This window comes from Achromobacter sp. 1011811831 (assembly GCF_059760905.1).
Window position 1 is genome coordinate 56,301 of record NZ_JCBANG010000005.1, and the last position, 55,583, is coordinate 111,883.

52 protein-coding genes, 1 CRISPR repeat array and 1 riboswitch (2 of these 54 cut by a window edge) are annotated in these 55,583 nt (G+C 66.4%); of the genes, 25 read left to right on the forward strand and 27 right to left on the reverse strand.

What is annotated here, in order from left to right:
• From rfbC to AC6LJ9_RS03535, 5 genes are all read right to left on the reverse strand, one after another.
• A protein-coding gene (rfbC, locus tag AC6LJ9_RS03515; protein WP_498146437.1) for a dTDP-4-dehydrorhamnose 3,5-epimerase crosses the window boundary here: on the reverse strand, positions 1 to 178 show its 5' portion. 371 nt of this gene lie to the left of the window's left edge; the window shows 178 of its 549 coding nt (coding positions 1-178); its start codon is at positions 176 to 178; its stop codon lies off the left edge, out of view.
• Positions 178 to 1,059, reverse strand: coding sequence for a glucose-1-phosphate thymidylyltransferase RfbA (gene rfbA / locus AC6LJ9_RS03520; protein WP_498146438.1), 882 nt, complete (start codon positions 1,057 to 1,059; stop codon positions 178 to 180). The genes rfbC and rfbA overlap by 1 nt, the downstream gene beginning before the upstream one ends.
• Positions 1,056 to 1,952 (reverse strand): dTDP-4-dehydrorhamnose reductase, encoded by an 897-nt coding sequence (gene rfbD / locus AC6LJ9_RS03525; protein WP_498146439.1) that lies wholly within the window; start codon positions 1,950 to 1,952, stop codon positions 1,056 to 1,058. The genes rfbA and rfbD overlap by 4 nt, the downstream gene beginning before the upstream one ends.
• Positions 1,953 to 2,007: 55 nt before the next feature.
• The gene (gene rfbB / locus AC6LJ9_RS03530; RefSeq protein ID WP_498146440.1) at positions 2,008 to 3,069 is read right to left on the reverse strand and encodes a dTDP-glucose 4,6-dehydratase; all 1,062 of its coding nucleotides are present in this window, start codon (positions 3,067 to 3,069) and stop codon (positions 2,008 to 2,010) included.
• An 84-nt stretch (positions 3,070 to 3,153) separates the two neighbouring features.
• A complete protein-coding gene (locus AC6LJ9_RS03535; protein ID WP_498146441.1) occupies positions 3,154 to 3,711 on the reverse strand; it encodes a cob(I)yrinic acid a,c-diamide adenosyltransferase in 558 nt (185 codons plus the stop codon).
• 210 nt (positions 3,712 to 3,921) lie between these two features.
• Here AC6LJ9_RS03535 and AC6LJ9_RS03540 point away from each other — a divergent pair, with 210 nt between their 5' ends.
• The 3 genes from AC6LJ9_RS03540 (at position 3,922) to AC6LJ9_RS03550 (ending at position 5,201) form a co-directional block, all read left to right on the forward strand.
• Entirely contained in the window at positions 3,922 to 4,227 is a 306-nt protein-coding gene (locus AC6LJ9_RS03540; RefSeq protein ID WP_103271605.1) for a copper-binding protein, read from the forward strand.
• 108 nt (positions 4,228 to 4,335) lie between these two features.
• Positions 4,336 to 4,743, forward strand: a complete 408-nt coding sequence (locus AC6LJ9_RS03545) for a hypothetical protein (RefSeq protein WP_498146442.1) — start codon at positions 4,336 to 4,338, stop codon at positions 4,741 to 4,743.
• A complete protein-coding gene (locus AC6LJ9_RS03550; protein ID WP_498146443.1) occupies positions 4,740 to 5,201 on the forward strand; it encodes a DUF2846 domain-containing protein in 462 nt (153 codons plus the stop codon). The genes AC6LJ9_RS03545 and AC6LJ9_RS03550 overlap by 4 nt, the downstream gene beginning before the upstream one ends.
• Positions 5,202 to 5,258: 57 nt before the next feature.
• Here AC6LJ9_RS03550 and hslU read toward each other — a convergent pair whose 3' ends face one another.
• On the reverse strand, positions 5,259 to 6,593 hold the full coding sequence (gene hslU / locus AC6LJ9_RS03555; RefSeq protein WP_498146444.1) for an ATP-dependent protease ATPase subunit HslU: 1,335 nt from the start codon (positions 6,591 to 6,593) through the stop codon (positions 5,259 to 5,261).
• A gap of 70 nt (positions 6,594 to 6,663) precedes the next feature.
• Complete coding sequence (gene hslV, locus AC6LJ9_RS03560; RefSeq protein ID WP_103271603.1) at positions 6,664 to 7,203, reverse strand: ATP-dependent protease subunit HslV; 540 nt, start codon at positions 7,201 to 7,203, stop codon at positions 6,664 to 6,666.
• On the opposite strand from hslV, the gene AC6LJ9_RS03565 reads away from it, so the two are divergent.
• Complete coding sequence (locus tag AC6LJ9_RS03565) at positions 7,189 to 7,458, forward strand: hypothetical protein (protein WP_498146445.1); 270 nt, start codon at positions 7,189 to 7,191, stop codon at positions 7,456 to 7,458. The genes hslV and AC6LJ9_RS03565 overlap by 15 nt on opposite strands.
• A 158-nt stretch (positions 7,459 to 7,616) precedes the next feature.
• On the opposite strand, the gene dksA is transcribed toward AC6LJ9_RS03565, so the two are convergent.
• The 3 genes from dksA to AC6LJ9_RS03580 all read right to left on the reverse strand — a co-directional run bounded on the left by dksA (position 7,617) and on the right by AC6LJ9_RS03580 (position 10,458).
• On the reverse strand, positions 7,617 to 8,081 hold the full coding sequence (gene dksA, locus AC6LJ9_RS03570) for an RNA polymerase-binding protein DksA (protein WP_006389752.1): 465 nt from the start codon (positions 8,079 to 8,081) through the stop codon (positions 7,617 to 7,619).
• Between the two features lie 128 nt (positions 8,082 to 8,209).
• The gene (locus tag AC6LJ9_RS03575; RefSeq protein WP_212321886.1) at positions 8,210 to 9,337 is read right to left on the reverse strand and encodes a CobW family GTP-binding protein; all 1,128 of its coding nucleotides are present in this window, start codon (positions 9,335 to 9,337) and stop codon (positions 8,210 to 8,212) included.
• A 617-nt stretch (positions 9,338 to 9,954) separates the two neighbouring features.
• Positions 9,955 to 10,458, reverse strand: coding sequence for a Fur family transcriptional regulator (locus AC6LJ9_RS03580; RefSeq protein WP_103271601.1), 504 nt, complete (start codon positions 10,456 to 10,458; stop codon positions 9,955 to 9,957).
• A 196-nt stretch (positions 10,459 to 10,654) separates the two neighbouring features.
• Between AC6LJ9_RS03580 and AC6LJ9_RS03585 the strand changes: the two genes are divergently transcribed.
• The 6 genes from AC6LJ9_RS03585 to AC6LJ9_RS03610 are packed head-to-tail and all read left to right on the forward strand — an operon-like array spanning position 10,655 to position 15,207.
• Complete coding sequence (locus tag AC6LJ9_RS03585; RefSeq protein ID WP_498146446.1) at positions 10,655 to 10,822, forward strand: hypothetical protein; 168 nt, start codon at positions 10,655 to 10,657, stop codon at positions 10,820 to 10,822.
• The gene (locus tag AC6LJ9_RS03590; protein WP_498146447.1) at positions 10,819 to 11,577 is read left to right on the forward strand and encodes a metal ABC transporter ATP-binding protein; all 759 of its coding nucleotides are present in this window, start codon (positions 10,819 to 10,821) and stop codon (positions 11,575 to 11,577) included. Before AC6LJ9_RS03585 ends, AC6LJ9_RS03590 begins: the two co-directional genes overlap by 4 nt.
• Entirely contained in the window at positions 11,574 to 12,440 is an 867-nt protein-coding gene (locus tag AC6LJ9_RS03595; protein ID WP_498146448.1) for a metal ABC transporter permease, read from the forward strand. Before AC6LJ9_RS03590 ends, AC6LJ9_RS03595 begins: the two co-directional genes overlap by 4 nt.
• Positions 12,441 to 12,458: 18 nt before the next feature.
• A complete protein-coding gene (locus AC6LJ9_RS03600; RefSeq protein WP_498146449.1) occupies positions 12,459 to 13,448 on the forward strand; it encodes a metal ABC transporter substrate-binding protein in 990 nt (329 codons plus the stop codon).
• Positions 13,409 to 14,092, forward strand: coding sequence for a DUF1007 family protein (locus AC6LJ9_RS03605; protein ID WP_498146450.1), 684 nt, complete (start codon positions 13,409 to 13,411; stop codon positions 14,090 to 14,092). The genes AC6LJ9_RS03600 and AC6LJ9_RS03605 overlap by 40 nt, the downstream gene beginning before the upstream one ends.
• Positions 14,092 to 15,207 carry a nickel/cobalt transporter gene (locus tag AC6LJ9_RS03610; protein ID WP_498146487.1) on the forward strand — a complete coding sequence of 372 codons (1,116 nt, stop codon included), beginning with the start codon at positions 14,092 to 14,094 and terminating at the stop codon, positions 15,205 to 15,207. Before AC6LJ9_RS03605 ends, AC6LJ9_RS03610 begins: the two co-directional genes overlap by 1 nt.
• Positions 15,208 to 15,228: 21 nt before the next feature.
• On the opposite strand, the gene xerC is transcribed toward AC6LJ9_RS03610, so the two are convergent.
• From xerC to AC6LJ9_RS03635, 5 genes are read right to left on the reverse strand one after another with little or no spacing between them, the layout of a single operon-like run.
• Positions 15,229 to 16,215: a tyrosine recombinase XerC gene (xerC, locus tag AC6LJ9_RS03615; RefSeq protein WP_212322691.1), complete on the reverse strand. Its 987-nt coding sequence runs from the start codon at positions 16,213 to 16,215 to the stop codon at positions 15,229 to 15,231.
• Between the two features lie 31 nt (positions 16,216 to 16,246).
• Positions 16,247 to 16,924, reverse strand: coding sequence for a DUF484 family protein (locus AC6LJ9_RS03620; protein WP_498146451.1), 678 nt, complete (start codon positions 16,922 to 16,924; stop codon positions 16,247 to 16,249).
• A 4-nt stretch (positions 16,925 to 16,928) separates the two neighbouring features.
• Positions 16,929 to 17,840 carry a diaminopimelate epimerase gene (gene dapF, locus AC6LJ9_RS03625; RefSeq protein ID WP_498146452.1) on the reverse strand — a complete coding sequence of 304 codons (912 nt, stop codon included), beginning with the start codon at positions 17,838 to 17,840 and terminating at the stop codon, positions 16,929 to 16,931.
• 28 nt (positions 17,841 to 17,868) lie between these two features.
• Positions 17,869 to 18,762, reverse strand: a complete 894-nt coding sequence (locus AC6LJ9_RS03630; protein WP_212320194.1) for a lysophospholipid acyltransferase family protein — start codon at positions 18,760 to 18,762, stop codon at positions 17,869 to 17,871.
• 43 nt (positions 18,763 to 18,805) lie between these two features.
• Positions 18,806 to 19,672, reverse strand: a complete 867-nt coding sequence (locus AC6LJ9_RS03635) for a lysophospholipid acyltransferase family protein (RefSeq protein ID WP_498146453.1) — start codon at positions 19,670 to 19,672, stop codon at positions 18,806 to 18,808.
• A 274-nt stretch (positions 19,673 to 19,946) separates the two neighbouring features.
• Here AC6LJ9_RS03635 and metK point away from each other — a divergent pair, with 274 nt between their 5' ends.
• From metK to cas3f, 3 genes are all read left to right on the forward strand, one after another.
• Positions 19,947 to 21,110 carry a methionine adenosyltransferase gene (gene metK, locus AC6LJ9_RS03640; RefSeq protein ID WP_498140513.1) on the forward strand — a complete coding sequence of 388 codons (1,164 nt, stop codon included), beginning with the start codon at positions 19,947 to 19,949 and terminating at the stop codon, positions 21,108 to 21,110.
• Positions 21,111 to 21,395: 285 nt separating this feature from the next.
• Positions 21,396 to 22,397: a type I-F CRISPR-associated endonuclease Cas1f gene (gene cas1f / locus AC6LJ9_RS03645; RefSeq protein ID WP_498146454.1), complete on the forward strand. Its 1,002-nt coding sequence runs from the start codon at positions 21,396 to 21,398 to the stop codon at positions 22,395 to 22,397.
• A complete protein-coding gene (gene cas3f, locus AC6LJ9_RS03650; RefSeq protein ID WP_498146455.1) occupies positions 22,394 to 25,888 on the forward strand; it encodes a type I-F CRISPR-associated helicase Cas3f in 3,495 nt (1,164 codons plus the stop codon). Before cas1f ends, cas3f begins: the two co-directional genes overlap by 4 nt.
• A 55-nt stretch (positions 25,889 to 25,943) precedes the next feature.
• On the opposite strand, the gene AC6LJ9_RS03655 is transcribed toward cas3f, so the two are convergent.
• Positions 25,944 to 26,228 carry a hypothetical protein gene (locus tag AC6LJ9_RS03655; RefSeq protein WP_498146456.1) on the reverse strand — a complete coding sequence of 95 codons (285 nt, stop codon included), beginning with the start codon at positions 26,226 to 26,228 and terminating at the stop codon, positions 25,944 to 25,946.
• A gap of 690 nt (positions 26,229 to 26,918) precedes the next feature.
• Here AC6LJ9_RS03655 and csy1 point away from each other — a divergent pair.
• Genes csy1 through cas6f form a run of 4 tightly spaced genes read left to right on the forward strand, consistent with a single transcriptional unit; the run spans position 26,919 to position 31,048 of the window.
• A complete protein-coding gene (gene csy1, locus AC6LJ9_RS03660) occupies positions 26,919 to 28,322 on the forward strand; it encodes a type I-F CRISPR-associated protein Csy1 (RefSeq protein ID WP_498146457.1) in 1,404 nt (467 codons plus the stop codon).
• Positions 28,319 to 29,395, forward strand: a complete 1,077-nt coding sequence (csy2, locus tag AC6LJ9_RS03665) for a type I-F CRISPR-associated protein Csy2 (protein WP_498146458.1) — start codon at positions 28,319 to 28,321, stop codon at positions 29,393 to 29,395. Before csy1 ends, csy2 begins: the two co-directional genes overlap by 4 nt.
• Positions 29,396 to 29,450: 55 nt before the next feature.
• Entirely contained in the window at positions 29,451 to 30,476 is a 1,026-nt protein-coding gene (gene csy3 / locus AC6LJ9_RS03670) for a type I-F CRISPR-associated protein Csy3 (protein WP_498146459.1), read from the forward strand.
• 5 nt (positions 30,477 to 30,481) lie between these two features.
• The gene (cas6f, locus tag AC6LJ9_RS03675) at positions 30,482 to 31,048 is read left to right on the forward strand and encodes a type I-F CRISPR-associated endoribonuclease Cas6/Csy4 (protein ID WP_498146460.1); all 567 of its coding nucleotides are present in this window, start codon (positions 30,482 to 30,484) and stop codon (positions 31,046 to 31,048) included.
• 130 nt (positions 31,049 to 31,178) lie between these two features.
• A CRISPR array of direct repeats spans positions 31,179 to 32,411; the repeat unit is 28 nt; unit sequence GTTCGCTGCCGCACAGGCAGCTTAGAAA.
• Positions 32,412 to 32,552: 141 nt separating this feature from the next.
• Here cas6f and AC6LJ9_RS03680 read toward each other — a convergent pair.
• Both AC6LJ9_RS03680 and AC6LJ9_RS03685 read right to left on the reverse strand, forming a co-directional pair.
• Positions 32,553 to 33,980 (reverse strand): amidase, encoded by a 1,428-nt coding sequence (locus tag AC6LJ9_RS03680; protein WP_498146461.1) that lies wholly within the window; start codon positions 33,978 to 33,980, stop codon positions 32,553 to 32,555.
• 90 nt (positions 33,981 to 34,070) lie between these two features.
• Positions 34,071 to 35,375: an MFS transporter gene (locus AC6LJ9_RS03685; protein WP_498146462.1), complete on the reverse strand. Its 1,305-nt coding sequence runs from the start codon at positions 35,373 to 35,375 to the stop codon at positions 34,071 to 34,073.
• Positions 35,376 to 35,457: 82 nt separating this feature from the next.
• Between AC6LJ9_RS03685 and AC6LJ9_RS03690 the strand changes: the two genes are divergently transcribed.
• Together AC6LJ9_RS03690 and AC6LJ9_RS03695 are read left to right on the forward strand one after the other, a co-directional pair.
• On the forward strand, positions 35,458 to 36,459 hold the full coding sequence (locus tag AC6LJ9_RS03690; protein ID WP_212320595.1) for an Lrp/AsnC family transcriptional regulator: 1,002 nt from the start codon (positions 35,458 to 35,460) through the stop codon (positions 36,457 to 36,459).
• Between the two features lie 85 nt (positions 36,460 to 36,544).
• On the forward strand, positions 36,545 to 37,438 hold the full coding sequence (locus tag AC6LJ9_RS03695; RefSeq protein WP_498146463.1) for an alpha/beta fold hydrolase: 894 nt from the start codon (positions 36,545 to 36,547) through the stop codon (positions 37,436 to 37,438).
• 43 nt (positions 37,439 to 37,481) lie between these two features.
• Here the strand turns inward: AC6LJ9_RS03695 and aspA are convergent, their stop codons facing one another.
• From aspA to AC6LJ9_RS03730, 7 genes are all read right to left on the reverse strand, one after another.
• The gene (gene aspA, locus AC6LJ9_RS03700; protein ID WP_498146488.1) at positions 37,482 to 38,930 is read right to left on the reverse strand and encodes an aspartate ammonia-lyase; all 1,449 of its coding nucleotides are present in this window, start codon (positions 38,928 to 38,930) and stop codon (positions 37,482 to 37,484) included.
• Between the two features lie 47 nt (positions 38,931 to 38,977).
• Entirely contained in the window at positions 38,978 to 39,931 is a 954-nt protein-coding gene (locus tag AC6LJ9_RS03705) for an amino acid ABC transporter substrate-binding protein (protein WP_498146464.1), read from the reverse strand.
• Between the two features lie 22 nt (positions 39,932 to 39,953).
• Positions 39,954 to 41,264 (reverse strand): dicarboxylate/amino acid:cation symporter, encoded by a 1,311-nt coding sequence (locus AC6LJ9_RS03710; protein WP_498146465.1) that lies wholly within the window; start codon positions 41,262 to 41,264, stop codon positions 39,954 to 39,956.
• A 79-nt stretch (positions 41,265 to 41,343) separates the two neighbouring features.
• A complete protein-coding gene (locus AC6LJ9_RS03715) occupies positions 41,344 to 42,342 on the reverse strand; it encodes a C45 family autoproteolytic acyltransferase/hydrolase (protein WP_498146466.1) in 999 nt (332 codons plus the stop codon).
• Between the two features lie 13 nt (positions 42,343 to 42,355).
• Positions 42,356 to 43,813 (reverse strand): biotin carboxylase, encoded by a 1,458-nt coding sequence (locus AC6LJ9_RS03720; protein ID WP_498146467.1) that lies wholly within the window; start codon positions 43,811 to 43,813, stop codon positions 42,356 to 42,358.
• Positions 43,810 to 46,695: an aminotransferase class I/II-fold pyridoxal phosphate-dependent enzyme gene (locus AC6LJ9_RS03725; RefSeq protein WP_498146468.1), complete on the reverse strand. Its 2,886-nt coding sequence runs from the start codon at positions 46,693 to 46,695 to the stop codon at positions 43,810 to 43,812. The genes AC6LJ9_RS03720 and AC6LJ9_RS03725 overlap by 4 nt, the downstream gene beginning before the upstream one ends.
• 37 nt (positions 46,696 to 46,732) lie before the next feature.
• Positions 46,733 to 47,608, reverse strand: coding sequence for a carbon-nitrogen hydrolase family protein (locus tag AC6LJ9_RS03730; RefSeq protein WP_498146469.1), 876 nt, complete (start codon positions 47,606 to 47,608; stop codon positions 46,733 to 46,735).
• A gap of 446 nt (positions 47,609 to 48,054) precedes the next feature.
• Here AC6LJ9_RS03730 and pdxR point away from each other — a divergent pair, with 446 nt between their 5' ends.
• The 6 genes from pdxR to metF all read left to right on the forward strand — a co-directional run bounded on the left by pdxR (position 48,055) and on the right by metF (position 54,186).
• Positions 48,055 to 49,512 (forward strand): MocR-like pyridoxine biosynthesis transcription factor PdxR, encoded by a 1,458-nt coding sequence (pdxR, locus tag AC6LJ9_RS03735; protein ID WP_498146489.1) that lies wholly within the window; start codon positions 48,055 to 48,057, stop codon positions 49,510 to 49,512.
• Positions 49,513 to 49,606: 94 nt separating this feature from the next.
• Complete coding sequence (locus AC6LJ9_RS03740; RefSeq protein WP_498146470.1) at positions 49,607 to 49,843, forward strand: DUF1289 domain-containing protein; 237 nt, start codon at positions 49,607 to 49,609, stop codon at positions 49,841 to 49,843.
• A 78-nt stretch (positions 49,844 to 49,921) separates the two neighbouring features.
• A complete protein-coding gene (locus AC6LJ9_RS03745) occupies positions 49,922 to 50,962 on the forward strand; it encodes a glycosyltransferase family 4 protein (protein ID WP_498146490.1) in 1,041 nt (346 codons plus the stop codon).
• An 88-nt stretch (positions 50,963 to 51,050) separates the two neighbouring features.
• A riboswitch (S-adenosyl-L-homocysteine riboswitch) is annotated at positions 51,051 to 51,177 on the forward strand.
• 97 nt (positions 51,178 to 51,274) lie between these two features.
• Entirely contained in the window at positions 51,275 to 52,693 is a 1,419-nt protein-coding gene (gene ahcY / locus AC6LJ9_RS03750; RefSeq protein WP_498146471.1) for an adenosylhomocysteinase, read from the forward strand.
• A 117-nt stretch (positions 52,694 to 52,810) separates the two neighbouring features.
• Positions 52,811 to 53,146, forward strand: a complete 336-nt coding sequence (locus AC6LJ9_RS03755; protein ID WP_103271570.1) for a phage holin family protein — start codon at positions 52,811 to 52,813, stop codon at positions 53,144 to 53,146.
• Between the two features lie 197 nt (positions 53,147 to 53,343).
• Positions 53,344 to 54,186: a methylenetetrahydrofolate reductase [NAD(P)H] gene (gene metF, locus AC6LJ9_RS03760; protein WP_212320592.1), complete on the forward strand. Its 843-nt coding sequence runs from the start codon at positions 53,344 to 53,346 to the stop codon at positions 54,184 to 54,186.
• Positions 54,187 to 54,262: 76 nt separating this feature from the next.
• Here the strand turns inward: metF and AC6LJ9_RS03765 are convergent, their stop codons facing one another.
• Complete coding sequence (locus AC6LJ9_RS03765; RefSeq protein ID WP_498146472.1) at positions 54,263 to 55,258, reverse strand: tripartite tricarboxylate transporter substrate-binding protein; 996 nt, start codon at positions 55,256 to 55,258, stop codon at positions 54,263 to 54,265.
• Positions 55,259 to 55,405: 147 nt separating this feature from the next.
• Positions 55,406 to 55,583 carry the 3' end of a proteasome-type protease gene (locus AC6LJ9_RS03770; protein ID WP_212320590.1) on the reverse strand. Its footprint extends 686 nt past the window's final position, so the window shows 178 of its 864 coding nt (coding positions 687-864); its start codon lies off the right edge, out of view; it ends in the stop codon at positions 55,406 to 55,408.

A 55,583-nucleotide genomic window follows, 5' to 3' on the forward strand; every position in this document is an offset into this window, starting at 1 on the left:
CCCGCAGCACGCCTCGCGCGCTCTTGCTGTGGTTGTCCTGGACAAAGGTCGTGTCCAGCCGGGTCAGCTGCTGGAAGACATGCTGATTGAAGCTCTCCATGAAGAAGCCCCGGTCATCGCCGAAGACCCTGGGTTCGAACAGCACGATATCGGGAATGGCCAATCGGGTGGCTTGCATCAGTAGACCTTTTCCACCAGCAGGCGTTGCAGGTATTTGCCGTAACCGTTCTTGGCCATGGGCGCGGCCAGGGCTTCGAGCTGCGCGGCGGAAATCCATTGGCGCCGATAGGCGATTTCCTCGGGACAGGCGACCTTCAGGCCCTGGCGGTTTTCCAGAGTGGAAATGAACTGGCTTGCCTCCAGCAGCGACTCGTGCGTGCCGGTATCCAGCCAGGCATAGCCGCGTCCCATGATTTCCACGGCAAGCTGGCCTTGTTCCAGGTAGGTCCGGTTGACGTCGGTGATTTCCAGTTCGCCGCGGGCGGACGGCCGGATCTGCCTGGCGATATCCACGACCTGCTGGTCGTAGAAATAGAGGCCGGTCACCACGTAGTTGGATTTGGGCTGCTTGGGCTTTTCTTCCAGCGACAGCACCTTGCCGCTCGCATCGAACTCTGCCACGCCATATCGTTCGGGATCGTTGACGTGGTAGGCGAATATGCTCGCGCCATGCTGGCGTTCGTTGGCGTCCTGGAGCAGATACGTCAGATCGTGGCCGTAGAAGATGTTGTCGCCCAGCACCAGCGCGCAGGGGGCGTTGCCGATGAACGTATCGCCGATGAGAAAGGCCTGGGCCAGGCCGTCGGGCGAGGGCTGCACCGCGTATTGCAGGTTCAGTCCCCATTGCTCGCCGGATCCGAGCAGCTGCTGGAAACGCGGCGAGTCCTGGGGCGTGGAAATGACCAGGATGTCCTGGATGCCCGCGAGCATGAGCGTGCTGAGCGGGTAATAGATCATCGGCTTGTCGAACACGGGCAGCAGCTGCTTGCTGATCGCCAGGGTGGCCGGGTGCAGCCGCGTGCCGGAACCGCCGGCCAGTATGATGCCTTTGCGCTTCATGCGGCTTGCTCCAATGACGTGAGTTGATCCACGGTCCGGTCGACGTGCACCGTCCAGTCGGGCAGCTGCAGTTTGAGCGAGTCGCTCAGGCTGCGGGTATCAAGGCGGGAATTCCGGGGCCGCGCGGCCGGCAGCGGGTAGTCCTGAGTCGCGATGGGGTGGATGGCGCCGGCGCTGGCGCGCAGCGCGACGCCTTGTCGCAGCGCCCGCGACACCACGTATCGCGCGAGCCCGTGCCAGGTCGTCTCGCCCCGCGCCGTCAGATGATGGATGCCGTGGGGCAGGGCGCCGCGCTGGCTGGCGGCGATGGCGTGCGCGGTGACATCGGCGATCAGTTCGGCCGATGTGGGCGCGCCATGCTGGTCGGCCACGATATTCAGCGCGTCGCGTTCCCGGGCCAGTCGCAGGATGGTCTTGACGAAGTTGCCGCCGTGCGCCGAATGGACCCAGCTGGTACGCAGGATCAGGGCGCGGCAGCCGCTGTCGAGGATGGCGCTTTCGCCATCGCGCTTGGTGACGCCGTAGACGCTGAGTGGATTCGTCGCGTCGCCGGGCTGGTATGGCGTGCCTTGGGCGCCGTCAAAGACGTAGTCCGTCGAATACTGCACCAGCAGGACGCCATGATCCCGTGCGTAGCGGGCCAGCACGCGGACGGCATCGGTATTGATGGCGCGCGCCATGACGGGATCCGACTCGGCCTTGTCCACGGCCGTGTAGGCCGCGGCGTTCACGATCATATCGGGCGCTTGCGCTTCGAGCGCGGCGCTCAATTGCCCGGCATCCGCAAGGTCGGCCTCCTGCCTGCCAAGCGCCACGACCGTGCCCAATGGCAGCAGGGAGCGCCTCAGTTCATGGCCGATCTGTCCGTTCTTGCCTAGGAGTAGGATTTTCATGGGGCACCGGGTTCACGGGCATCTGTCGGGCGAGGGCGGCCGGGCCGCCTGGGCGCTAGGCCTGGTAGTGGGTCTGGACCCAGTCGCGGTACGCCCCGGAAACGATATTGGAAACCCAGGCCGGGTTCTGCAGGTACCAGATGACGGTCTTGCGCAATCCGGTCTCAAAGGTCTCGGCGGGCTGCCATCCCAGTTCGCGAGCCAGGCGCGAGGCATCGATCGCATAGCGCCGGTCGTGTCCCGGCCGATCCTTGACGAAGCTGATCTGCGTCCTGTAGCTCTGGCCGTCGCGGCGCGGGCGGAGTTCGTCGAGCAATTCGCACAGGGCGTGCACAACGTCCAGATTGGCCTTTTCGTTGTTCCCGCCCACGTTGTAGGTCGCCCCGGACTCGCCGTCCGCCAGCACCCGGCGTATCGCGCTGCAATGGTCCTTGACGTAAAGCCAGTCGCGAATCTGCTGGCCGTCTCCGTATATGGGCAAGGGCTTGCCGGCCAGCGCATTATGGATAACCAGCGGAATCAGTTTCTCGGGAAAATGATAGGGCCCGTAGTTATTCGAACAGTTCGTCGTCAGGACCGGCAGCCCATAGGTATGGTGATAGGCGCGCACCAGATGGTCGCTCGCCGCCTTGCTCGCCGAGTATGGGCTGTTGGGTTCGTACCGGCTTGATTCCGTGAAGGCGGGCGCCGTGGCATCCAGCGATCCATAGACTTCGTCCGTGGACACGTGCAGGAACCGGAAATGACGCCTGGCGGGCTCGGGCAGCGGATTCCAGTATTCGCGGACGGCTTCGAGCAGGTTGAAGGTGCCGACGATATTGGTCTGAATGAATGCGCCCGGCCCGTATATGGACCGGTCGACATGCGATTCGGCCGCGAAATTCAGGATGGCCCTGGGTTGATGTCGGGTCAGCAAGCTGGCCACCAGCGCGCTGTCGCCAATATCGCCGTGCACGAATATGTGCCCAGGGTGGGTTTTCAACGAGGCCAGGTTCGCGATATTGCCCGCGTAGGTCAGTTTGTCCAGAGTGATTACTGGCTCATCGTCTTGAGCCAGCCAATCCAGCACAAAATTCGAGCCAATAAAGCCGGCGCCACCAGTAACAAGAATACTCATTGTCTTCAAGGGCCTCGGAAAGGACGCATTCCGCGTGGGCGTGCAGATAATCCATTATGCCGCAAAGCCCCGCGCTGTCCGCAATCAGCCTTGCCGGGAGTGGCTGCTGCTCCAGAAGACATCGGTTTTACCGGCCGCGACGTTCAGATGCCGCGCCAGCACGAACATCAGGTCCGACAGACGGTTCAAATACTGTCTTACCGGCGCATTGACGTTGTCGGTGCGCGCCAGCGCCACCACCGCCCGTTCCGCGCGCCGGCAGGTCGCGCGCGCCACGTGCGCAAGCGCGGCGGTACGCGAGCCGCCGGGCAGGATGAACTCGCGCAAGGGCGGCAGCGCCGCGTTGTAGTGGGCCAGCCGGGCGTCCAGGCGGGCGATCTGTTCCTCTTTCAGCGCCGCATGGCCCGGTATGCACAGCTCCGCGCCCATGTCGAACAGGTCATGCTGGATGGCCAGCAGGTCCGCGGCCACGTCCTCGGGCAGTGTTTCGGTCAGCAGCAGGCCAATGGCGCTGTTCAGTTCGTCCACGTCTCCCAGCGCCGCCACGCGGGGGGCGTCCTTGGCGCAGCGGGAGCCGTCCCCCAGTCCGGTGGTGCCGTCGTCCCCGGTGCGGGTGGCGATGACGGATAGGCGGTTGGCCATGGCGGCTCCTGTAGTCGGTGACGAAGCGTTAGGGAATCGACGGCTTGGTAAGCCCGGGCCGGGTTCACCGGGGCGCGCCGCAAACAAACGTCGGAATTGTTGCGTAATCGGTGGGGAACTGTTGCGTTCGGGCGCTATCCTAGCATTGTGGAAAGCGCGTTCGCGGCCTCGGTCCGGCGCAGGCTTTCGTTGCTACAGGAGGATGAGTCCATGGCTTTCAACCGCAGATACGCCACCCCCATGGCGATCGCCACCGCGATGGCGGTCGTGTCCCTGGCCACGCCGCTGGCCTTTGCCCAGCAGGCCGACGCCAGCGGCGAGGTGCGCCGCGTCGATCCGGCCGCCGGCAAGGTGACGATCAAGCACGACGCCATCAAGGCGCTGGACCTGCCAGCCATGACGCTGGTGTACGAAGCCGATCCGGCGCTACTGGCCAAGATCAAGGCCGGCGACAAGGTGAAGTTCACCGCCGAGCGCAAGGACGGCAAGTATGTGGTGACGGCGATCAGTAATTGAATCTGTCCAGGGGTTGAAGAAAACGGCGCATAGCGCCGTTTTTTTATGGCCGTTGACTGTGATGGGTAGTTACAATGAGAAAATTATTGGTTCATTTATTCATGTCCAATGTTCAACACGAATCGCTGGTTGTATTGGGTGGGGGCGTCGACGCTCGTGTGCTTGATTGCGGCTTGCGCGGCGCCCGTGCAGTACGCGCCATCCCGTCTGGCGGCTCCGGCAGCCGCAGTCGGGCAGGAGCCGAATCGGAGCGTCGAGGAAACGCTGGTGGTGAAGCTGCCCACTGGGTTCAAGCGCGAAATCGGCAAGGGCAGTCTCTGGCGAGCGGCGGGCGCCATTGCAGAAGGCGAGGTATTCCGTCCAGTCGGCACGGTCTTCACGATTGAAGGCAGGCAAGTGCACGAGGCCTGGCTGGTGGTTTCTGGCGGAACCCTCGTAGGGTTCTATCTACCGGGAGACCAGGCCTACTCGGCGCTGGCGTCTCCTCTTCCCTTGAAGCTTGGAGGTTTGCAGTGAAGCGAGCAGTGAAGATTACCCTGGCGGCGCTGGTTTCGGTCATGATGGCCGGATGTGCTTCGGGCGTGAAGCATGCGCAGATGGCATCCAGCATTCCGGCGGTGCAAACGGGAGAAGGGCGTATTTATTTCCTGCGTTCGGCATCGATGTTCGGCGCGGCCTTGCAGACCGATATCCGTTTGAACGATGAAGTGGTGGGTCGTTCGCAGCCCGGCGGGTTCTTCTATGTGGACAGGCCCCAGGGTGCGTACAAGGCAGCGGCGTCCACCGAGACGGAAAAGACGCTGAGTTTCGTGCTGGATGCGGGCGAAACCAAGTACGTGCGCAGCTCCCCGTCGGTGGGTCTGCTGGTGGGCCGCATCGTGCTGGAGCTGGAAACGCCAGAGAAGGCCCAGAAAGAGCTGAGCGGCCTGAGCTATACGGGCAAGCCGCTGGGGGCACCGACGGCGGCCAAGTAGTCTGCGGGTGCTTGCCGATCGGGCGGACGGATGGCTGCATCCGTCCGCCCGATCGTTTTACAGCACGTAGCGCGCCAGATCCTGGCTGCTGGCCGCTTCGGCCAGTTGCGCGTTGACGTAGGCGGCGTCGATCCGCACCGTCTTGTCGCTGGTGGAGGTGGCATCGAACGACAGCTCGTCCAGCAGCTTCTCCATCACCGTGTACAGGCGGCGCGCGCCGATGTTCTCGGTGGTTTCGTTGACGTCGTAGGCCAGCTCGGCCAGGCGGCGCACGCCTTCCTCGGTGAACTCCAGCTCCAGGCCCTCGGTGGCCATCAGCGCGGTGTACTGCTTGGTCAGCGAGGCGTCGGTGGACGACAGGATGCGCACGAAATCCTCGGCCGACAGCGAATCCAGTTCGACGCGGATCGGGAAGCGGCCCTGCAGCTCGGGGATCAGGTCGGACGGGCGCGACAGGTGGAAGGCGCCCGAGGCGATGAACAGGATGTGGTCGGTGCGGACCATGCCGTAGCGGGTGTTCACCGTGGTGCCTTCGACCAGCGGCAGCAGGTCGCGCTGCACGCCCTGGCGCGACACGTCGGCGCCGCCGGTTTCCTGGCGGGCGGCGATTTTGTCGATCTCGTCCAGGAAGACGATGCCGTTCTGTTCGACATTGTTGATGGCGGCGGTGCGCAGGTCTTCCTCGTTGATGCGCTTGGCCGCTTCCTCGTCGACGATCAGCTTGAAGGCGTCGCGCACCTTCATCTTCTTGGGCTTGGTCTTGTCGCGCGCCAGGCCGGCGAACATGCCACGCAGCTGCTCGGCCATTTCTTCCATGCCGGGCGGCGTCATCACGTCCATCTGCGGCGCGGCCTGGGCTACTTCGATCTCGATTTCCAGATCGTCGATCTTGCCTTCGCGCAGGCGCTTGCGGAAGGTCTGGCGGGCGCTGTTGTCCTCGCCGCGCTCGGGCTCGCCCGATACGCCGCGGGCCGGCGGCACCAGCGCGTCCAGGATGCGGTCTTCGGCGGCGTCCTCGGCCTGGGTGCGCACGCGGCGCATTTCCAGCTCGCGGGTCTGCTTGATCGAGTATTCGGTCAGGTCGCGGATGATGGTGTCGACGTCGCGGCCGACGTAGCCCACTTCCGTGAACTTGGTGGCCTCGATCTTGATGAAGGGCGCGTTGGCCAGCTTGGCCAGGCGGCGCGCGATCTCGGTCTTGCCCACGCCGGTGGGGCCGATCATCAGGATGTTCTTGGGGTGGATCTCGTGGCGCAGCGGCTCGGCCACCTGCTGGCGGCGCCAGCGGTTGCGCAGCGCGACGGCGACGGCGCGCTTGGCGCGGTTCTGGCCGACGATGTATTTGTCGAGTTCGGAGACGATTTCTCCGGGCGTCATGTTGGATGCGGACATGAGAGCGGGTCCTTCGGGCTAGGCGGGGTTGGGGGCAGCGCGGCGCTGTGGGCGCGCCGTGCGGCGTGCGTCATTCGCCCAGCGTTTCGATGACGTGGTTCTGGTTGGTGTAGATGCACAGGTCGCCGGCGATTTCCAGCGACTGCTTGACGACGGCCTCGGGTGACAGCTCGGTGTTGCGCAGCAGCGCCAGCGCGGCCGACTGGGCATAGGCGCCGCCCGAGCCGATGGCCGCCAGGCCGTGCTCGGGCTCGAGCACGTCGCCGTTGCCGGTCAGCACCAGCGTGTGCTCGGCGTCGGCCACGATCAGCATGGCTTCCAGGCGGCGCAGCACGCGGTCGGTGCGCCAGTCGCGGGTGAGTTCGACCGCCGCGCGCATCAGGTTGCCCTGGTGCTTCTCGAGCTTGGCCTCGAAGCGCTCCTGCAGCGTGAACGCGTCGGCGGTGGCGCCGGCGAAGCCGGCCAGGATCTTGTCGTGGTACAGGCGGCGGATCTTGCGCGCCGTGCCCTTGATGACGATGTTGCCCAGGGTGACCTGGCCATCGCCGCCCAGTGCGACGCGGTTGCCGCGACGCACGCACACGATGGTGGTGGCGTGAAATTGTTCCATGCGTTCCTTCCTTTGAAAGGACTAGCTGGGGGCGGGCCGGAAAAATTCAAGGCGCGGCGCAGCGGCCTGGAAGCGGACAAAGACCGGGCGGCACAAGGCGCGCCATCGACCCGGAGCCGCCGCATGGCCATCTTCGTTCCGGAAAAAGAAAAAGGCCATGCTGGAAACCAGCATAGCCTTTCAGCACGACGGACGGATTACGGAACGTATCTGCAAAACCATCCTGTCACCCCCCCAGCCACTCCCGACGCATGAAGCCGATGCCACTTCATCGGGGCCGCACGGAGCCGGCTTTGCCGGTCCGTAGCGGCGCCCCTGGGGGGGAAGCGCGTAGCGCTCGGGGGCGGGTCTCAACCTTCCGGTCCGTAGCGGTGCCCCTGGGGGAAGCGCGTAAGCGCTTCGAGGGGGCAAGCTCAATCGCCGTAGAGTTTTTGACGCATTTCGCGGCGTTCCTGCGCTTCCAGCGACAGGGTGGCCGTGGGGCGGGCCAGCAGGCGGGGGATGCCGATGGGTTCGCCGGTTTCCTCACACCAGCCATATTCGCCGCTGTCGATGCGGGCGATGGACTGCTGCACCTTCTTGAGCAGCTTGCGCTCGCGATCGCGCGTGCGCAGTTCCAGCGCGTGCTCTTCCTCGATCGTGGCGCGGTCGGCGGGGTCCGGCACGAACTGGGTTTCCCGCAGGTGCTCGGTGGTCTCGCCGGCGTTGGCCAGGATGTCCTGTTCGAGTTGTTTGAGCCGTTCCTTGAAGAACGCCAGCTGGCGCTCGTTCATATAGTCGGACTCGGGCATGGCCAGCAATTCTTTTTCGCTGGGCAGATCAATCGCCGTATCGCTCGTCGACTTGCTTGATTTCTTGGTTGCTGCCTTGGTAGCCATGTAAACACTCCACTATGAATCGATCCTGGCGCGGGATCCCTTCCCGGTTCGTGCTGCCTTCTGCCTACGCTATTCGTACCTCACAGTACTGCCTTCGTCGCATCGCGTCACGTATCCAGGACGGGGGTTTACCCCGCCAGGCACTGCTCCAAGCCCCGGGTGAAAATTTCCTGGGGCAGCTTGCGTCCGATGAAGACCATCTTGGTCGACGGTTTTTCGGCCGCGGTCCACGGCTTGCCGGGTTCGGCGCCCATCATCATGTGCACGCCCTGGAACAACATGCGGCGGTTGATGCCCTTCATGTACAGGATGCCCTTGTAGCGCAGCAGGTCGGGACCATAGACCTGCACCACGCCGCCCAGGAATTCTTCCAGGCGGGCCGGATCGAACGGCTTGTTCGAGCGGAACACGAAGGCGCCGATCTCGTCGTCGTGCTGGTGGTGATGATGGTGATGGGCATGATTGCAATGCGCCCCGCACTCGCCGGCGTGCTCATGATCGTCGTGATCGTGGCCATGGCCGTGATCGTGGCCGTGGTCATGCCCGTGGGCATGGTTGTGGGCCGCGTCGGGGTGCTCATCGGCCAGGAAGTCCGGGTCGATGTCGAGAATGGAATTCAGGTTGAAGCCGCTGATGTCGATGATGGACTTCAGGTCCACTTCGCCGAAGTTGACCGGCGTGATCGGCGCGCGCGGGTTCATGTGCACCAGGCGGTTGCGCAGCGCTTCGTAGTCGGCTTCGTTGACCAGGTCGCGCTTGGAGATCAGGATGCGATCGGCGAAGCCGACCTGCTTCTGCGCTTCGGACTGTTCGTCCAGCGTGACCATGCCGTGCTTGGCGTCGACCACCGTCACCACCGCGTCCAGGCGGTAGTACTCGGCGATGTCGTCGTCCATGAAGAAGGTCTGGCACACCGGGCCGGGGTTGGCCATGCCGGTGGTTTCCAGGATGACGCGCTCGAAGTTCAGCTCGCCGGCCTGGCGCTTGGCGCGCAGGTCGGACAGCGTGCGCATCAGGTCGCCGCGGACCGTGCAGCAGACGCAGCCGTTGGACAGCTCGATGATTTCCTCGTCGCGGTCCTGCACCAGCAGGTCGTTGTCGATGCTTTCCGGTCCGAATTCATTTTCGATGACCGCGACGCGGCGGCCATGGAATTCGGTCAGGATGCGCTTGAGCAGGGTGGTCTTGCCCGCACCGAGAAAGCCGGTGAGGATGGTGACGGGAACCATTTTGTCCAAACTGCGCGGGGTGTTCATGGCGAAGCTGCTTGCGTGAAGTTAAACAGACAGGGACTAGGCGGGCGGTCCAGCGGCGCCGCTTGCGGCGACCGCCAAGTGGGCGTGCCGGTGGATGTGAGCCGATCTTTCGCGGATTGCCGGCACTGTGACTGCCAGGACGCGTTGCGTCTCCTGGCCCGCCAGGGCCGCCAAGCCGGCGCTGCGATCGGTGCAGCCACCTGCCGGATGTCGTTCTGCCACGGGCTGCGAAGGCCGCCAATGGCGACCGGACGCAGGATTACAGCACAGTCGGGGGCGGGGGGCAAACCCCCGGAATAACCCGGGGCCGGAGCCCGGCCAGATCGCGGCTGTACGCCATCAAGTATCGGGCGATACCACTATTTGGGGGCGGTTTGCCCGGTTTCAAGAGTAGGGGAGGCCATGGGAAGGTTCACCCACGAAGCGCCTGCGGCGCTTCCGAGGGGGAGACCCACCCCCGAGCGCCTGCGGCGCGTCCTCCTCAAGGGGGCGCCGCTGCGGACCGGCGGAGCCGGCTCCGCGCGACCGCGTTTGTGGGGCACCTGGGGAATGCGGGCGGCGTGCAAAATAAAAGGGGCGGATTGTCCGCCCCTGTCGCTGCCCTTGCCGGACGGTGCTCAGTGCCGGTGGTTGTGGTGGCCGGCGTCGGCGGGCTGCTTCTGCTGGCACTGCGGGCAGAGCGCGCGGATCTCGGTTTCGTGGGTGGCCAGCGTGAAGCCGGTCTGGGCTACGCGTTCGGCCAGCTGGCGGCTCATGGCGGGATCGGACAGCTCGGCCACCGCGCCGCAGCCGGTACAGACCACCAGCAGATCATGCGGCGCGCCGCCTGCGTCGTGGCAGGCGCTCCAGGCGTTGACGGCGTCCAGGCGGTGGACCAGGCCTTCGTCCATCAGGAAATCCAGTGCCCGGTAGACGGTCGGGGGTGCCGCGCCAGGGTGCACTTCGCGCATGGCGTCCAGCAATTCGTAGGCCTTCAGGCTGCGGCCGTGGCGCAGCAGCAGTTCCAGCACCTTGCGGCGGATGGGCGTGAGGCGGCGTCCGCGCTGTTCGCACAGCGCTTCGGCGACGCTGAGCTGGGCGCCTACGGTGTCACTGCGGGGAGAGCGGGGCGTAGCGGGCATGGCGGGCGATATCTATCAAGGGGGTGAAGCACGCGCGCCGCGCGCGCGATGGCTGGAAGGTAGCAGAAAACCTCCAGATGCGGGCGGGTCCAGGAAAATCCAAGTGGATTAGTTATGATATAACATAATAGAAACTAGCCTGAGCTCAGCTCCTCCCGGCTTCGCCGCCCGCCGCCTTTTTCTTGCTTTTCGCCGTATGTCCCACTTCACGCTTCTGCCGCCGAGGCCGGGCGCCACGCCCGCGCGGCGTCTTGCCCGTTCCGCTTTCCTGGTTTCCGCATGGCGCCGCATGGCCGGCGCGGCGCTGGCCGCCGGCGGCCTGTGGGCGCTGACCAGCTGGGCGCTGGGTTGGTGGGGCGCATGAGCGCCGCGCTGCCGCCCGGGTCCGCCGCGGGTTGCGCCGTCGCCGACGCCGCCATCGAACTCGACCAGATCTCCTTCGGCTGGCACGGGCATCCGGCGCTGCGCTCCGTCTCCGGCAGCTTCGTCGCCGGCGGCATGACCGCGGTGGTCGGTCCGAACGGCGCCGGCAAGTCCACGCTGATCAAGGGCATCATGGGCGTGCTGCCCCCGATGGCCGGCGCCTTGCGGATCGCCGGCGCGGGCCGCGCCGGCCTGGCGTGGCTGCCGCAGGCCGCCGAGCTGGATCGCAGTTTTCCCATGACGGTGCTGGAGCTGGTGGCGATGGGCGCCTGGCGGCGGGTCGGCGCCTGGCGCCGCTACCGTGGCGAGGAACTCGACGGCTGCATGCAGGCGCTGGAGACCGTGGGCCTGGCCGCCGAGGCGGGCCGCGGCCTGGATGCCCTGTCCGGCGGCCAGATGCAGCGCGCGCTGTTCGCGCGCATGCTGGTGCAGGATGCGCCGGTGCTGCTGCTGGACGAGCCCTTCGCCGCCGTGGACAGCCATACCGCCGAACAGCTCATGGCGCTGCTCTGCGGCCTGCACCAGCAGGGCCGCACCGTGATCGCCGTGCTGCACGACCTGGATGTCGTGCGCGGCCATTTTCCGCAATGCCTGCTGCTGTCCGGATCCGTCGTGGCCTGGGGCCGCACGGAAGAGGCCTTGAGCGAGGCGCATCTGCGTGCCGCGCGCGAGCGGCAAGGCGGGAGCCTGGCATGACGCTGGCCGGCTGGATCGTTTCGCCGTTCCTGGACTACGGCTTCATGCGGCGCGCCCTGGCCGGCGCCTGCGCGCTGTCGCTGGGCGCCGCGCCGTTGGGCGTGTTCCTGGTGCTGCGGCGCATGAGCCTGATGGGCGACGCCATGTCGCACGCCATTCTGCCGGGCGTGGCGGCGGGCTTCCTGCTGTCCGGGCTGTCGTTGTGGGCCATGATGCTGGGCGGCATCCTGACCGGCCTGGCGGTGGCGCTGCTGTCGGGCCTGGTGGCGCGGCTCACGCCGCTGCGCGAGGACGCCAGCTTCGCCGCCTTCTATCTGATCTCGCTCGGCCTGGGCGTGCTGCTGGTGTCGCTGCGCGGCTCCAACATGGACCTGCTGCACGTGCTGTTCGGCACCGTGCTGGGGCTGGATGACGATGCCCTGCTGCTGGTCACGGGCACGGCCAGCGTCACGCTGTTGGTGGTGGCCGCCATCTATCGCCTGCTGGTGGCTGAATGCCTGGACCCGGGATTCCTGCGCGCCAGCGGCGGCGCGGGCGGCTGGGTGCACATGGGCTTCCTGGTGCTGGTGGTGGTGAACCTGGTGGCGGGCTTCCAGGTGCTGGGCACGCTGATGGTGGTGGGGATGATGATGCTGCCCGCCGCATCGGCCCGCTTCTGGGCGCTGTCCGCCGCGCGCCAGATTCCGCTGGCGGCCGGGCTGGGGCTGTTCTCGTCCGTGGCCGGCCTGCTGGTTTCCTATCACTTCAATGTGCCCGCCTCGCCCGCCATCATCCTGGCCGCGGGCGGCTGTTACCTCTTTTCCATCGTCGGCGGCCCGCGAGGCGGGCTGCTGCGGGCGCGCCGTCTTGCCGGCCGCGCCTGATTCTTCCGGAGATCCGCCATGAACGATTTCATCTCCGCGCCGCGCCGGCGCGCCCTGCTGGCCGCCGCCGGCCTGTGCCTGTCCACCGCCCTGACGCCGGCCTACGCGGCCGAACCGCTGAAGGTGGTGGCCAGCTTTTCCATCCTGGGCGACATCGTGCGCGAGGTTGGCGGAAAGGATGTGAGCGTGAGCACGCTGGTCGGTCCCGATGGCGACGCCCACGAATACGAGCCCACGCCCGCGGATGCCAAGAAGCTGGCTGGCGCGCAGCTGCTGGTCGTCAATGGCCTGGACTTCGAGGCCTGGCTGCCGCGGCTGGAAAAGGCCTCGGGCTTCGCCGGCAGGAAGGTGGTGGCGTCCGAAGGTGTGACGCCGCGCAAGTTCGCCGGCGGCGGGCATGATCATGGCCACGACCACGACCACGACCATGGCAAAGGCGATGCCGATGGCGACAAGGGCGGGCACCATCATCACCACGGCGACGCCGATCCGCACGCGTGGCAGAACCTGGCCAACGGCGCGCGCTACGCGCGCAACGTGGCCGAGGGCCTGGCGGCGGCGGATCCCGCCCATGCCGACGCCTATCGCCAGCGCGCGCTCGCCTACGGCGTGCGCATCGAGAAGCTGGACGCCGCGATCCGCCAGACCTTCGCAGCGATTCCCGCCGAGCGCCGCAAGGTCGTCACCTCGCACGACGCGTTCGGCTATTTCGGCGATGCCTACGGCGTGACGTTCATCGCCGTGGCCGGCGTGTCCACCGCCGCCGAACCATCGGCCGCCGACGTGGCCCGCATCATCGAACAGGTCAAGCGCGAGCGCGTGCCGGCCGTGTTCGTCGAGAACATCACCAGCCCACGGCTGGTGCAGCAGATCGCGCGCGAAACCGGCGCGAAGGTGGGTGGTACGCTCTATTCCGATGCCCTGTCCAAGCCTGGACAGCCCGGCGCCACCTACCTGGAAATGTTTGAATGGAACGCACGCCAACTCGCCGCGGCCTTGCAGCCCTGAGCGTTGCCGCCGGCCTGCTGGCGGCCTCGGCCGCCAGCGCGCATCCCCACATGTGGATCGACGCGCGCGCGGTGATCGACCTGGACGCGGACAAGCGCATCACCGCCGTGCGGCAGGTCTGGCTATTTGACGAGATGTTCGGCGCCTATGCCACGCAGGGCCTGAAGAAAAGCAAGGACGGCTCGCTGGCCGCCGACACGCGCGCCGGCATGGCGCGCGACTGGATGAAGGCGCTGGGCGAGCCGATCTCGCATTACTTCACGCGCGTGTCCGTGGATGGCAAGAGCGCGGCTTTCGCCGCGCCGCGCGATGCGCGCGTGGACTGGGACGCGAAGGCCGGCCGCCTGTCGCTGGCCTTCACGCTGCCGCTGGCCGAGCCCATGGCGCTGGGCGCGGACGGCGCGCAGATCGACATCTATGACCCGACCTATTTCGTCGCCTACGCGTTCGACGAAAAGGACGCGGTCACGCTGGGCGGACCGCAGGCCGCGGCCTGCAACCGGGCCTACCGCAAGCCCAAGGAACTGGATTGGAACACCATGCAGCAGCTGGCCGCGATTCCGGCCGACCCGGACGCGCTGCCGGAAGAACTGTTCGCCATCACCAAGGGCCTCACGCATCGCATCGAGGTTCGCTGCCCGTGATGCGGCTGGCCGGCACGTTGCGCGCCTGGTCCCCGGTCCTGGCGCTCGCGCTGGCGGTGCTGCTGGCGTGGGCGGGTCCGGCCTGGTCACAGTCCGCGCATCCTTTCGGCGTGCCCGAGAGCGGTGGCGGCATGGCGGGTCCGGGCTGGCTGGCGGGCTTCTTCGGCCAGGTCTCGGCCTGGCAGACGCACTTCTACCGCCAGCTGACCGGCGCCGTGCGGGCCTGGCAGGCCGAGGGCGGCGCGGCCTGGGCGCTGGCGGGCCTGTCCTTCGCCTACGGCGTCTTCCACGCCCTGGGGCCGGGGCATGGCAAGGCCGTGATCTCCTCCTATGTGCTGGCCAACCGGCAGACCGCGCGCAACGGCGCGCTGCTGGCGCTGTTGTCGTCATTGATCCAGGCGCTGGTGGCGATCGCGCTGGTCGCCGTGCTGGCGCTGGTTTTCGATGCCACGGCGGCCGTCATGAATCAGGCGACGCGCTGGCTGGAGCTGGCCTCGTATGCGCTGGTGACCTTGCTGGGCGTCTGGCTGGTCTGGCTCAAGGCGCTGAGGCCATTGCTTCGGCGGAGGGCCGATGCGCGGCGCACGGCGCCGCCTGCCGTTCAGGCGCTGGCCGCATCCCCGCCCAAGGGTGCTGCGGCGCTGCGGGCAATCGCCGTGCGCGTGTCGGCGCCGGGCGGACAGGGCCATGCGACGACGCATCATCACGAGCATGATCACGTTCATCACGAGGACTGCGGTTGCGGCCACGCCCATGCGCCGGCGGCGGAGCAGGTCGCCGGGCCGATGAACTGGCGGCGCGCCGTGTCGGCCATCCTGGCGGTCGGGCTGCGGCCCTGCAGCGGCGCGCTGATCGTGCTGGTCTTTTCGCTATCGCAGGGATTCTTCGCCGCCGGCATCGCATCGGCCCTGGCGATGGGCCTGGGTACGGGGCTGACGGTCGCCGCGCTGGCCTGCCTGGCGGTGGCCGCCGGCGGCGCGGCCAACCGGCTGGGCGCGCGCCTGTCCAGCGCCGGCGCGGCGCGGCTGCGCTACGGCGTCGAGGCCTTGGCGGCCCTGGCGGTGCTGCTGCTGGGCATTCTGCTGCTGGGCGGGATGCTGGCCGGCGGCGGTTGAGGCGTCCGCGAACGGCCGCCGTCAGGACTTGCGGCCGGCGCGCGGATGCGCCTGATCGTAGGCCTTGGCCAGATGCTGGAAGTCCAGGCGCGTGTAGACCTGTGTGGTGGAGATGTTGGCGTGGCCCAGCATTTCCTGCACGGCGCGCAGGTCCTGGGCCGATTGCAGCACGTGGCTGGCGAAGCTGTGCCGCAGCACGTGCGGATGCACATGCGTGGGCAGGCCGGCCTCGCGCGCCACGCGCGCCAGCTGCAGCTGCACCACGCGCGGCGAGATGCGGCGGCCGCGCGCGCCCAGGAACAGGGCGGCGGCATCCTCGGGCGCGGCGCTGAAGGGCATCAGCTGCGGCCGCGCCGCGATCCACTTGCGCAGGGCCGCCAGTGCGGCCTGGCCCACGGGCACCGAACGGCGCTTGCCGCCCTTGCCCAGCACCACGACCTCCGCTTCATCCAGGTTGAGCCAGCCGCGGGACTCGTATTGCGCGGAGCGCTCGTAGCGCAGGTCCAGGCCGACCAGTTCAGACAGCCGCAGGCCGCTGGAATAGAACAGTTCGAACATGGCCTGGTCGCGCAGGGCCGCCGGTTCGTTGGCGACCTGGGCGGGGGCGCGGTCCAGCAGTGCCTGGGTCTGGTCCACCGACAGCGCCTTGGGCAGGGCGCGCGGGGCCTTGGGCGCGCGCACGCCGGCCACCGGATTGCCAGCCATGTCCATCGATGGCGCCCACCATTTGTAGAAGCCGCGCCAGGCGGCCAGCGTGCGGGCCAGGCTGCGCGGGCCGCGGCCCTGCGCGTGCAATCGCGCCACGAACTGGCGGATGTGGCCGTTGGCCAGCTTGTCCAGCGGCTGGCCGGCCTTGCCTGCCAGTTCGTGCAGGAAATGCAGTTCGCGGCGGTAGCCGGCCAGCGTGTGCGGCGAGTAGCGGCGGTTGGCTTCCAGGTGCCGCAGCCAGTCCTGCATGGGACCGGGCAGCGGTTCGGACGGGGCGTCGGCAGTGTCGGCTTGCGTCATGGCGTCATCCGTCGCGTCCGCCTGGGCGGCGCTAGGCCTTGGGCGCGGCCGGCTCCAGGCGGTGCAGGGCCGCCGAGGCCAGCTGGCCGATGGATTCCAGGAAGGTGGTGCCCATGTCCGGGCTGAAGCGTTCGGCGTCGTCCGAACCGAGCACCAAGAGGCCCACGCTGGGGCCGTCGGCTTCCAGGCGCAGCGGCACCAGGGCCAGCGACTTGGGCTTGGCGTCCAGCCAGGCCACGGCCTCGAAGCCGGTGTCGGTGCCGCAGTACGGCGCCTTCAGGCTGTCGGCGAAGGCGCGCAGGTCGGCGCTTACCCGCTCGCCGTAGCCGTTGTCGGGTTGCCCCGACAGGTTCCACAGGCGCAGCGCGACATGGTTCAGGTCGAACTGTTCGGCCAGGCCCAGCGCGATCTCGCCCGGCACGCGCTGCGGCTCGGATTCCGACAGCAGGCGGCAGCACCACTTGGCGATGTGCGCGCCGATGCTCTCGCTGGCGCTGGCGTTGCGCACCAGCTCGTTAATGCGCCATTCCAGTTCGCGGTTGCGCTCGCGCAGCGTCATGATCTGGCGCTCGCCCAGCGAGATGGCGCGCGAGCCGTGCGGGTGTGGCACCTGCAGCGTGGCGAAGACCTCGGCGTGCTCGTCGAAGAAGCCGGGATGTTCCTGCAGGAAGGCGGCGATGTCTTGGGCGGTGAATGCGGTATCGGTCATGGGGTCAGCGGTTCAGCGCCATGGAAAAGACGAGCTTGTCGATGTCGATCTGCCCGGAAAATACGGATTCGGCCGGGCCGGTCATGCGCAGCTGCGCGCCGTCCCAGGCCACGGTGAGCACGCCGCCGCGCGCCTGGACGCGCACCGGCGAGTCGAGCAGGCCGCGGCGGATGCCGGCGGCCACAGCCGCGCAGGCGCCCGTGCCACAGGCCAGCGTCTCGCCGGCGCCGCGTTCATGGACGCGCAGGCGGATGTTGTTGCGGTCCATGACCTGCATGAAGCCGGCGTTGACCCGGCGCGGAAAGCGCGCGTGGGTCTCGACCAGCGGGCCGATCACGCCGACGGGGAAGGCGTCCACATTGTCGACCACCTGCACCGCGTGCGGGTTGGAAATGGCCACCGCCGATACTTCGACCGAGCGCGGCAGGCCGGCGGGGGCATCGAGTTCCAGCGCCCACAGCGTGTCCTGGCCTTGCTGGCGCGAAGCCAGGCCGGCGGTGTCGAAGGGCAGGGCGGACGGCTGGAAGCGGGTGCTGCCCATGTCCACGGTGACCTGCTCGTCGTCGCCTTCGTCCAGCACCAGGATGCCGGTGGAGATCTCGGCGCGCAGCGGGTTCTTGTCGGACAGGCCCTGTTCATGCACGAAGCGCACGAAGCAGCGGGCGCCGTTGCCGCAATGCTCGACCTCGCTGCCGTCGGCATTGAAAATGCGGTAGCGGAAATCGGCGTCCGGCCGGGTGGCGCGCTCGACCAGCAGGATCTGGTCGGCGCCGACGCCGAAATGCCGGTCGCCCAGCGCGCGGGCGCGCTCGGGCGTCATCTCGATGGTCTGGCGCACGCCGTCCAGGACGACGAAATCGTTGCCCGCGCCATGCATTTTGGTGAAGTTCCAGTTCATGGCGGGATTATCGCCCATTCCCGGGGGCGCGGGCAGGCGGGCGGCCTCAGTAGATCTTGGGCTCGCCCGGCGGGCGGGTCTTGAAGCGGCGGTGCACCCAGTAATACTGGCTGGGGCAGCGGCGCACCCAGGCTTCCAGTTCGCGGTTCAGGCGCGCGGTGGCTTCTTCCAGGGTGTCCTCGCCGGGGAAGTTCTCCAGCGGCGGCAGCACCTCGGCGTGATACTTGCCGGTCTCGGGATTCCAGAAGTCCAGCACCGGCAGGACGGCGGCATCCCATTTCTTGGCCAGCTGGGCCGTGGCCAGCAGCGTGGCGGCCTGCACGCCGAAGAAGGGCACGAACGTCGCGCCCTGGCGGCCGAAGTCCATGTCGGGCAGGTAATAGACCGGGCGCGGCGCGCGCAGGTGGCGCACCAGGTCGCGCACGCCGTCCTTGCGGCTGACCAGGAAGACCTCGTTGAAGCGGGCGCGGCCGGCGGCGACCAGCGCGTCGATGTGCGGGTCGCTCTGCGGCGTGTACATGGTGGCGGCGCTGGGCACTTCCATGGTCAGGCGCGTGGCGGCGGCGTCCAGGCCGATGAAGTGCGGCGCCAGCAGGATGACGGAGCGGCCCTGCGCGGTCAGGTCGTTGATGCGTTCGGAACCGCTTTCGGTGACCAGCTCGCGCACTGCCTCGGGCGTGCCGTACCAGAGCACGCCGCGGTCCACGATCGACTGCGCCAGCGCGCGGAAGTGCTCGGCGACCCAGCGCTCGCGCACCGCCTCGGGCTGGTCGGGAAAGCACAGCTCAAGATTCTTGCGCACGATGCGCACGCGCGACTTCGCCAGCTTCAGGGCCAGCCAGCCGAGTGCCGCGCCGACGCGCAGCCGGGTGGACGGCCGCATGCGGCCGAACCATTTCATCAGGGTAACGAGCGTGCGTGTTTTCTTGGGATTGCTCATGGCGTAGGAATGAAATACCGGGACTGCGGAGCGGCGTTCCGGCTCAGCCGGCGGTCGGGGCCGCGTCGGCCTGCGGGGCCGGCGGCGCGCCGCGCGGCGTCTTGTAGCGGTTGTAGCTCCACAGGTATTGCTCGGGGCAGCGCCGGATCAGCGTTTCCATGGCGGCGTTCAGCAGCGCGGCCTGGGCCTCGGGCTCGGCCGGCAGCGGCTCGGGCACGCGCACATAGTGGATGCGCCAGCCACGGCCGCCCGGCAGGCGCTCGCCCGCGGTCAGGATGATGGGCACGCTGGTCTGGGTGGCCAGCTTGCCCGGCAGCGTCATGGTATAGGCCATGCGTCCGAAGAAGGGCGCCCAGACGCCGTCGCCCACGCCGGGCGCCTGGTCGGGCAGCATGCCCACCGATTCGCCGCGGCGCAGCGCGCGCACGAATTCCCGCACGCCTTGCATGGTCGCGGGCACGGCGTTGACCGCCGAACTGTTGCGCGCCGTCTCGAGCAGAGGCGCCAGGATGTCCTTGCGCGGCGGGCGGAACATCACCGTCATGGGCATCAGCCGCGCCAGGTAGCGGGCGGTGATCTCGAAGCAGCCCAGGTGCGGCGTCAGGAACAGGATGCCGCGGTTCTCGGCGCGCGCGGCCGCCACCACCTCGTTGTCGTCCGACACCACCTGGGCCAGGCTCTGCTCATTGCGGAACCATACCCGGGGCATTTCCAGGATCATGGCGCCGGCCTGGGCCGCGGCCCGCCGGGCGAAGGCCGGATCGGGGTAGCCGGCCTGGGCGGCATTGGCCTGCAGCCGGCGCCGGTACTTGCCCGGGCAGGCATAGACCAGCCGTCCGGCCAGGCGGCCGAGCGCGTGCGCGGCCGGCAGGGGCAGGGAGGCGAACAGGCGGAACAGGGCGAGAAGCATGCGGCAAAGGGTCAAAGTCGGGCATGGTCGTGCCGGTGCTCGGGAAACAGGGGCAGGTCCCGGGCAAGCATAAGGATGGCATTTTCGCTTAAAATCAGCAGGTCGCCGAGTTAACCGACAACTTGCGGGGCGACGACAGGGGGCTGGCGCGATGCGCGGTCCCTGTCGAATCCGCTAAAGCGTCGCGCCCAGAAAGCACTATGTCATGCAGTCCGGGGTGCTACGCGCCTTGTGAACCAACGCCTGCGCCAAGCGGGCAGCAAAGGACGCATCTGTGGCCAACAACGATTTTCTCTTCACTTCCGAATCCGTCTCCGAAGGGCACCCCGACAAGGTAGCCGACCAGATCTCCGATTCGATCCTGGACGCCATCTTCACGCAGGACCCCAACGCCCGCGTGGCCGCCGAGACGCTGTGCAACACCGGCCTGGTCGTGCTGGCTGGCGAGATCACCACCACCGCCAACGTCGACTACATCCAGGTCGCGCGCGACACGATCCGCCGCATCGGCTACGACAACACCGAATACGGCATCGACTACAAGGGCTGCGCGGTGCTGGTCGCCTACGACAAGCAGTCGCCCGACATCGCCCAGGGCGTGGACCGCAGCTCCGAGGACTACCTGAACCAGGGCGCCGGCGACCAGGGCCTGATGTTCGGCTACGCCTGCGACGAAACCCCCGACCTGATGCCCGCGCCGATCTGGTACTCGCACCGCCTGGTGCAGCGCCAGAGCGAGCTGCGCAAGGACGGCCGCCTGCCGTGGCTGCGCCCGGACGCCAAGTCGCAAGTGACCTTCCGCTATGTCAACGGCCGTCCGGTGGAAGTCGACACCGTGGTGCTGTCGACCCAGCACGCGCCCGAGATCTCGCAAGCCGCGATCCGTGAAGCCGTCATCGAAGACATCATCAAGCCCAGCTTCCCCGAAGGCCTGATCACGCCCCAGACCAAGTTCCTGGTCAACCCGACCGGCCGCTTCGTCATCGGCGGCCCGCAAGGCGATTGCGGCCTGACCGGCCGCAAGATCATCGTCGACACCTACGGCGGCGCGTGCCCGCACGGCGGCGGCGCGTTCTCGGGCAAGGATCCGTCCAAGGTCGACCGCTCGGCCGCCTACGCGGCCCGCTACGTGGCCAAGAACATCGTGGCCGCCGGCCTGGCGCGCCAGTGCCAGGTGCAGGTCAGCTACGCCATCGGCGTGGCCGAGCCCATCAACATCACCGTCTACACCGAAGGCACCGGCGTCATCCCTGACGACCAGATCGCCAAGCTGGTGCGCGACCACTTCGACCTGCGTCCGAAGGGCATCGTCAACATGCTGGACCTGCTGCGCCCGATCTACACCAAGACCGCCGCCTACGGCCACTTCGGCCGTTCCGAGCCGGAATTCTCGTGGGAAGCCACGGACAAGGTGCAGGAACTGAAGAAGGCGGTTTAAGCGCTGATTGCTTGCATCGGACAGCATGGCTGTCCGGCAAAACCCCGACATCGGTAACGGTGTCGGGGTTTTTTGTTGTTCGAGACTTTTTGTCGTTTGTGTGGAATGGGAATCTCCGTTCGCGATCCATGCAGAGCATGCCCAGCCCGTAGTGATGGAAATCAAGCCATCGGCATCCGTTCGGCGTTCAAGATGTTTTTCAGATTCTTCCCATGATCGATGCCTTGACGCTGTGCGACGGAATCTGTTTGACTGGCCCTCGTCCGAATCTGCAACGGGGAAAGCATGGAAGCGATACGCGCCGCCGATCTCAAGAGCATTCTGCATTCCAAGCGCGCCAACATCTATTACCTGGAACATTGCCGGGTGTTGGTCAATGGCGGCCGCGTCGAGTATGTGACGGATACGGGCAAGAAACAGCTGTACTGGAACATTCCCATTGCCAATACCACCAGCATCCTGCTCGGGACGGGCACGTCCGTCACACAGGCGGCGATGCGCGAGCTGGCCAAGGCAGGCGTGCTGGTCGGTTTTTGCGGCGGCGGAGGCACGCCGCTGTTCAGCGCCAACGAGCTGGATGTCGAGGTGGCCTGGTTCGCACCGCAAAGCGAATATCGGCCGACGGAGTATTTGCAGGCCTGGGTCCGGTTCTGGTTCGACGACGGGTTGCGCCTGCATGCCGCCAAGCAATTACAGGCTGCGCGGTTGCAGTGCCTGCACACCGCATGGACCACGCGCGCCATGCGCGAGTCCGGTTTCGAGGTGGACGGTGAACGTCTGACGGCGCTGCGGCAGCAAGCCGGTACGCAGATCGACAATGCGCCGGACGTCACCGCGTTGTTGCTCGGCGAAGCGCAGCTGACTAAATCACTGTTCAAGCTTGCCGTCGATACGGTGGGCTACGGCGATTTCACCAGGGCCAAGCGTGGTAGCGGCACGGATATCGCCAACCGCTATCTCGACCATGGCAACTACCTGGCATATGGCCTGGGCGCTACCGCCACCTGGGTGCTGGGCCTGCCGCATGGCCTGGCCGTTCTGCACGGCAAGACGCGTCGTGGTGGCCTGGTGTTTGATGCCGCGGACCTGATCAAGGACGCCGTGATATTGCCGCAAGCCTTTCTGTCGGCCATGCGCGGCGACGACGAACAGCAGTTCCGCCGCCAATCCATCGAGGCGCTGACGCGCAACGAGGCCCTGGATTTCGTCATCGACACGCTCAAGCGCATCGCGCTGGAAACGTCGCGCCTGGCGGCCCTGGGGGATGATACGGAGCCCCGGCCATGAACGTGCTTTTCGTGTCCCAATGCTCCAAGCGGGCGCTGACCGAGACGCGCCGCATCCTGGACCAGTATGCCGAGCGGCGCGGAGACCGTACCTGGCAGACGCCCATCACCCAGGCCGGCCTGGACGCCGTGCGCCGGCTGCTGCGCCAGCGCGCGCGCAAGAACACCGCCGTGGCCTGCCACTGGATACGCGGCCGCGACCATAGCGAACTGCTGTGGATCGTCGGCGATGCGCGTCAGTTCAACGCCGTGGGCGCCGTCCCCACCAACACCACAGCCAGCGATGTGCTGCGTGTCGAAGACGAAAGCCACTGGCATCATTTGCCGCTGATGACGGCGCTGACCGCGCTGGCCGCTCTGATGCACGATCTGGGAAAAGCGACGCAGGCGTTCCAGGATCGTCTCAAGCAGCCTGGCTTGCGAGAGCGCAATCACTATCGTCATGAATGGGTATCGGTGCGCTTGTTCCAGGCCTTTGTGGGCGATGACGACGACGCGGGTTGGCTGCGTCGGCTGGCCGCTAGCGCCGATGCGGACGCGCAAGCACAGGCTTTCGAGATGTCATGGCTGGATACCGAAGGGGGCCGCCTGCTGCGCGACGGTATTGACGAGCCGCAGGCCCGAGAATGCCCGCCCTTCGCCTCGTTGCCGCCGTTGGCTCAGGCCGTGGCCTGGCTGGTGCTGACGCACCATCGTCTGCCATGCAAGCCGGTGCCGCAGGACAGCGGCAGTATCGGCGAGGATATCGATCAACCGCAGTATCGCTGGCGGCGCTTTGGCGCCCATCCCCGGTTCGTGAACGCCGCCGAGCTGCACGGGCTGTTGCAGCGAATCAGCGCCGATTGGAATGAACCTCGCGAGGATGCGTCCGTTGCCAGTGTGCATGCCCACTGGCATTTTCCGCTTGGGCTGCCTGTAGGCACACTTGCATGGCGCAAGCAGGCCGCACGCTATGCACGCAAACTGCTGGAGCTACCGCGGCCGTCGGACTGGGACACGGCAATGACGGACCCATTCGCGATGCACGTCTCGCGCATGTGCCTGATGCTGGCCGATCATCATTACTCAAGCATCGAGGACGAAGCGCAGCGCAAGCCCTATCGCAATGCGAGCTATCCGCTGTACGCGAACACGCGCGGAAACCATGATGCGCCAGCCGGGAAGGTCCTGTTCAACCAGACGCTGGACGAACACCTGCTCGGCGTGCAGGCCCATGCCACATTGGTGGCGCGTTCGTTGCCCACGCTGACGCGCAGCCTGCCTGCCTTGCAAAATCACCGTGGCCTGAAAAAGCGCAATTCCAATCCGCGATTCCAGTGGCAGGACAAGGCGGCCGACCTGGCCGCCGGCGTGCGTGAGCGCGCGCGGCGTCAGGGCGCGTTCATCGTCAATATGGCGTCGACCGGCTGCGGCAAGACATTGGGCAATGCCCGCATCATGAATGCCTTGGCCGACCCTGGCATGGGCATGCGCTGCGCATTCGCCATTGGCTTGCGCACCCTGACCTTGCAGACGGGGCGCGTGTTTCAAAAGGATCTGGGCCTGGGCGATGAGCAGCTGGCCATCAAGGTCGGCGGCGGCGCCAGCCGCGCCTTGTTCGAATACTGGGAAGCCCGGGCCGAGGCGACGGGCTCGGCTTCGCGTCAGGCGCTGCTCGACGAAGGCGGGCAAGTGCTGTTCGAGGGCGACGAGCGACATCCGCTGTTGCAACGCCTGACCGACGATGCCCAGGTTCGCTCGCTGATCGCCGCGCCCGTGCTGGCCTGCACCGTGGACCATCTGACCCCCGCCACGGAAAGCCTGCGCGGCGGCCGCCAGATCGCGCCCATGCTGCGGCTCATGACCAGCGACCTGGTGCTGGACGAGCCGGACGATTTCGACATGGCCGACCTGCCCGCGTTGACGCGGCTGGTGCATTGGGCGGGATTGCTGGGTGCGCGCGTGTTGCTGTCCTCGGCCACCTTGCCGCCGGCGCTGGTCGAGGGGCTGTTCCTGGCCTACCGCGCCGGACGCGAGGTGTATCAGCGTCATCGCGCCGAGCGGCCCGGCGAACCCGCCGCCATCTGCTGCCTGTGGATGGACGAGTTCCATCAGCAGGAGCAGGATTGCGCCGATGCGCAGGGTTTTCGTGCCTGCCACGCGCGCTTCGTGGAAAAGCGTCTGGTACAGCTCGCCCAGGCCGAGCCGCGCCGGCTGGCCGCCATTGCGGCGCTGCCGGCCGAGTGGAGCGCAATGGACGAAGCAGAACGGCGCCGCGACTTCGCCCGCCACGTGCTGGAGCAGGCCTGGGAAATGCATCAGCAGCCGCACAACCATGGCGTCGACCCGGCCAGCGGCAAGCGCGTGAGCTTCGGCCTGATCCGCATGGCGAACATCGGTCCGTTGTTCGACGTGGCGCTGGCCATGTACGCCCAAGGCGCGCCCGCGTCTGGTGTGCGCGTGCACCTGTGCGTCTACCACTCGCAGTTTCCCTTGCTGGCGCGTTCCAGCATCGAGCGGCAGCTCGACACCGTGCTTGACCGCCGCTCCGCCGATGGAGCCGATCCGGTCTTCCAGCAGCCGTCGATACGCGCCCTGATGGACGCCAGCCCGGAACCGCATCACCTGTTCATCGTCCTGGGTTCGCCGGTCACGGAAGTGGGGCGAGACCATGACTACGACTGGGCCGTGGTCGAACCATCGTCGATGCGATCGCTTATCCAGCTGGCCGGACGGGTGCGGCGGCATCGGGCAGGCCCGGCGGGCGGGGTGAACATGCGGGTGCTGGACAGCAATCTGCGGGCGTATGAAAAGTTGCCGGGCAAGGCCGCCTTCTGCAAGCCTGGCTTTGAGATGGATGAGGTCGGCGGCAAGACGGGCATGGAGCGTTACTTCCATCTGAAGTCGCATCAACTGCAGTCGCTGCTGGCCAGGGAAACTGCCGGCGCGGCCATCTGGCCGGTTGACGCGCGCGCGCGCATCACCGTCGTCAAGGAAGGGCCGCGTCCCACCCGCAATCTGGTCGATCTGGAACATGCGCGCATGCACGAAGCGATGCTGCCCCCCGCCACGGACAATCCAAACGCGCCGTCCGTGCAGCGTTCGGCGAGCCTGCATTGGGTCAGTTGCGAGAACCTTTGGTTGACGGGCCTGTTGCCGCAGTTCCAGCGCTTTCGCCATGATCCGGCTCCGCGCGTGGATGTGGCGCTGCTGCCTGACGATGAGGAAGAGCGGTTGTTGCTGCATCGCGTGGTCGACGAGCGGGATCGCAGGAAACCCCTGCATGTGCCGGTCGATGCTTTCCAGCGTCATTCGGTGCCGTTGGAACGCATCGCGACTGGCAGCGTCACACCGTGGCTGCGAGGCAACTTGTTGGAGGATTTGATGGCGCTGGCGCAGGAACTGGGGCAGTCGCTGCCGGACTGCGCGCAGCGATACGCCATCGCCAGCCTGCCCGACAACGCAGGGCAGGGCTGGTGGTATCACGAGTGTCTGGGATTCAAGGCGAAATGATGAAGGCGACCGTGCGGGCGGGCTCGCGCGAGGCGGTGCGCAGACACAGCCCGCGTCAGGCGTCGGCCGCTTCGCGTTCGGCCTGCTCGATCAGCGCGGGGGAAACGCCATGGCGCTTGAGCGCTTCAACCAGCCGGGCATGCGAGGCGGAAGCGAACTGCTGCTCGTCACGGCGCAAGCCTTCGCTGAGGTATGACTTGAGCAGGGCCTGGTATCCGGAAAAGCCGCGATGCGGCGCGATGGTCTTCATCGATTCGACCACGTCCACCGGAATGCGCAGCGTGATCGAGGTCATTGGACGGTCTTTGGTCAGGCGGGATTTCAGGCGGTCTTTCAGCACGGCGGGAGTACTCCCATGGTTCCGAGCGATGCGCGCAGATGATGCGAATACCTTGTCGTGGGAAATGGGTTGTTGTGCGTGGAGTTTGCGCAGACTCTGACGGTGGTGCCTGTGGTAGCAAAGTGTCCAACGTCAACGATACGGATACGTATTTGCATCGTAAATACGTATTGCCCGTAGGTGCTCAATACACTCGCCATTGAAAGCGACTGAGTCGCGTCGGGTAGCGACTAAATGGCAATGGCTGGGTTCAACGAGTTGGGTTTGTCACTGTTAGATGACGAGTCAACTTGCGTGATGCAAGACTGTCCCGACAAATTCATGCTGCTTGTTCAGCAGAGAAGAGTAGCCGTCACGCAGCTGCAGTGACTTTACTAAGCTGTCTGGCGACAGAGGCTTGCACGATAACACCCTTTCAAGCTACGATAAACCGGCAATATGAATTTACTGTGCCGTTACACAGCTGCATTGACTGGATTAAATTATGCAGGGGGTCGTGACGCAGCTCGAATCTGCGTCACGACATGTCAACAACGTGCTGTCGAGGCACCAACCAAAGAGAAGAGGAATCGTGACAAGCAATCACGCGCTCAGAAGAGCTGTGACGGCTGAAACGCCGTAATCCATCCTTCCCAGTCGGCTATCGCTGACTGGGAAATTATCTCCCTTTTTGCGTGAAAGGTATTCCCCATGTCCGATGTTCATGTAACAAGGCGCAAGGAACGCTTTCGTGCCGCAATCGACCAATTCCTGCTGGAGCGATTGCAGTCCAAGCTCGAAAAGCTAGGCCCCGATGACTCTCAACGCGAAGAGATCATTGCGGCGTACGCGCGTGACACATGGCTACTTAGCGCAGCCAAACGTGTCGAACAAATCCAGGCTGTGACCCATTCCCTCAAGCCAGTACATCCTGATGCTCGAGGTACCAATCTTTATGTGGACCCTCGCGGCCTGTCTCCATTGAAGGAACTGGGCAGCCATGTGTTGGGGCAGTCCTTTGTTGGGGATGTGGTCGGCAATGCTGCGGCGCTCGATGTGTACAAGCTGCTGAAGCTTGAAGTCGATGGTATTAGCTTGCTGACCGCATTGCTGACGAACGATGAGGCCGCACGCCTAGCCTTGCACGACAACCCGGCTCAAGCTCAAAGCTTGAGTGATGCATTCATAGGGCTCACACAGCCACGTGCCGGCGCTCCCAGTTCGCATACGCGAGCCAAGCAGGTGTATTGGCTTGCTGCCGACGATCCGTGCACAGATGACGACTATGTGCTGCTCGCGCCCCTGCACGCCACATCTCTTGTCCATGAGTTGTACGCTCAAATTCAGGAGGATCGTTTTGGCGATGCCAACAAGGCGGCCCGTCAGGCAAGGCGAGAGCGAAAGCCGCATGATGGCGTGTATCGGGACTATCCGGGGCTGGCCGCACAGAAGCTCGGTGGCACCAAGCCTCAGAACATTTCGCAGCTGAATAGCGAGCGCGGCGGAGTGAACTATTTGCTCGCCTCGTTGCCACCGACGTGGAGCCGCACGAAGCTCTGGCAACCCGCTCACGTCGAATCGGTATTTGAAAAGCTCTATATCGTTCGTCCGGAAATCCGCAGGGCAATTCGCGATCTGCGCGCGTTTCTTGCTACAGAACCTGCACCCAACATACAGACCCGCCAACGTCGAGATGCCTACATCGATGTTGTGGTGGACGAAATCGTGACGATGGCAGGTGAATTCTTGCAGACGTTTCCTGCGGGCTGGACGCGCGATGTCGAACGATTCCAGAAACTGGCCCGAGAAGAACAGTTGTGGCTGGATCCATTGCGGGGGGAGTTGCCTGAAGAGTCCGAGTTCGCTCGAGAATGGCTGCTTATGAATTGGCCCAATGAGATTGGCCGCCGTTTTGCGAACTGGCTAAATCGTCATTTGTCTGCGCAATTGCCAGTTGGAGACGTAGAGGCGCGGCAGTGGAAAAAAGAACTGCTTGCCGACGAAGATGGATTCGTTCAGCAGCTTCATGAACTGCGCAGGCAGCTGGATGCGTCTGATCGCATTTCGCGTCAAGACGGTGATTCGCCTACGGCAGGGCGGGGGGACGTACGGTGAATGCTCTCTTCTCCTCTGAAGCACTTCTGGTATTCCCCCACCTCCGCATCCAAAACGCCAACGCCATCTCCAGCCCGCTGACGCACGGCTTTCCCTCCATCACCGCCTTCACCGGCCTGATGTGGGCGCTGGAGCGAAATCTGGTCAAGGCCAACGTCCCGCTGCGGCTGCACACCGTAGGCGTGATCTGCCACCATCATCAGGAACAGACGACACAAGGCTATGTGCGCAGCTTCAACTTGACCCGCAATCCCGTGGACAAGGACGGCAGCACGGCGGCCATTGTTGAGGAAGGCCGCATTCATCTGGAAATCACACTGGTTTTCACCGTCTCGGAAAACCGTGCTGCTGGCGCCGCGTCAAAGTTGTTGGGCGACGATGACACCTTCACACGGCCTTGGGCAGACAAGGCAGGCGATGTGCTGTCCCAAATGCGCATAGCCGGCGGCAGCCTGCTGCCTTCACGCGCCGCGCCCGGCCGGCGTGTGCGTCCCTGGATGGCAGTCCTTGCGGACGACACGCAGAAACGCGATGAGCAGTTCCGCAAATGGCGGCGCCAGTGGCTGCCAGGTTTTGCTCTGGTCGGACGCGATGACCTGTTGGCTGATCGGTTGAGTCGCCTGCGCGAGCGCGATCCACAGGTGTCCCTGCTGGACGCCTGGCTCCATGCCTCGCGCTTCAACCACGAGCCGGTACTACTCCAGGACGGCGAACCCACGCCCGCCGATGGCAAGCAGCGCTGGGCGGATCCATGGCGCGGCGCCGGCAGCGGCTGGACCGTGCCGATTCCTGTCGGCTATGTCGCGCTATCGCCGCTGCACGAAGCAGGTTCTGTCCTGAACGCCCGCGATACCGCGACCCCGTTGCGCTTCGTCGAATCGGTCTATTCCATGGGCGAATGGATCAGCCCGCACCGGCTCACGCACCTGGACCAGTTGTTCTGGCGCGCCGAGACCGACGAAGCCCTGGGCCTGTATCGCTGCCGCAACGACTATGCGCCAGATCCGTCGCAGCTTTCCGTCACGGATGAGACCGGGCAGGAAGATGACGACGAGATCTATCCCTATTCCTGAGCCTCGCCGCTCGTCCCGTTGATTTGAATACGCCATCTACAAGGATTGAATCATCATGTCGAACGCACTCAAGACCGCCTCCGTACTGGCCTTTGAACGCAAGCTGGATCCCTCCGACGCCGTCTTCCATGCCGGCAACTGGGAGGATCTGGCGAAATCCGCATCGTGGCCGCCCGTTCGGCTGCGCGAGAAATCCGTGCGCGGCACCATCTCCAACCGCCTCAAGGCCAAGGACCAGGATCCCGCCAAGCTCGACGCCGCGATAGAGAACCCCAACCTGCAAACCGTGGACGTGGCGACCCTGCCTGCGGATGCCGACACGCTCAAGGTGCAATTCACGCTGCGCGTGCTACCCGGCACGGGCACGCCGAGCGCATGCAATAGCGCGCAATACCAAGCCAAGCTCTTGCAGACCGTGCAGTCCTACGTCACGGAGCACGGCTATGCCGAATTGGCCAACCGCTATGCGGCCAACCTGGCCAATGGCCGCTTCCTGTGGCGCAACCGGGTCGGCGCGGAGCATGTGCGCGTGGATGTGGCGCGGCTCAAGGACGGCAAGGCTGACCAGCAATGGCGCTTCGATGCCCTGGCGCAGAATCTGCGCGCGCTGGATGCGTTGAGTGATGAGGTGAAGTCACTGGGTTCTGTGATCGCTGAGGGCCTAGCTGGCGGTCATGTGCTGCTGCAGGTCACGGCTTTCCTGCGAGTAGGCGCCGGGCAGGAGGTGTTTCCGTCCCAGGAACTGATCCTGGATCGCGGGCGCGGCGACAAGAGCAAGACGCTCTACCAGATCGGCGAGAAAGGCCTGGAGATCGCCGCCATCCATTCCCAGAAGATCGGCAATGCCTTGCGCACTATCGATACCTGGTACGAAGGCGCGCACGATCTGGGGCCGATCGCCGTGGAGCCCTACGGTTCGGTCACCACGCAAGGCAAGGCCTATCGCCAGCCCAAGCAGAAGCAGGATTTCTATACCCTGTTGGACGATTGGCTGCTCAAGGACAAGGTGCCGCCGGCCGAGCAACAGCATTTCGTGATGGCGGTCCTGATCCGTGGCGGCGTGTTCGGCGACGCGAGCTGACCGCCATGACGACCCACTATATAGACATCACCTTGTTGCCCGATCCAGAGTTCAGCCACGCGCATCTGCTGGGGGCGTTGGTGGCCAAGCTGCATCGGGCCTTGGTGCACCTTCAATCGGCAAGCATCGGGGTCAGCTTTCCCCAATACCGCTTGCGGCCGCGCACCATGGGCTCGGTACTGAGGTTGCACGGCGATCCCGATGCGCTTCAGGGCCTGATGGCCCTGGCATGGCTGCAGGGCATGCGGGATCACGTTCGGCTGACTGACTTGGCGCTTGCGCCATCCGACGCGCCGCGCTACGTGGTGCAGCGCCGTCAGTTCAAGACCAGCGCGGAACGCCTGCGCCGCCGCCGCATGCGTCGCAAGGGAGAAACGGCGGACCAGGCCACCGCAGCCATTCCCGATAGCGTCGAGCGTCAGGTCGAATTGCCCTTCGTCCGTCTGAACAGCGCCAGCACCAGGCAGCCGTTCTGCCTGTTCATTGCTCAGGAGCGCGGGGAGGAAGGCGGGGCCGGTAGAGGGTTCAATTCCTATGGCCTGAGCCAGGGCGGTACGGTGCCGTGGTTTTGAACCCTTTTTTTGGGTGTGATTGGAAGACCTGAAAAATCAATGGGTTAGGAATGCGCCCGGAATTTGGGTGTTGGTGAGGTTTTGAACGTTGTTTCTTTAAAAATCAATGGGTTAGTGGTTTTTGGCCATAGTTCGCTGCCGCACAGGCAGCTTAGAAATTGGCGCCGTTGATGCCGGCACGCTGGTGCACGTTCGCTGCCGCACAGGCAGCTTAGAAATTCCTGATCATCGGCGCGCTGGCGCTGTACGAGTTCGCTGCCGCACAGGCAGCTTAGAAAACCGCCACCAAGGACCGTACCAGCCTGCTGATGTTCGCTGCCGCACAGGCAGCTTAGAAAAATGAAGTTGCGCTGTTCACGCAGGTTCGTGCGTTCGCTGCCGCACAGGCAGCTTAGAAAGGGGCAAGGAGACACCATGGACACCCTCATTCGTTCGCTGCCGCACAGGCAGCTTAGAAACTGCAGGTAGCAACGCGTAGTCGCGGTTGCACTGTTCGCTGCCGCACAGGCAGCTTAGAAATTGGGGCAAGCCAGGGCTTTGCAGATCAGATGGTTCGCTGCCGCACAGGCAGCTTAGAAATCCATGGCCTTAAAACCCATGTAGGTCTTCAGCGTTCGCTGCCGCACAGGCAGCTTAGAAACCGGTGTAAAGCCCCGGTTTGTCGCACCCTTTGTTCGCTGCCGCACAGGCAGCTTAGAAAACGAGCAGGGTCATGAGGACGGACCCGACGTGGTTCGCTGCCGCACAGGCAGCTTAGAAACGAACAGAACGATCAGGTACGGGAGCCAGTACGTTCGCTGCCGCACAGGCAGCTTAGAAAAAGACTGAGAAGGACGGGCGCGACTTTAAGGAGTTCGCTGCCGCACAGGCAGCTTAGAAATCGATCGCGGGCGCGGTTGATGTGCCCCAGGATGTTCGCTGCCGCACAGGCAGCTTAGAAAAGTAAGCAGCGGCTAGGTAGGTGACTTATGCTGTTCGCTGCCGCACAGGCAGCTTAGAAAATTTCCTTCGCGGCCTCTTCGACGTGCGACACGTTCGCTGCCGCACAGGCAGCTTAGAAAATGCTGGATGGTTTGCGGACCCCGACGGCTCAAGTTCGCTGCCGCACAGGCAGCTTAGAAAATGGTGGAGGGAAACCTTGACTATGAGGACTATGTTCGCTGCCGCACAGGCAGCTTAGAAAGCCAACTCGGCGTCGCGCGCCAAGCCCTGGTAGTTCGCTGCCGCACAGGCAGCTTAGAAAAACCAAAAAGAGCTTGCCGCCAACCGTGCTACGTTCGCTGCCGCACAGGCAGCTTAGAAAAAGCCGGCCAGTGGCAGGACAGCTACACGATGGTTCGCTGCCGCACAGGCAGCTTAGAAAGGCTACAGTGGCGCTTGCCAGCGCGGCGCGGGTTCTCTGCCGTACAGGCAGTGCTGAAAAAAACCGAATCCAGCACCACCCTGAGCAGCAAGTTCCCAGTCGCCCAAACACCACAACCTCGCCGCCTGCCCTCCCTGGTTCCTACAACCCCCAAGCCCCCACCCCCGGCCGCCTGACCTCCACCCCCAACACCCCCTCCACCGCCGCCGCGCAATCCATCAACGCCGCATCCTCCCCCGCCGGCGCCAACAGCTGCACCCCGATCGGCATCCCCTCCCCATCAAACCCCGCCGGCAGCGAAATCGCCGCCGCGCCCAGAAAGTTCGCCGGGCGCAGCAGCTTGCCCAGGCCGGCGTGGCGCAGGTCGGCGGCGTCCAGCGGTTGGGCGGCCTGGTCGCAGGCGGGCATGAGCAGCGCGTCGTGGCCTTGCATGGCGCGGGCGTAGGCGGCCATGTCGGCGTCGCGGCGTTGCAGGGCGGCTTCGTAGTCGGCCTGGCGGATGCGGCCGCCGGCCGCGATGCGCGAGCGCACCACGGTCCAGAGCGGTTGGGCGGGGTCTTCGGCCAGCGCGCCGTAGTAGCGGTAGGCCTCGTAGGCCAGCACCAGCGAGTTGTCCTCGGCCATGCGGTCGAAGGACAGGCCGGGCGGGGGCGTCCAGGTCTGGGGCGTGTAGCCGGCGGCGGCCAGCTGGTCCAGCGTGTGGCGCCACAGCGCGAGGCTGGCCTCGCCCAGCGCGGCGGGCCAGGCCTCGGGCGCCAGCACGGCCAGCGGGCCGGGGGCGCGCGTTTCGGGATGGCGCAGCGCGGTCACGCAGCCCGGGGGCAGCGCCAGCGTGGCGGCGTCGTCGACGTCGGGGCCGGACAGCAGCACGGCCAGCGCGCGCGCGTCGGCGACATTGCGGGCGATGGGGCCGAGCACGTCCAGCGTGTCCGACAGCGGCAGGCTGCCGGCGCGGCTGATCAGGCCGGTCGACGGCTTGTAGCCGACCAGTCCGTTCAGCGCCGCCGGCGCGCGCACGGAGCCGCCGGTATCGCCGCCCAGCGCGATCGGCGCCAGCCCCGCGGCCACGGCCACGGCCGCGCCGCTGGACGAGCCGCCCGGCGCGCGGGCCTGAACGGCGTCCCAGGGGTTGCGTGCGGTGCCTTGCGTGCCGTTCTGGCCGGACAGCCCGAACGCGAATTCGGTCATGCGCGTCTTGCCCAGGATCACCATGCCGTGCGCGGCCAGGGCGCGCAGCGCCTGGGCGGTGTCGGCGCTGATCTGGCCGGCGCGCGCCTGCGAGCCCAGCGTGGCTTCGGTGCCTGCCCATTGCACGCTGTCCTTCACCGCCACCGGCACGCCGTGCAGCGGGCCCAGCACGATGCCCGCGGCCAGCAGCCGGTCGGCGGCGTCCGCCTGCGCCAGCGCGCGCTCGGCCGTGACCACGCTGTACGCGTTGAGCGCGCCGGCGCGCTCGATGCGGTCCAGGAAATGCGTGGCGGCCTGGCGCGACGTCAGCGTTCCCTGACGGATGGCGCGGCCGATGCCGAGGGCGTCTTGGAAGTGCAGGGCGGTATCGGGTGCGGACATGGGGCTTCCTGAAAATGAAACGGCTTTCCGGACCTTGCGGTGCCGGAAAGCGCGGGGGCGCGCCGCGCGGAGGGCGGCGCCGGGCGGGCCTTAGCGGAGCTTCTGGCCGACCGTCTCGGGCATGCGGATGAAGGTGATCAGCGTGATCACGGCGCCGGCCAGCACGTAGTAGAAGAACCAGCGTTCCATGCCCTGGCTCTGCAGCCAGGTCAGCAGGTAGGGGGTGGTGCCGCCCAGCAGCGCCACGACCAGGTTGTAGGGCGTGCCGATGCCGACGGCGCGCACGCTGGTGGGGAACTGCTCGGACATGATGGCCGGCGCGATGGACGTGTACATGGCATACAGCACCAGGCCGAACAGTTCCACCGCCAGGATCGAGCCGAAGGACGGGCCCAGCGTGGTCATCAGGGGGTAGAAGAAGATCAGGTAGCCGGCGGCGAACACGATCAGCTGCGGCTTGCGGCCGATGCGGTCCGACAGCGCGCCGAACAGCGGCTGCACCAGCATGAAGACGATCAGCGCGACGGTGTTGGCGGCGAAGGCGGTCTTCGGATCGGCGTGCACCTGGCGGATGGCGTAGGTGGGCACGTAGGCCACGAAGATGTAGAACGCGAAGGTCGTCAGGATGGAGAAGCCGACGATGCGCAGGACTTCCACCGGATGCTCGCGCAGCAGGGTGCGCAGCGGCTGCTTTTCCACGCCGGCCTTCTTGCTGTGCGAGAAGGCTTCGGTTTCCGGGATGGAGCGGCGGATCCACAAGCCGGCCAGGCCGCCCAGCGCGCCCAGCAGGAACGGAATGCGCCAGCCCCAGGCGGCCATCTCGGGCTTGGTCAGGGTGGACGTCAGCACCCAGCCCACGGCGGACGCGGCCAGGATGCCGACGGCGGCGCTGAAGAACACGAAGCTGGAGTAGAAACCGCGGCGGTTGGACGGCGCCATTTCCGCCAGGAAGGTCGTGGCCGAGGCATACTCTCCGCCCAGCGACAGGCCTTGCAGCAGGCGCGCGGCGGTCAGCAGCAGCGGGGCGGCCAGGCCGATGGTGGCGTAGGTGGGGGTGACGGCGATGATCAGCGAGCCGCCGGCCATCATCAGGATGGTCAGGCCCAGCGCGGCCTTGCGGCCGTAGCGGTCGGAGAAGATGCCCAGCAGCCAGCCGCCCACCGGGCGCATGAAGAAGCCGACCGCGAAGATGCCGAACGAGGCCAGCAGCGCGGTGGTCTCGTTGCCTTCGGGGAAGAACTGGCTGGAGAAGAAGATGGCGAAGGATGCGTAGATGGTCCAGTCGAACCATTCGACGGCATTGCCTACACTACCGGCCAGGATGGTGCGGGCGCGCGACACGGGCGCGGCGGCGGCCCCCTGCTTGGCGTGCAGGGTCGTGGAGGGGCTGCTCATGAAGTCCTCAATCAGGTGTTTATTTTTGGTCAAAAAGACCGTCTAATTTTTATGATTTGGTAATTTCCGCCACGTTAGATTAATGAATATGGTCACGTCAAGTAAGGGTAAGTCCCTAATGCCAACACTCGATGACACCGATCTGGCCTGTCTGGTCGCCCTGCAGGCCGAGCCCCGCGCGTCCTGGCGCGAGCTGGGGGCGGCCACGGGCATTGCCGAGCGCACGGTGGCCCGGCGCCTGAAGCGCCTGATGGATGCCGACGCGCTGCGCGTCATCGCCGAGCCCGACCCGCTGGTCACCGGCCGCGGCGTGGTGCTGCACGCCTGGGTGCGCTGCCGTTCCGGGCGCGTGCCTGACGTGGCCGAGCGGCTGGCGGCGCTGGACAGCTGCCAGTTGGCGGTGACGCTGGCCGGCTCGGCCGACCTGATGGCCGAGCTGACGCTGGCCGACGAGGCCGACATGCCGGACCTGGTGACGCGGGTGCTGCCTTCCATCGACGGCGTCGAGCATGTCGAGGCGCGGCTGGTGCTGCGGCCGTTCCGCCGCGCGGGCCAGTGGCGCATCCTGGCCGAGGCCGGCGCCGCGCTCGAGCCCGCGCCGTCCAATCCGCCCGCCGCGCTCACGGAATCCGAGCAGCGCCTGGCCGGCCACCTGATGCGCGACGGCCGCGCCAGCCTGGCCGAGCTGGCCGAGCAGGTCGGCGTCAGCGAGCCCACCGCGCACCGCATGCTGCAAAGCCTGGTGGACCGGCGCGCACTGAGCTTCCGCGTGGAAGTCGAGCCGTCGCTGGTGGGCTTTCCGGTGGAGGCGGTGATTTCCGTGCAGGTGCGGCCGCAGGCGGTCAATGCGCTGGCCGCGCATCTGGCGCGCGATCCGAACACGCGCTGCCTGTTCGGCACCAGCGGCGCGTCGCAGCTGTTCTGGCATGTGCTGTGCCGCGACAGTCCGCAGCTCTGGGACGTGGTGACGCGCCGGCTGGGCGAGCTGGAAGGCGTGCTCAACAGCGACGTGGCCGTGGTGATGCGCGCGCACAAGCGCTGCGGCATCGTGCGCGCCGGCCCGCTGCTGGGCGCCGAGGACTGAGGGCGCGGCGCGGGGCCGGGATGTAGCGGGCGTCCGGTCCGCGAGGCCGGCGGGCGTCCTTCGGGGCAAACGACACAGGACGAGCATGAGCGATAGCGATTTCTTCGACCTTCCGATCCGCCTGCACGCCGTCAATGGCGTGCGCATCGCCGCCCGCGTCGGCGGCGACGGGCCGCCGCTGCTGCTGCTGCATGGCCATCCGCAGACCAGTGCCATCTGGCATCGCCTGTGGCCGGAACTGACGCGGCATCGCACCTGCGTGGCCGCCGACCTGCGCGGCTATGGCGACAGCGGCAAGCCGCCCGCCGCGCCCGGCCACGCCGCGCATTCCAAGCGCGTTATGGCCGCGGATATGGCGGCGTTGATGCGCGCGCTGGGGCACGAACGCTACGAGGTGCTGGCGCATGACCGTGGCGCGCGCGTCGCGCACCGGCTGGGGCTGGATCACCGGCAAGCCGTCACGCGCATGATGCTGCTGGACATCGCGCCCACGCTGGACATGTACGAGAACACCACGCGCGCGTTCGCGCAGGCGTACTTCCACTGGTTCTGGCTGATCCAGCCCGCGCCCATGCCGGAGACCATGATCGAGCGCGACCCGGTGTTCTACCTGCGCTCGGTCATGGGCGGGCGGCCCGGCGGGCTGGCGCATTTCTCCGCGCGGGCCATGGCCGAGTACGAGCGCGTCGCGCGCCTGCCCGGCTGGGCCTCGGGCATCTGCGAGGATTACCGCGCGTCCGCCACCGTGGACCTGGAGCATGACCGCCAGGGCCGCGCCGCCGGCGAGCGCCTGCGCATGCCGGTGCGCGCGCTGTGGGGCGAGCGCGGCGCGGTGGGCCGGAACTTTGACGTGCTGGCCCTGTGGCGCGCCATTGCCGACCAGGTCGACGGCGGGCCGTTGCCGGGCGCGCACTACCTGGCCGAGGAAATCCCCGACGAGGTGCTGCGCGAGGCGGCGGCGTTCTTTGGATGGGCTTGAGGCGGGCAGGCGCCACCGGCGCGCGCCCAGCCCATCAGTCCGTCTAGCCCTGTGACGCGCCAGGCGGCCTGCGCGCGGCGGCCGGGTGCATCGCGACGGGGTGCGTGAGCGTTTCCGGCTGCAGGATCTCGTCGAGCTGTTCCTTGGACAGCAGGCCCCGGCTCAGCACGATGTCGTACACGCTGCCGCCGCTCAGGTGCGCTTCCTGCGCCACGGACGTGGCATTGGCGTAGCCGATGTATGGGTTCAGCGCCGTCACGATGCCGATGGAGTTCTCGACCGATGCGCGCAGGCGGTCCGCGTTGGCGGTAATCCCTTTCACGCAGCGTTCGGTCAGCGTCAGGCAGCCGCTGCGCAGGTGGCTGACGCTCTTGAAGATGCTGTGCGCGATGATCGGCTCGAAGGCATTGAGCTGCAGCTGTCCGGCCTCGGCGGCGAAGCTGACGGTGACGTCGTTGCCGATGACCTCGAAGGCGATCTGGTTGACCACTTCCGGGATGACCGGATTCACCTTGCCGGGCATGATGCTGGAACCCGCCTGCATGGCCGGCAGGTTGATCTCGCCCAGGCCGGCGCGCGGGCCGCTGGACAGCAGCCGCAGGTCGTTGCAGGTCTTCGACAGTTTCACCGCCACCCGCTTGAGCACGCCGGACAGCTGCACGAACGCGCCGCAATCCTGGGTGGCCTCGATCAGGTTGGGCGCCGTCTGCAGCGGAATGCCGGTGATCTTGCGCAGGTGCATCAGCACCAGCGGCGCGTAGTCGGGGTGCGCCGTGATGCCGGTGCCGATCGCGGTGGCGCCCATGTTGATCTCGCAGATCAGCATCACCGCTTCGCGCAGCCGCGCCTGGTCCTCGCCCAGCATCACGGCATAGGTGCTGAATTCCTGGCCCAGCGTCATCGGCACGGCGTCCTGCAGCTGGGTGCGGCCCATCTTCAGCACGTCCTTGAAGGCCTCGGCCTTGGCCTCGAACGCCTCGCGCAGGATATCCATGGCGTCGATCAGTCCGTGGACGCCGAACCAGGTCGCGATCTTGAGCGCGGACGGGTAGACGTCGTTGGTGCTCTGGCCGATGTTCACATGCTCGTTCGGGTGCAGGACATGGTAGTCGCCCTTGTTCTGGCCCAGCAGCTCCAGCGCCCGGTTGGCGATGACCTCGTTGGCGTTCATGTTGGTTGACGTGCCCGCGCCGCCCTGGATCACGTCGACGACGAACTGATCGTGCAGCCGGCCCTTGATCAGTTCGTTGCAGGCTTCGATGATGGCGTCGCAGCGCCGTTCGTCCAGCAGGCCAAGCTCACAATTGCTCAGCGCCGCCGCCTGCTTGATGTAGGCCAGCGCCCTGATCAGCTCCGGATAGGTCGATATCGGAATGCCGGAGATCGGAAAATTCTCCTGGGCGCGCAACGTGTGCACGCCGTAGTAGGCGCAGGCGGGGACCGCGCGGTCCCCCAGCAGGTCATGCTCGTTGCGGAATGCCGGGTCGCTCATCATGATGTTCCTCGTTGCGGGACGCCGGTCCCGCGGTGGCGGGTGAATTATTGTGATTTGATGGCCATGGTCTCGATCAGGGTCTGCAACTGCGCGCTCATGGGCAGATCCAGGCTGGCGCCGGTGGGCAGCTTGCGCAGGAACCAGCGTCGGTACTGGCGCTCGATCTCGCCATCCTCGGCCAGCACCTGGAAGCTGTCCTTGACGAGCTGGGCGAGCTGCGGATCGTCCTTGCGGAACATGATGGCGTAGGGGTCGTAGGACAGGTAGTCGCCCACCACCACCAGTTCGCCGCCGCCCGTCTTGGCGTGCTGCGCCAGCAGGCCGTACAGCAGCACATCGTCGGTGGCGAAGGCGTCGGCCTCGCCACGGGTCACGCGCGCGTAGCCGTCGGCGTGCGTGTTCACGACCTGCAGCCGCATGCCGAGCTTGAACTTCTGGTCCAGGTCGCGCAGCGCCTTCTCGTTGGTGGTGCCGGCCGTCACCGCGACCGTCCTGCCCGCCAAATCGCGGAACGAGCTGATCGGCGATCCCCACTTGACCATCACCTTGGTGCCGGCCACGAAGATGACCGGGGAAAAGGCCACGCGCTTCTGCCGCTCGACATTGCTGGTGGTGGACCCGCACTCCAGGTCGACGCGGCCCGTGACCACCGCGTCGATGCGGGAGTCGGCGGTGACCGGCACCCATTGGATGTCGACGGTTCTTTCGATGGCGTCCTCGATGGACGACACCAGCGCCTTGCACAGCTCGATGGAGTAGCCCACGGGCTGCTTGCGGGCGTTGAGGAAGGAAAATGGAATCGCGTCTTCGCGGTAGCCCAGCGCGACGCTGCCCGTGCCGCGGACCTTGGCCAGCGTGCCGGTCAGGGCCGTGAACGTGACGCGCGCGGCGTCGGGCAGGGATGATGCGCCGCTTTCCTGCGCGCCGGCGGGGCCGGCCAGCAGGGCGCTCGCCACGCAGAGCGCCAGCAACGGTTTCCAGGCAATTCGGGAGGCCATGGCGGTTTCCTTGGAGCGCGGCTCAGCCTTGCGCGGGACGCGCCAGGCTGGCCTTGAGTTCTTCATCCATCCGCGCCGCGTTGGCGGCGGCCTCGGCCTCCGGCAGCAGCTCGCCCTCCCACTTGGCCACCACGGCGGTGGCGATGGAATTGCCCACGGCATTGGTGGCGGAACGGCCCATGTCCAGGAAGGTGTCCACGCCCAGGATCAGCAGCAGGCCGGCCTCGGGGATGTCGAACTGGTTCAGCGTGGCGGCGATCACGACCAGCGAGGCACGCGGCACCCCCGCCATGCCCTTGGAGGTGAGCATCAGGATCAGCAGCATCGTGATCTGCGTGCCCAGCGACAGGTGGATGTCGTAGGCCTGCGCGATGAACAGCACCGCGAAGGTGCAATACATCATCGACCCGTCCAGGTTGAAGGAATAGCCCATCGGCATCACGAAGCTGGAGATCTTGCGCTTGACGCCGAAGCGGTCGAGTCCGTCGAGGATCTTCGGATAGGCGGCCTCGGAGCTGGCGGTGGCGAAGGACAGCATGAAGGCTTCCTTGATCAGCACCAGCAGCTTGAACACGCGAGGTCCGAGGAACAGGAAGCCGGCCAGGATCAGCAGGCCCCACAGCATGAAAAGGCTGGTGTAGAAGTCGCCCATGAAGGCGGCGAACTTCAGCAGGATGCCCAGTCCGTTGACGGCCACGGTGGAGGCCATGGCCGCCATCACCGCCAGCGGCGCCAGCTTCATCACGTAGCCCGTGATCTTGAGCATCACGTGCGCCAGTTCATCGACCGCCGCCACCAGCGTCTTGCCCTTCTCGCCCAGCGCGGCCAGCGCCACGCCGAAGAACATGGAGAACACCACGATCTGCAGGATCTCGTTGTTGGCCATGGCCTCGGCGAAGGACTTGGGAACCAGATGGCTGACGAAGTCCTTGAGCGTGAACTTGGACGTCGCCAGGTTGGTCGCCGAGCCGATGTCGGGCAGCGGCAGGCCGAGGTTGTGGCCCGGCTGCAGCCAGTTGGCCATGATCAGGCCCAGGACCAGCGAAAACAGCGAGGCGATCACGAACCAGCCCAGCGCCTTGGCGAACACGCGCCCGACCGAGGCGGCGTCGCCCATGTGGGCGATGCCCACCACCAGGGTGGAGAAGACCAGCGGGCCGATCAGCATCTTGATCAGTCGCAGGAAGACATCCGACATGATCGAGATGTAGCCGGCGATCTGCGTGGCCGCCTTCTTGTCGGGGAAGTTGATGAAAATCATGTAGCCGATCACGATGCCTATCACCATCGCGACCAGGATCCAGGCGGCGGGGGGAATCTTCTTCTTGTTCATGGTGTGTCTCCGTACTTGATGCAGGGCGTGGGCGCGCGGGAAAGCGCGTTGCGCGGGTATTGATGAAAAGCACCGCAACTTACGGCGGCGGGGCGCGGTAGATGATGTCGCGTTGGCCTTCTTCGAAATTGCGCAGTGATTGCGTCCAGACAGCGCCGGGCCAGTGCAGGTCGATGCTGCCGGACAGCGGCCGGTATACGGCCGTGTACAGCGTGCCGTAGCCGCGCGCCCAGGCGTTCTGGTACAGCGGCTCGACCAACAGCGCTTCGGTCATCATCTGTTCGCTCGTGCGGCCGTCGAGCTGCCGTTCCATGGCTTCCAGCCGTTCCGAGGCACGGGTGGCGCGCGCGTGCTCGGGCCACTCGATGACGCGCTGGTAGTTGGTGATCGCCTTGCGCCGCGTGACTTCCACGGGACGGTCCGGGCCGACGAACACCGTGGCCCAGTCGGCTTGCTTGTCCAGCAGCGTGACGCTGTAGCTCATGTGCACGGGCACGCGTTGCAGGATGGCGATGGCCTGGGCGGTGTTCTGCGCGGTTTCCAGGATGTAGCGCAGCACCAGCGGGATGCCGAAGCCGATGCCCGAGACGGTGCGTCCGCCGAAGGACAGGGACGCAGCCAGGCCATCCTCGTTGACGCCGTCCAGCGCGCCCCACAGGCAGTCGCCCATCGCCGCCACGCGTCGCCCGGTCCAGCGCGTGGCCAGCCAATTGCCTTCGAGCAGCGCGGGCGCGAAGTCGTAGTTGCGCAGCAGCGCGGGTTCAGCGTGACCCTGCGGGTCGATCCACACGGACTGCGAGCAGCCGGCGATGTACGCCGGCGGGCACCACAGCGACAGGAAGCGGGCCTCCACGTCGCCGCCGCCCGCCAGTTCCGTCAACTGTTCCCAGACACGCACCAGTTCGGGCATGTGCTCGCGCAGGGCGCGCCGGCATTCCAGATAGGTCGGGCGTCCAACCACACCGCCGCGCAGAAACCAGGAACGGTAAGCGGGCCAGGAACGTTCGAATAGCGCGTGCCATTTTTCCCCGGGCTGGTCCTGCGCGATGGCCTGGAAGCGGATGCTGATGGGCGGCATGGCGGCGTCTCCGCTACAGGATCTTGAACGAGCCAGGCGCCGGCGCCGCGTCGTGCTGCGTCGTCATGACCGGCTTGCCCGCGTAGTAGTTCTTGATGCCTCGGATCCAATCGCGCGCGCGGATGTTGAGCTTGAAGTTGTCGTCCATCGAGCGTCCGCGCGTGATCAGGATGCCGAGGTCGGCGCCCTCGTAGCGGTAGTCGCCCGGCCCGGTGATGCGCATGAAGAAGGCTTCGCGCTCGGTGTCGATGGCGCGGCGCTCATAGTCAAAGCGCTGGTAGGCCACGCTGCCGTCCTCGGCCATGCGGTAGATGCCGGTGGCCGGCGCGTGCGTCACCTGGTCGACCTTTTCCTCGGTGAACTTCATCACCACCTGGGACCAGGAATCGATGAAGCGCGGCTGCGCCCAGCGCTCGTTGATCTCCTTGACGTTCAGGTCGAACGGTACGCCCGAGAACTCCAGCAGGTGGAACAGGAACAGCGGCGCGTCGGCGTAGGCGAAGGCGGCGTGGTTGGTCATCGGGCTGGCGCCGCAGATGCGCGGGTTGAGTTCGCCCAGGTAGACCTCGCCGCTGTCGGTGTCGATCAGGAAGTCCAGGTCGAAGTAGCCGCGATAGCCCTCGGCCAGCAGCTGGTTGCCGAAGCGCTCGGCCATGTCGCGCGCCTTGGCGCGCACCTCTTCCGAGAACGCGCCGGGGAAGACCTCGTTGCCGCACCAGCCGCCCTTGTAGGGGGTCAGCTCGCGCGCGCCCACCACCTCGGTCAGCAGCGGTCCGACCAGCGTGCCGGACTGCGTGGCGCAGGCCTCCAGCGTGGCGCCGCGACAGTTGATGCGCTTCATGATCTTGACCTCGGGGTCGTTGACGATTTCGTCCTTGTGCTTGTTGAAATCGTCTTCCGAGGCGATGAAGAAGGTGGTGTGGCCCGAGTCGCCGAACGCCGATTGCACCACCAGGTCGCGTCCCAGCCCGTTGCGGTCGGCGATCTGCATCAGGTGCGCGTAGCTGTCGACCTTCTCCAGCGCGTTCGGCACGGAATACACGCCCGCCTTGTTGCCGATGCGCACCGTTTCCATCTTGTTGTCGCAGCGGGTGCGCAGCGCGGCTGGCGGGAACCAGACCTCCATGCCCAGTTCCCTGGCCAGCTCCTCGGTCTTTTCGTCGAACATCAGGAACGTGGCCACCGGCTTGCCGCCGCGACGCTCGATCATGTCGATCACGTCCTTGTGCTGCAGCAGGTAGTTGTTGATGTCCTCGATGGATTCGAACTCCGCGTGCGGCGATTCCTGCGGCACGAATACGTTCGGATGGCGTCCGTCGAAGCAGTCGATGTAGTTGATGTAGCGGAAGCGGTTGACCCAGCGGTCCATGCCCAGCAGGTTGAAGTTGGTGGCGCTGATGAAGTAGATGGGCCGCTCGTTGCGGTGGAACATCAGCTGCAGATCCGAAATGCTGGTGACTTTGTTGTTCATTTCTTGCTCCTGGATGCGGGCTTCTTGGCGGCGGGGGACGCCGTGGCGACAAGCGCCGGTTCGGTCTGCGCGGGCGGGTCGCCGGCCTGCGACTGGGCGGCGCGTCCGGCCAGCGCCAGGGCCGCGCGTGCGGCGGTGGCCTGCGCGGCCAGGTCCAGCGCGGCCTGGCTGAAGATGCGGAACCCCAGCTCGGGCCGGAAGCCGTGGATTTCACGAACATCCAGCGCGGCCATGAACTGCAGGATCCCGGCGCTGATGACCTGGCCGGGCACCAGGATGGGAAAGCCGGGCGGGTAGGGGATCACGAACAGCGCCGACACCAGCTCGCGGCCGGCGGCGATGGCCTGGCCGGCCTCGATCATGCCGATGTACTCGCAATTGGCGTCTTCGTAGGAAAGGAAGAAGGCGCTGCGGATATCGCCGTCGCGCGTCTCGGCGCGGCCCTCCACGCTGCGGCCCCGGAAGGCGAAGTGAAAGCTCGAGAAATCCGGCAGCGGCGGCTGTTCCAGCGTCAGCGAGCGCACCCGCCGTTCGTGTATGCGCCGCTCGATGGAACTCATGTCGGCCACGCGCGCGTCCACGTCGCGGGCGATCTTGACCAGCACCTCGATCAGGTAGGCGATCGCGGAGCGGGTGCTGCCGATGTTCGTCATGAACAGCACCGTGTTGCGCGAGGTCTTGTTGATCTGGATGCCGTACCGGTCCATCAGCTCCTTGTTCTTGAACGTGTCGCCATCCATGCCGGTGGCGCCGATGGCCAGCGTGGCGCGCGTCGGGTCAAGCGCGAACTCGTCGGTGCGCCAGGCGGTTTCCAGGTTGTCCCAGCCGGTCTCGTCGTTGTAGTAGTTGTCGACGCCGGACTCGCGGTAAGGCGCCGGCACCATGTCCGACACCCGCAGGAAGCGGAAATAGCGCTTGAGCAGGGGATGGTGCAGCACCTGTTCGCGCAGGCTCATCGCCAGTTCGAGTTGGCGCTGGATCAGCTCGTAGCCTTCCAGTTCCACCTGCCTGCGGCCCACGTCCAGCGAGGCCAGGATCTGGTAGTTGGGCGAGGTCGATGTGTGGGTCATGTAGGCTTCGTGGAAGGACTCTTCGACCTTGTCCTTGAAATCCTGGTCCCACACATGGATCATCGATCCCTGGCGCAGCGCGGTCAGCGTCTTGTGGGTGGAATGCGTGGCGTACACGCGCACCCGCGCCCGGGCGGGGTCGGGCAGCAGCCGGGTATTGAGCAGCTGTTCGTCGTCGTTCCAGTCGATGCCGGCGGCGAAGGCGGCGTGACGCCGGGCGTAGGCCGGATCCTTGAATGTCTCGGCCAGCCGGGCGGCGCTGGCCATGCCGGTGCGCTGGCGGTAGATCGGATGGCAGCGGGCGAAGGCGAACCAGGCCTCGTCCCACAGGAACACGAGATCGGGCTTGATCGCCAGGCATTCGAGCATGACGCGCTCGACGTCGTAGACGATGCCGTCGAAGGTGCAGTTGGTCAGCAGCACCATGCGCACGCGGTCCAGCGTGCCGGCGCGGCGAAAGCTCAGCAGCGTTTCCTTGATGTGGCGCAGCGGCACCGCGCCGTACATCGAATACTCATCCAGCGGATAGGAGTCCAGGTAGGCCACCTGCGCGCCGGCCAGCACCAGGCCGTAGTGATGCGACTTGTGGCAGTTCCGGTCCACCAGCACGATGTCGTCGGGCTTGACCAGCGCCTGCACCACGATCTTGTTGCAGGTGGACGTGCCGTTAGTGGCGAAGTAGGTGCGGCGCGCGCCGAAGGCGCGGGCGGCGTATTCCTGGGCCAGCTTCAGCGGCCCCACCGGGTCCAGCAGCGAATCCAGCCCGCCGGAGGTGGCGGAAGTCTCGGCCATGAACAGGTTCATGCCGTAGAACTGCGCCATGTCGCCGATCCAGTTGCTGTTCATGATCGCCTTGCCGCGCGCCAGCGGTAGCGCATGGAATACGCCGGTGGGCTGCTTGGCGTAGTCGCGCAGGGCGTTGAAGAAGGGCGTGCGGTGGCGCTCGCCCACGCCCTTCATGATCGAGCTGTACAGCTCGATGTGGTCTTCCTCGCCGAAGAAGATGCGCTTGAAGACTTCGCCAACCTGCGCCGCGATGGCCTCGACGTTGACATCGGTGACCAGGTACAGGTCCAGCTCGGGTCGGATCTGCGCGATCTGGCGGCCCAGCAGCGGGCCGCGCTCGAACTCGGGCATATCCTCGACCTTGCCGTCCATGCCGTCCAGGAAGCGGCGCAGCATGTGGTTGTGGTTCACCGAGTGGAACGGGAAGCCGTGGCGGATCACCACCGCCTGCAGGTTGAAGTTGACCAGCGTGGCGATCAGCGCGTCCTCGAACGTGGGCACGACCACCACGTCGAAGATGAAGTCGTCGTCGGCGCTGCGCTTGCGCTGCACGCGCCGCCGCAGCGCGTCCTCCTCGCTGGCCGACATTTCGTCGACGATCAGCACCTCGAAGTAGGGCCGGGCCAGCTGGGCCTGGCGCTCGCTGTCGGTCTCGATCTGCGAGGGCAGCTCGTGGTCGCTGTCCAGGGTGTTGGCGTCGTGGCGGTAGGTGCGCGCGGCCAGCACGCGGTGGATGCGGCGCGCGGCCTGGTGCGCGCGCGCCAGCTCCTCGCGCTCGATCCAGTGGCACAGCTCGCCGAATACGCGGCCGCCGGGGAAGGCCCAGTAGCTTTCGATCGGCGTCAGCGATTCGACGATCCTGCGCACGTGCGCCAGGCGGCGCGCGCGTTCGGGATCGTCGGGCGGCAGGATGGCCAGGCGGCTCAGGTCGTCGACCAGGTTGATCCAGCCGTCGGCGCGCATTTCCCAGACACTACGGTAACGGCTCAGCGACGTGCCGTTCTTGATGGGGGGATGTGTCGGCATGCTTGTCTCCTTGCTTTTTTCGTCGCCAGCGCCGATCTCAGTCGGGCTTGGTCAGCGGTCCCAACGTATTCAGATACGGAAAGTCCGGGCTCTCGCGCCGGTAGACCTTGAAGTCGCAATCGCGGTCGCGGAAGCTCTTGAGCGGCTGGCCCAGGTTGCGCAAGCCGAGTTCGCGCTCGCGTCGCACGCGCTCGAAGTCCACGCTGATCGGCACGATCTCGGCGCCGCCGTCGGCTTGGTGCAACACATAGCCGGAGGGATCACAGACGATGGAGCGGCCCACGCCGCCGTCGCCCACGCCGTTGATGTCGAAGAAATAGACCTGGTTCTGCGCGGCCGATGCGCGCGCGATGGCCAGCTCGACATCGCGGTCGATGGTGTCCGTCATCGTCGGATGCAGGATCACTTCCGCGCCCATCGCGGCCAGCGTGCGGGTGGTCTCGGGGAACCACATGTCGTAGCAGATCGAGACGCCGAAGCGGCCTGCGCCGGGTACGTCGAAGACGCAGAATTGCGTGCCGCCGGCCACGTCGCGCTCATACGGACGGAAGGGAAAGAGCTTGCGAAAGCGCGCGACGATCTCGCCTTGCGGATCGATCACCGGCGTGGTGTTGTAGACCAGGGGGCCTTCGGGGCCGTCCACGCGCTCGAACAATGAGCCCGGTATCAGCCACAGCCCGGTTTCGCGCGCCAGCTCGGCCAGGCGGGTCTCGGTGGGGCCGGGCAGCGGTTCGGCGTTGTGGTGCCTGGGGCCCAGTGGCGCGAGCTCGGAGAAGAGCACCATCCTGACCCAGGGAAAGCGGCCACGGATGTGGCGCAGGTAATCGCCCATGCGCTCGACGTTGTTCTCGAAGGCCGAGACGTTCATCTGCACGCCGGCGATGCCGAAGTTGCCATGCATGGCGCCGTTCATTGTGGATCCTTCCTTTCTACTGATGACTGCTGGCCGGGACTTGGGGCCCGGAAACGGCTTGTTCGCGAGCAGTCTATGGCTTGGGTGGTTCGTTAAGAAGGTCCAAGAATCGAATTGTTGAAGAACCAATTCCCTTGCGTTGAGAACGCGCTGGCGGCCGCCAGGAAGGCGCGCATCGCCGCGCCGCGCCGTTCAATTTTTCATGCGCTTTTTTAGGCATGAGTTCACTTTCACACCGCGTTGCGCGGCGTAAGATCGAGGCGCTTCAAGATGCAGACGGAGCCTGTCGGTGTCGACGCGCATGGCCGCGAAGCGCATGGAACGAAATTTTCTCTGGCTGTCCCTGGCGCGTTGCCTGGAGTGGTGTGGTTTGTGATTGGTCCTTTGAACAGGTCGCAGGAATGATTGACGCGGGAACCAATCCTGAGACGGCGCGCAAGGCGCCGCTGGCCGCGAACGGACTGCCGGACTTCGTGCTGCGCCAGTTCAAGCTCGGACAGCCGTCGCATCAGCAGCTGTATGGCATCCTGCAGGCGGGCATCCGCGACGGCAGCCTGGCGGCCGGCTTGCGGCTGCCGCCCACGCGGATGCTGGCGCGCACGCTGGGCATCGCGCGCAACACGGTGGTCCATGTCTACGAGCAGCTGACCTTCGAAGGCTATGTGCAGGCGCGCGTGGGGCGCGGCACCTTCGTCGCCGACGTGTTTCCCCGGCCTGTCGTGGCGGCCGGCAAATTCCCGCTGGATCGCAACGCGCCGCTGTCGCGCCGGGGCGAGCGCACGGTGCGCGAGGCGCTGGCCGCGCGCCTGCAATGGGGCGCTTTCGCGCCCGGCGTGCCAGAGCTGAGGATGTTCCCGGTACAGACCTGGAACCGGCTGCAGGCGCGCGTATGGCGTCGCGTCGAGCCGGAGCGGCTGAGCTACGCGACGGGACACGGCGATGCCGGACTGCGCGAGGCCATCGCGGACTATCTGCGGGGCACGCGCGGCATCGCCTGTACGCCGGCGCAAGTGGTGATCACCAGCGGCACGCAGCAGTCCTTGCACCTGGTGGCGCAGCTGCTGGCGGATCCGGGCGACCGGGTGTGGCTGGAGGACCCCGGCTACTGGGGCGCGCGCAGCGTCTTTCATGCCACCGGCCTGGAAAGCGTGGCGGTCGCGGTCGACGGCGAGGGCCTGGCCCCAACGGCCGCGCAATGGGCCGAGCCGCCGAGGCTGGTTTTCGTGTCGCCGTCGCATCAATATCCCACCGGCGCGCACATGAGCCTGGCTCGCCGCCGCCAGCTGCTGGGCTACGCGGCGCAGCACGGGGTCTGGGTGATCGAGGACGACTACGACAGCGAGTTCCGTTACGACGCGCATCCGCTGTCCGCCTTGCAGGCGCTGGATGAGTCCGGCCGGGTGATCTATCTGGGCACGTTTTCCAAGACGCTGTTTCCCGCGCTGCGGCTGGCCTACCTGGTCCTGCCGCCCGATCTGGTGGACGGTTTCGCGCGCGCGTTGCGCGAGCTGTTCCGCGAGGGGCAGACGATGCAACAAGCGGTGCTGGCGCGCTTTCTGGCGGAAGGCCACTACGCGGCGCACATCCGGCGCATGCGCGGCGTCTACCGCGCGCGCCACGACGCGCTCATGGATGCCATCCGGCGCGAGTTCGGCGAGGCCGTGCCGGTGATCGGCGCCGAGGCCGGACTGCACATGATCCTGGGCCTGCCGCGCACCGTCGACGACGTGGCGGTGATGGAGCGCGGCCTGTATGCCGGCGTCGCGACGCGTCCGTTGTCGATCTATCACCTCAATCCCGAGGCCGCGGCGCGCGGGCTGTTGCTGGGCTACGGCTCGGTGCCGGAGGACGAGATCGGCCCGCAGCTGGGCCGGCTGGCCCGCGCGGTGGCGCCCTTTCTCTAGTGTGCCGGCCCGCATGGGCGGGACGCGGATTCCCGCCAGGCCGCGGACAGGGTCTTGTAAAAAGGGACGGGCCGCCGGTGGTAACCTCGCGCCCATGAGTTTGAATTTCACCGACCTCTCCGAATTGCCCGAGCCCGAAGACGCGCAACGCGCCTTCAAGGCCACGGATTCCCCCTGCGTGGCCGTCTGCTCGACGCTGTTCGACGACATCTGCCGGGGCTGCGGCCGCACGGCCATGGAAGTGGCCAACTGGGTCTTCATGACGGAAGAGGAAAAGCGCGCGGTCTGGATCCGCATCAAGGCCCAGGGCTACCCCCGGCGCAACAATTAAGGCCGCCGGCGCGGCCGGTCTTGGGCATGTCACATAGCGCGGGCTAAATCGCGCTTGTCGACCACTTCCGGCCTCATCATGCGCATCGTCCTGGTCACGGATGCCTGGCATCCGCAAGTCAACGGCGTCGTCCGCACCTGGACGACCATGCTGCGGATACTCGCCGAATGGGGCCACGAAGTGACCGTGGTCAGCCCCGAAGGCAGCCGCACCATTCCCGCGCCGTCCGAGCCCGACCTGCGGCTCTGCCTGCAGCCCGGCCGCCAGTTGCGCCGCGTGTTGGGCGACCTGGTGCCGGACGCGCTGCACATCGCCACCGAGGGGCCGCTGGGCCTGGCCGCGCGCAAGATGGCGCTGGCCCGGGGCTGGCGTTTCACCACCTCGTTCCACACCATGTTCCCCGACTACCTGCAGGCGCGCATGGGCATCCCGGCGGCCCTGCCGTGGCGCTACCTGCGCTGGTTCCACCGGCCCTCGCAGCGCGTGCTGGTGCCTACGCCGACGGTGCGCGACATCCTGGTCCAGCGCGGCCTGGGCAACCTGCAGATCTGGTCGCGCGGGGTGGACCCCGTCAAGTTCCAGCCGGGCGCGAGCCAGGCGTTCAAGGACCTGCCCCGTCCGGTGTTCCTCAGCGTGGGCCGGGTCGCGCGGGAAAAGAACCTGGACGCCTTCCTGTCGCTGGACCTGCCGGGCAGCAAGGTGGTGGTGGGCGGCGGCCCGGACGAGGCGCGCCTGAAGAAGAAGTTTCCCGACGCGGTATTCCTGGGCATGCGCAACGACGACGAGCTGCCTGGCTACTACCAGGCAGCCGACGTGTTCGTGTTCCCCAGCCTGACCGACACCTTCGGCCTGGTGATGCTGGAGGCCATGGCCTGCGGCACGCCGGTGGCGGCCTTCCGCAGCGAGGCGCCGCTGGCCGTGGTGCAGCCGGGCGTGACGGGCTGCCTGGACGCGGACCTGGCGCACGCCTGCCGCGAGGCGCTGTCGCTGGATCGGCACGCCGTGCGGGCGCACGCGCTGACGCGCAGCTGGGACGCCATCGCGTCCGACCTGCTGGCGGCGCTGGCGCCGCTGACGCCGCGGGCCGAACCGGACCCGCCGCTGGTGCATGCGGGCTGATCCGCGCCGTCGGAAGAATACGGGGCCGGATGTGTTCCGGCCCTGCGGCGCTTCCCCGCAAGGCGACCAAACCGGTACAATGCCCGACGATCCTGAGGAGCGTTGCGACGATCCGGCTGTTCCCCTTGCGCGGAACACGGCTCGCCAGGCTCAGGAATCCCTGTTCACGCGTCCCGCATCCTTGCGCGGCGCGACAGCAACGGCGCTCACCTTTGTCGCATGTGGCGGGAAAGGCGAGCACACGACCGTCGTGGTGTTTCGCGTTGTCCGGCCCTGTGCGCGCCGTTCGATCTACACGTGGAGCTACACACCATGAACGCTGTGACTGACAAATCCTTCTCCGACTACATCGTCGCCGACCTGTCGCTGGCCGGCTGGGGCCGCCGCGAGCTGGCCATCGCCGAAACCGAAATGCCCGGCCTGATGGCCATCCGCGAGGAATTCGCCGCCAAGCAGCCGCTCAAGGGCGCCCGCATCGCCGGCAGCCTGCACATGACCATCCAGACCGGCGTGCTGATCGAGACGCTGGTGGCGCTGGGCGCCGAAGTGCGCTGGGCCTCGTGCAACATCTTCTCGACGCAGGACCATGCCGCCGCCGCCATCGCCGCGTCCGGCACGCCGGTCTTCGCCGTCAAGGGCGAGACGCTCGAAGAGTACTGGCAGTACACGCACAAGATCTTCGAATGGCCCAACGGCCAGAACGCCAACATGATCCTGGACGACGGCGGCGACGCCACCCTGATGCTGCACCTGGGCACCAAGGCCGAAAAGGACATCTCGGTGCTGGCCAATCCGGGCAGCGAAGAAGAGCGCATCCTGTTCGCCGCCATCAAGGAAACGCTCAAGCGCGATCCGAAGTGGTACTCGACCCGCCTGGCGCTGATCAAGGGCGTGACCGAGGAAACCACCACCGGCGTGCACCGCCTGTACCAGATGTCGCAGAAGGGCGAGCTGGCCTTCGCCGCCATCAACGTCAACGACTCGGTCACCAAGTCCAAGTTCGATAACCTGTACGGCTGCCGCGAATCGCTGGTCGACGGCATCAAGCGCGCCACCGACGTGATGGTGGCCGGCAAGATCGCCGTGGTCGCCGGCTATGGCGACGTGGGCAAGGGTTGCGCCCAGGCGCTGGTGGCGCTGCGCGCCCAGGTCTGGGTCACCGAAATCGATCCGATCTGCGCGCTGCAGGCCGCGATGGAAGGCTTCAAGGTCGTGACCATGGAAGAAGCCGCCGCTCATGGCGACATCTTCGTGACGGCCACCGGCAACTTCCACGTCATCACGCGCGAGCACATGAACGCCATGAAGGACCAGGCGATCGTGTGCAACATCGGCCACTTCGACAACGAGATCGACGTCGCCGCGCTGGCCGACTGCAAGTGGGAAGAGATCAAGCCCCAGGTCGACCACGTGATCTTCCCGGACGGCAAGCGCATCATCCTGCTGGCCCAGGGCCGCCTCGTGAACCTGGGCTGCGCCACCGGCCACCCCTCGTTCGTGATGTCCTCGTCCTTCGCCAACCAGACCATCGCGCAGATCGAGCTGTACACGCGCAACGAAGCCTACAAGTCGGGCGAGGTCTACGTGCTGCCCAAGCACCTGGACGAGAAGGTCGCGCGCCTGCACCTGAAGAAGCTGGGCGTGAACCTGACCACGCTGCGCAAGGACCAGGCCGACTACATCAGCGTGCCGGTGGAAGGTCCTTACAAGCCGAATCACTACCGCTACTGATGCTTGTAGCAAAATAGGGGGACGCCACGCCATGTCGGCACGGCGTTTCCCGGTTCCAGGACAAGGCGGCCGCAACCGGGCCGTCGCGTCCCGGAGCTTCAAGACTGGAGGTTGAGCATGTCCATGATTCTTGTCTGGATCCTGAACGCGGTGGCCCTGCTGGCGGTCGCCTACCTGCTGCCCGGCATCACGGTGGCCAGCTTCGGTTCGGCGCTGATCGCCGCGCTGGTGCTGGGCCTGGTGAACATGCTGGTCAAGCCGGTGCTGGTGCTGCTGACGCTGCCCATCACCATCGTCACGCTCGGCCTCTTTCTCATCGTCATCAACGCCTTGTTGTTCTGGTTCGTCGGCTCCGTGCTGAAGGGCTTCCAGGTCAACGGGTTCTGGTGGGCCGTGGGGGGAGCGATCCTCTACAGCATCATCTCCGGCCTGCTTACCAAGCTGATCCCGTAGAAGGGGAAGGCCCACCCCCGAAGCGCTGCGCGCTTCCCCCTCAAGGGGGCATGCCTGCGGACCGGCGGAGCCGGATCCGCGGCATCCCGATGGGGTGGCATCCGTGGGCGCGGTTCCGGCAGAGGGCTCTTGTCCAGCGGTTTCCGGTGGATTGACACTTGTTTCAAGGGGCGCGGTCAGCGTCATGGATAACTGAAATGTCCGAATCGACTTCTCCTGCATTCAGCCTGGAGTTCTTTCCCCCCCGTGACCTGGCCGGCCAGGAACGGCTGGTGCGCGCGGCCAAGCAGATGCTGGCGATCCAGCCCAAGTACGTCAGCGTGACGTTCGGCGCGGGCGGCTCGACGCGCGCCGGCACCGCCGACGCGGTGCGCACGCTGCGCAACCTGGGTTGCGACGCGGCGCCGCACCTGTCCTGCGTGGGCGCGTCCCGCCAGGACCTGCGCGACATCCTGCAGGCCTACAAGAACGAAGGCGTGCGGCGCGTGGTCGCGCTGCGCGGCGACCTGCCGTCCGGCATGGGCGGCGACGCGGGCGAGCTGCGCTACGCCAATGAACTGGTGTCCTTCATCCGCGAGGAAACCGGCGACTGGTTCCACATCGAAGTGGCGGCCTATCCCGAAATGCACCCGCAGGCCACCAGTCCGTCGGCCGACCTGGCGCATTTCGTGGCCAAGGTGCGGGCCGGCGCCAATGCCGCCATCACGCAGTATTTCTTCAACGCCGACGCCTATTTCGACTTCGTCGACCGGGCCCAGGCCAAGGGCGTGAACGTGCCGATCGTGCCGGGCATCATGCCCATCACCAATCACTCGCAGCTGCTGCGCTTCTCGGAAATGTGCGGCGCCGAAGTGCCGCGCTGGATCCGCCTGCGCCTGGCCGAGTTCGGCGACGACAAGGCCTCGATCCGCGCCTTCGGCGTGGACGTGGTGACCGAGCTGTGCCAGACCCTGCTGGATAACGGCGCGCCGGGCGTGCATTTCTATACGCTCAACCACGCCGAGGCGCCGATGGCGATCTGGCGCGAGCTGTCGCGCTGATCGTTCGGGCAAGCGATACATGAAGAAAGCCGGCGCATGCCGGCTTTTTTCATGGCGCCTCGCAAGCGCGGCAGGCTCAGTCCGCGTACTGGCCCGCCTTGCGGATGATCGGCCCCCATTTGTCGACCTCGGCCTGCAGCCATGATTGCAGGCCGGCCGGCGTTTGCTTCGCGTCGGGCACGATCTCCGCGCCCAGCTCGGCCATCTTCTGCGTGAAGGCCGGATCCCTGAGCGCCGCGCGCAGCGCGCCGTTGATCTTCTCGATCGCCTCGGGCGGCGTGCCCTTGGGCGCATAGACGCCGTGCCAGACCTTGACCTCGAAGCCTTGCAGGCCGCCTTCCTGCAACGTCGGCGTGTCGGGCAGCGCGTGGATGCGGGCCAGCGTGGTCACGCCGTACAGCTTCACGCGCCCGGACTTGATGTGGGGGATGGTCTGCGTGGTCTGGTCGCACAGCACATCCACCTGTCCGCCCAGCAGCGCGGTCAGCGCCGGCGCCGTGCCGGCATACGGCACGGCGGTGAACTGCGTGCCCAGCGCTTCCTGCAGCAGCATGCCGCACAGCTGCGACACGGCGCCCAGGCCGGCGTTGGCCAGGTTGATCTTGTTGCCGTTGTCGCGCGCGTACTTGATGAAGCTGGCCATGTCGTCCGGCGGCAGGTCCTTGCGGCCCAGCAGCGTCATGGGCACGTCCGCCACCTGCCCGACATAGGCGAAGTCCGTCAGCGGGTTGAATGGCAGCTTGCGGTACAGGGCAGGCGCCGTCGCCATGCCGTTGTGATGGATCAGCAGGGTGTAGCCGTCCGGCGCGGCCCGCGCCACGTGCGCCGAGGCCAGCGTGCCGCCGGCGCCGGTGCGGTTCTCGACCACGATGCTCTGGCCCAGCGTCTTCGACATGGCCGCGCCCAGGCTGCGCGCCACCACATCGGTGGGACCGCCGGCCGCGAAGGGCACGACCAGCGAGATCGCGCGGGTGGGATAGGCGTTCTGGGCGGAAGCGCCGCCGGCGGCCAGGCCGAGCGCCAGCATCAACGGAATGGCGCGCCCCGATGCGCGCGCGAGGAGGGTGGGCATGTCTCGCTCCTTGTAGGTGGTGTCATGACCCGCAAGGTGCTGCGCGACGGGCTGGGCACAGTGTGGCCCGCTGCGGCGCGCGTGAGAATTCGGGCTTTTGCAAGCCGGGTTTAGGCAGGAGGAAAGCCGGGTTTACGCGAGGTTGCCCTAGTTCAACTGATCCGACCCCGGTCCCTCGGCCAGCACCTGCGGCGCCGGGTAGCTTTCCTGCGGCAGGTCCATCGGATCGACCCGCTTGGGCTGGTGCACGCGGCTGGCGGGCACCAGGGAGTCGGGCGACTCGGGGTTGGTCCACAGCGGGTCGGGGATCTCGGCGAAGACCTGG

Coding starts and splice junctions, on each gene's coding strand:
- rfbA (WP_498146438.1), bottom strand. CDS start 1,059: ATGAAGCGCAAAGGCATCATACTGGCCGGCGGTTCCGGCACGCGGCTG.
- rfbD (WP_498146439.1), bottom strand. CDS start 1,952: ATGAAAATCCTACTCCTAGGCAAGAACGGACAGATCGGCCATGAACTG.
- rfbB (WP_498146440.1), bottom strand. CDS start 3,069: ATGAGTATTCTTGTTACTGGTGGCGCCGGCTTTATTGGCTCGAATTTT.
- AC6LJ9_RS03535 (WP_498146441.1), bottom strand. CDS start 3,711: ATGGCCAACCGCCTATCCGTCATCGCCACCCGCACCGGGGACGACGGC.
- AC6LJ9_RS03540 (WP_103271605.1), top strand. CDS start 3,922: ATGGCTTTCAACCGCAGATACGCCACCCCCATGGCGATCGCCACCGCG.
- AC6LJ9_RS03545 (WP_498146442.1), top strand. CDS start 4,336: ATGTTCAACACGAATCGCTGGTTGTATTGGGTGGGGGCGTCGACGCTC.
- hslU (WP_498146444.1), bottom strand. CDS start 6,593: ATGTCCGCATCCAACATGACGCCCGGAGAAATCGTCTCCGAACTCGAC.
- hslV (WP_103271603.1), bottom strand. CDS start 7,203: ATGGAACAATTTCACGCCACCACCATCGTGTGCGTGCGTCGCGGCAAC.
- dksA (WP_006389752.1), bottom strand. CDS start 8,081: ATGGCTACCAAGGCAGCAACCAAGAAATCAAGCAAGTCGACGAGCGAT.
- AC6LJ9_RS03575 (WP_212321886.1), bottom strand. CDS start 9,337: ATGAACACCCCGCGCAGTTTGGACAAAATGGTTCCCGTCACCATCCTC.
- AC6LJ9_RS03580 (WP_103271601.1), bottom strand. CDS start 10,458: ATGCCCGCTACGCCCCGCTCTCCCCGCAGTGACACCGTAGGCGCCCAG.
- AC6LJ9_RS03585 (WP_498146446.1), top strand. CDS start 10,655: ATGTCCCACTTCACGCTTCTGCCGCCGAGGCCGGGCGCCACGCCCGCG.
- AC6LJ9_RS03590 (WP_498146447.1), top strand. CDS start 10,819: ATGAGCGCCGCGCTGCCGCCCGGGTCCGCCGCGGGTTGCGCCGTCGCC.
- AC6LJ9_RS03595 (WP_498146448.1), top strand. CDS start 11,574: ATGACGCTGGCCGGCTGGATCGTTTCGCCGTTCCTGGACTACGGCTTC.
- AC6LJ9_RS03600 (WP_498146449.1), top strand. CDS start 12,459: ATGAACGATTTCATCTCCGCGCCGCGCCGGCGCGCCCTGCTGGCCGCC.
- AC6LJ9_RS03605 (WP_498146450.1), top strand. CDS start 13,409: ATGGAACGCACGCCAACTCGCCGCGGCCTTGCAGCCCTGAGCGTTGCC.
- AC6LJ9_RS03610 (WP_498146487.1), top strand. CDS start 14,092: ATGCGGCTGGCCGGCACGTTGCGCGCCTGGTCCCCGGTCCTGGCGCTC.
- xerC (WP_212322691.1), bottom strand. CDS start 16,215: ATGACGCAAGCCGACACTGCCGACGCCCCGTCCGAACCGCTGCCCGGT.
- AC6LJ9_RS03620 (WP_498146451.1), bottom strand. CDS start 16,924: ATGACCGATACCGCATTCACCGCCCAAGACATCGCCGCCTTCCTGCAG.
- dapF (WP_498146452.1), bottom strand. CDS start 17,840: ATGGGCGATAATCCCGCCATGAACTGGAACTTCACCAAAATGCATGGC.
- AC6LJ9_RS03630 (WP_212320194.1), bottom strand. CDS start 18,762: ATGAGCAATCCCAAGAAAACACGCACGCTCGTTACCCTGATGAAATGG.
- AC6LJ9_RS03635 (WP_498146453.1), bottom strand. CDS start 19,672: ATGCTTCTCGCCCTGTTCCGCCTGTTCGCCTCCCTGCCCCTGCCGGCC.
- cas1f (WP_498146454.1), top strand. CDS start 21,396: ATGGAAGCGATACGCGCCGCCGATCTCAAGAGCATTCTGCATTCCAAG.
- cas3f (WP_498146455.1), top strand. CDS start 22,394: ATGAACGTGCTTTTCGTGTCCCAATGCTCCAAGCGGGCGCTGACCGAG.
- csy1 (WP_498146457.1), top strand. CDS start 26,919: ATGTCCGATGTTCATGTAACAAGGCGCAAGGAACGCTTTCGTGCCGCA.
- csy3 (WP_498146459.1), top strand. CDS start 29,451: ATGTCGAACGCACTCAAGACCGCCTCCGTACTGGCCTTTGAACGCAAG.
- cas6f (WP_498146460.1), top strand. CDS start 30,482: ATGACGACCCACTATATAGACATCACCTTGTTGCCCGATCCAGAGTTC.
- AC6LJ9_RS03680 (WP_498146461.1), bottom strand. CDS start 33,980: ATGTCCGCACCCGATACCGCCCTGCACTTCCAAGACGCCCTCGGCATC.
- AC6LJ9_RS03685 (WP_498146462.1), bottom strand. CDS start 35,375: ATGAGCAGCCCCTCCACGACCCTGCACGCCAAGCAGGGGGCCGCCGCC.
- AC6LJ9_RS03690 (WP_212320595.1), top strand. CDS start 35,458: ATGAATATGGTCACGTCAAGTAAGGGTAAGTCCCTAATGCCAACACTC.
- AC6LJ9_RS03695 (WP_498146463.1), top strand. CDS start 36,545: ATGAGCGATAGCGATTTCTTCGACCTTCCGATCCGCCTGCACGCCGTC.
- aspA (WP_498146488.1), bottom strand. CDS start 38,930: ATGAGCGACCCGGCATTCCGCAACGAGCATGACCTGCTGGGGGACCGC.
- AC6LJ9_RS03705 (WP_498146464.1), bottom strand. CDS start 39,931: ATGGCCTCCCGAATTGCCTGGAAACCGTTGCTGGCGCTCTGCGTGGCG.
- AC6LJ9_RS03710 (WP_498146465.1), bottom strand. CDS start 41,264: ATGAACAAGAAGAAGATTCCCCCCGCCGCCTGGATCCTGGTCGCGATG.
- AC6LJ9_RS03715 (WP_498146466.1), bottom strand. CDS start 42,342: ATGCCGCCCATCAGCATCCGCTTCCAGGCCATCGCGCAGGACCAGCCC.
- AC6LJ9_RS03720 (WP_498146467.1), bottom strand. CDS start 43,813: ATGAACAACAAAGTCACCAGCATTTCGGATCTGCAGCTGATGTTCCAC.
- AC6LJ9_RS03725 (WP_498146468.1), bottom strand. CDS start 46,695: ATGCCGACACATCCCCCCATCAAGAACGGCACGTCGCTGAGCCGTTAC.
- AC6LJ9_RS03730 (WP_498146469.1), bottom strand. CDS start 47,608: ATGAACGGCGCCATGCATGGCAACTTCGGCATCGCCGGCGTGCAGATG.
- AC6LJ9_RS03740 (WP_498146470.1), top strand. CDS start 49,607: ATGAGTTTGAATTTCACCGACCTCTCCGAATTGCCCGAGCCCGAAGAC.
- AC6LJ9_RS03745 (WP_498146490.1), top strand. CDS start 49,922: ATGCGCATCGTCCTGGTCACGGATGCCTGGCATCCGCAAGTCAACGGC.
- ahcY (WP_498146471.1), top strand. CDS start 51,275: ATGAACGCTGTGACTGACAAATCCTTCTCCGACTACATCGTCGCCGAC.
- AC6LJ9_RS03755 (WP_103271570.1), top strand. CDS start 52,811: ATGTCCATGATTCTTGTCTGGATCCTGAACGCGGTGGCCCTGCTGGCG.
- metF (WP_212320592.1), top strand. CDS start 53,344: ATGTCCGAATCGACTTCTCCTGCATTCAGCCTGGAGTTCTTTCCCCCC.
- AC6LJ9_RS03765 (WP_498146472.1), bottom strand. CDS start 55,258: ATGCCCACCCTCCTCGCGCGCGCATCGGGGCGCGCCATTCCGTTGATG.